This is a genomic window from Nocardioides sp. LS1, from assembly GCF_003865225.1.
Classification (GTDB): Bacteria; Actinomycetota; Actinomycetes; order Propionibacteriales; family Nocardioidaceae; genus Nocardioides; species Nocardioides ginsengisegetis.
This window is the reverse complement of record NZ_BIFF01000006.1, coordinates 227,074-283,680: the sequence shown is the minus strand read 5'-3', so window position 1 is coordinate 283,680 and position 56,607 is coordinate 227,074. Positions and strand designations below refer to the sequence as shown.

Here is a 56,607-nt window from a genome sequence, read left to right as displayed (position 1 = left end):
CCTTCGGCCCGCAGAAGAACATCCCCGAGGACCGGCTGCCCGTCGTCGACGGCTGGCTGGAGCAGCTCGCCGCCGCCGTCGATCGGCGTACCTCGCTCGAGAAGGGGGCGGGGGCCGCGGGCGGCCTCGGCTTCGCCCTGCTGGCGCTCGGTGCCACCCGCGAGCCCGGCATCGGGCTCGTGGCGGAGGCGGTCCGGCTCGCCGAGCGGGCCCGGCAGGCCGACCTGGTGGTCACCGGCGAGGGTGCCTTCGACTTCTCCAGCCGCAGCGGGAAGGTGCCCTACGGCGTGGCCGAGGTCGCGGCGCAGGCGCTCCGGCCGTGCGTGGCCGTCGCGGGCCAAGTGCTGGTCGGGTCCCGTGAGATGCGGGCGCTCGGCGTGGAGTCGGCGTACTCCCTGGTCGACCTGATGGGGGAGGAGCGCGCCTTCGCCGACCCGGCCGGCGCGCTGGCCGACGTCGCTGCCCGGGTCGCGCGGACCTGGTCACGGTGATGCGGTCGGGAGGCTGGGAATAACCGCGCATGTGCGACCATTGACCCAGTACCAGACCTCCACCGACCCACGGGAGCATGCACATGACCGAGCAGGTCGAGACCACCACTGAGCGCCGCACGGACCAGATCAACCTGAGCGACGTCGCGGCCGGCAAGGTGAAGAGCCTCCTCGAGCAGGAGGGCCGTGACGACCTCGCGCTGCGGATCTCCGTCCAGCCGGGTGGCTGCTCGGGCCTCCGCTACCAGCTCTTCTTCGACGAGCGCACCCTCGACGGTGACGTCGTCACCGACTTCGACGGCGTGTCCGTCGTCGTCGACCGGATGAGCGTCCCCTACCTCAACGGCGCGATGATCGACTTCGTCGACTCGATCGAGAAGCAGGGCTTCACGATCGACAACCCCAACGCGACGGGTTCCTGCGCCTGCGGCGACAGCTTCCACTGAGCTGAGACATGCGAAGAGCCCCCGGCCGATGGCCGGGGGCTCTTCGCATGTCTGGGGCAGGTCAGTCGAGGTGCAGGCTGAGCGCGTTGGCGATCCGCGCGGCGGCGTCGCTGATCTGGATGTCGCGCTTGGCGATCTCGCGCGGGTAGTCCTCGAAGTGGATCGAGGGGGCCGGCTCGATGGCGGCCTTCGCGGCCTTGCGGAACCGGGGGTTCTCACCGAGCGCTCGGCAGTCGGCGGACATCTCCTGCACGGTGCTCGCGTCGTCGTAGGGGAGGCGCGTCGTGGGCTTCGCTGCAGTCATGTCAGCGACGTTATTGGCTACCGATGGGTACACCTAGTCGTACCCGTCAGTAGGAATTCGTGCCGTCGACGAGGCGTCGGTAGGGTCGCAGCATGTCGCTGCTGATCGCCGGCTCCATCGCCACCGACCACCTCATGACCTTCGGGGGCAAGTTCGCCGACTCCCTGGTGGTGGAGCAGCTGGACAAGCTGTCGGTCTCCTTCCTCGTCGAGGACCTCGAGATCCGGCGCGGGGGTGTCGCCCCCAACATGTGCTTCGGCCTGGGCCGCCTCGGCCTGCGCCCGGTGCTCGTCGGCGCGGCCGGCGAGGACTTCGCCGACTACCGCTCCTGGCTGGAGCGCCACGGCGTCGACTGCGAGTCGGTGCACATCTCCGACACCAAGCACACGGCCCGCTTCGTGTGCACCAGCGACTCGACGATGGCCCAGTTCGCCTCGTTCTACCCCGGCGCGATGAGCGAGGCCCGGCTGATCGAGCTGGCCCCGATCGTGGCCCGCGTCGGCGCCCCCGAGTACGTCCTGATCGGCGCGGACGACCCCGACGGCATGCTGCGCCACACCGAGGAGTGCCGCCAGCGCGGCTACCCGTTCATCGCCGACCCGAGCCAGCAGCTGGCCTTCGGCGAGGGCGACCTGATCCGCAAGCTCATCGACGGCGCGACGATCCTGTTCTCCAACGAGTACGAGTCGCACATGATCGAGAAGAAGACCGGCTGGTCCGGCGAGGAGGTGCTGGCCCGCGTCGGCACCCAGGTCACCACCCTCGGCGCCGACGGCGTCAAGATCCTGCGCACCGGCGAGGACCCGATCGAGCTGCCCGCCGCCAAGAACGTCACCGCCCTCGAGCCGACCGGTGTCGGCGACGCCTTCCGGGCCGGCTTCCTCGGCGCGATGACGTGGGGCGTCGGGCTCGAGCGGTCCGCGCAGGTCGGCTGCGTGCTCGCGGCGTACGTCGTGGAGACGGTCGGCACGCAGGAGTACACCTTCACCGCCGAGCAGTTCCTCGGGCGGCTCGAGGAGTCCTACGGCCCCGAGGCGGCGGCCGACATCGCTCCCCACCTGGGGTGAGGGCTCAGCTGACCCGTCGCACGGTGTAGCGGGGGGCGCCGTCGGCGGCGGAGTCCTCGCCGACGTACTCCTGACCGCGCATGCGGCAGAACGCCGGGACGTCGACGCGGGCGGCCGGGTCGTGCGCGACCACGGCCACGGTGCCGCCGACCTCGACGTCGGCCAGGTGCCGGCCGAGCTCGATGATCGGCCGCGGGCAGAGCAGGTCGCGACAGTCCAGCTCGACGTCCGGCGTCACAGCCCGGCCTCCCGCCGGATGCCCGCGACCACGTCGGGCAGCACCGCGAGGAACCGCTCGATGTCGTCGGTGGTTGTCCCCCGCCCGACCGAGACGCGGACGTTGCCGTGGGTGAGCACGCCCATCGCGGCCAGCACGTGGCTGGGCTCCAGGGTCGAGGCGGTGCAGGCCGAGCCGCTCGCGACGGCGAAGCCGCGACGGTCCAGCTCGGTGACGAGCGCCTCGCCGTCGACGTAGAGGCACGAGAACGTTACGAGGTGGGGGAGCCGCCCGACCGGGTCGCCGACCACCTCGACGTCGGGGATGTCGGCGACGCCCGCACGGATCCGGTCGACGAGCGCCGACTGCCGGGCGTTGGCCGCCTCGCGCTCGGCCACGACGGCCCGCAGCGCGGCGGCCGCGGCCAGGGCGGCCGGGACGTTCTCGGGGCCCACGGTGCGCTCGTCGGGATCGCCCGGGAAGGGATTGGCCCAGCGGGCGCCCTTGCGCACGAGCAGCACCCCGAGGCCCGGCGGCCCGCCCCACTTGTGGGCGCTGCCGGCCGCTGCGGCCCAGCCGGCCGGGAGCGGGAGCCGACCCATCGAGGCGCCCGCGTCCACGAAGAGGGGAGTGGGGCCGATGGCGGCGGCGATCTCGGCGACCGGCTGGAGCGTGCCGACCTCGTGGTTGGCGCTCTGCAGGGCCGCCACGGCCACCCCCGGCGCCGTGGCCGCCGTGACGAAGGCCTCCGCGTCGACGCGCCCGAGGCGGTCGACCGGCACCGGGACGGCCTCCCGGTCGGGCCAGGAGGCGGCGTGCAGCACGGCGGAGTGCTCGACCGCGGAGTGCACGATGGTCGCGCCCGCCCGGGCGCGGCCGCGGGCCAGCCCGAGCAGCCCCCGGTGGACCGCCTCGGTGCCGGACCCGGTGAAGGACACCTCGTCGGGGCGAACGCCCAGGCACTCGGCCACGACCGCCCGCGCGTTGTCCAGCACCAGGCCGGCCGAGCGGGCGGGCCGGTGCAGGCGGCGGGGATCGGCGTACCCCTGCTCGAGGGCGGCCAGCAGGACCTCCCGCGCGGCGGGGTGCAGGGGCTCGGCGGAGGCGTGGTCGAGGTACGCCGGCGCGTCGGGCTGCCCGGACCCGGAGGCTTTGGTCACACGCCGAACGTACCGGGTGCCCCACCCGCCACCGGCGGCGGTGATTCCGATAGTCTGCCGCGTATCCGTGATCGTTGAGAGAGAGGCTCGTTCGTGGGTCTGCAACTCCCCAAGCGTGCGGCTGGGAACGCCCGTAAGGTCGCCCTGCCGCTGGCGCTGGGCTCCAGCCTGTTGTTGCTGAGCGGCTGCTCGTTCGGAACCGTCGATGAGTGGAAGCGCGTCGCGATGCCGGAGCCGGCGTCCACCCAGGGGGAGCACATCCTCGCCCTGTGGCAGGGCGCCTGGATCGCCGCGATGGTCACCGGCGTCATCGTCTGGGCGCTGATCTTCTATGCCGTGATCGCGTTCCGTCGCAAGAGCGACGACGAGGTGCCGGTGCAGACGCGCTACAACCTCCCGCTCGAGATCTTCTACACGATCGCCCCGATCATGATGGTGATCGTGTTCTTCGCCCACACGGTGAAGGTGCAGGACACCGTCCTGGACGACTCGATCGTCCCCGACAACACCATCGAGGTCGTCGGGCAGCAGTGGTCGTGGACCTTCAACTACGGCGTCGGCCAGCAGGACAACGCCGCCAACGACGACGCCACGGACGACAAGTTCCCCTACTCGTCGTACGTCTACACGGCGGGCACCGCGTCGCACATCCCGACCCTGGTGCTGCCGGTCAACGAGACCACGCGCTTCAACCTGCACTCGCCCGACGTGATCCACGACTTCGGCGTGCCCGGCTTCCTCATGAAGATGGACGTCGTGCCCGGTCGCGTGAACCACTACGCGATCACCCCGACCACGATCGGCACGTACGACGGCAAGTGCTACGAGCTCTGCGGCGTCTACCACTCGCGGATGCTCTTCCAGGTCAAGGTCGTCACCCGGGCCGAGTACGACCAGTACATCCAGGGCCTCGCCCAGGACCCCAACAGCAGCTCGGACACGCCGCTGCTCGGTGGTAGCGAGGCCTACACCCAGGCCGGGCTCGCGTCCGGCGACGAGTCCATCGGAGGCGCGGAGTGACCGCCACAGCTGCACACCCGACGACCGTCGCGGGTCGCAAGTCCCTCGGCCAGCAGGTCGTCCGGATCCTCACCACGACCGACCACAAGCTGATCGGCAAGCTCTACCTGGGCACGTCGTTCGCGTGGTTCCTGATCGGTGGCGTCATGGCGCTGCTGATCCGGTCCGAGCTCGCCTACCCCGGCATGCAGGTCGTCAACGACGAGCTCTACAACCAGCTCTTCACCATGCACGGCACGATCATGCTGCTGCTCTTCGCGACGCCGCTGTTCTTCGGCTTCGGCAACGTCGTGATGCCGCTCCAGATCGGCGCGCCCGACGTGGCGTTCCCGCGCCTGAACATGTTCAGCTACTGGCTGTTCCTCTTCGGCGGCATCATCGCCGGTTCGGGCTTCCTCACCCCGCAGGGTGCGGCCGACTTCGGCTGGTTCGCCTACACGCCGCTCTCCGACGCCGTCCGCTCGCCGGGCGTCGGCGGTGACCTGTGGATCATGGGCCTGTGGATGGCCGGTCTCGGCACCATCCTCGGTGCGGTGAACTTCATCACCACGATCATCTGCATGCGTGCGCCCGGCATGACCATGTTCCGGATGCCGATCTTCGTCTGGAACACCCTGGTCACCAGCCTTCTGGTGCTCATCGCGTTCCCCGTGCTCGCCGGCGCGCTGCTGTCCCTCGAGGCCGACCGGCAGCTCGGCGCCCACGTCTTCGACGCCGCCCACGGCGGCGCGATCCTGTGGCAGCACCTCTTCTGGTTCTTCGGCCACCCGGAGGTCTACATCATCGCGCTGCCGTTCTTCGGCATCGTGACCGAGATCCTCCCGGTCTTCAGCCGCAAGCCGATCTTCGGCTACGTCGGCCTGGTCGGCGCCACGCTCGGCATCGCGATCCTCTCGGTCGCCGTGTGGGCCCACCACATGTTCGTCACCGGCGCGGTCGACCTGCCGTTCTTCTCCGGCATGACGTTCCTGATCGCGGTGCCGACAGGAGTGAAGTTCTTCAACTGGATCGGCACCATGTGGGGCGGGTCCCTGTCCTTCGACACCCCGATGCTGTGGTCGGTCGGCTTCCTGACGACCTTCCTCTTCGGTGGCCTGACCGGCATCATCCTGGCCAGCCCGCCGCTGGACTTCCACGTGTCCGACTCCTACTTCGTGGTCGCGCACTTCCACTACGTCGTGTTCGGCACCGTCGTGTTCGCGATGTTCGCGGGCTTCTACTTCTGGTGGCCCAAGATGACCGGCCGGATGCTCGACGAGCGCCTCGGCAAGATTCACTTCTGGCTGCTGTTCGTCGGCTTCCACACCACGTTCCTCGTGCAGCACTGGCTGGGTGTCGAGGGCATGCCGCGTCGCTACGCCGACTACCTGCCCTCCGACGGGTTCACCACGCTCAACCAGGTCTCCACGGTCGGCGCGTTCCTGCTGGCCAGCTCGACCCTGCCGTTCCTCTACAACGTCTACATCTCGCGCCGGGCACCCCTGGTCGAGGTCGACGACCCGTGGGGCTGGGGCCGGTCGCTGGAGTGGGCCACGTCGTGCCCGCCGCCGCGGCACAACTTCCACACCATCCCGCGGATCCGCTCGGAGTCGCCGGCCTTCGACCTGCACCACCCCGAGGTCGCCGCGATCGAGCTCGACCAGAACGAAGCCGCGCGTGACGGCGACCTGGCCGACGCCCCCGACATGGAGGGCCGCGAGGAGCACCTGAAGGGCCGCCACGCCGATGAGACCCGCTCCGCGGGGGAGGAGAACGCCTGATGAAGTCCGAGGCCTGGATCTTCGGGATCTGCACGGTGTTCTTCGTGCTGGTCAGCCCCGCCTACTGGTTCATCACCGGTGACTGGACGGGCACGTCCGCTCTCACCATGACGACCCTGCTCTCGGGCATGGTCACGATGTACCTCGGCTTCCACGCCAACAAGATGGACCCCCGCCCGGAGGACCGGAAGGACGGCGAGATCGCCGACGGCGCCGGCGAGCTCGGGTTCTTCCCGCCGTACTCCTGGTGGCCCCTGTGGTGCGGCGCCACGCTCGGTGTCTGCGTCTTCGGCATCGCGGCCGGCGCTTGGTGGATGTTCATCATCGGCGGCGTCCTGGGCGCCCTGGCCCTGAGCGGCTGGATCTACGAGTACTACCGCGGAGAGCACGCCCACTGAGGCCCTGCACCGCACCTGAGGCCCCGCGTGACCGATCTGACGGTCGCGCGGGGTCTTCGGTTTGAGGGGGCGGCGGTTAGGGTGGAGACGGACCCACACACGCCTTGCCACGGGGAGCTTCCTGCATGACCGACCGTCACCGCATCGTCTCGGCGATGCCGCGGCTCCGCCGCGGCCTTGCAGGTGCAGCGACCTTCGCGCTGGCCGGCACGCTGCTGGCCGCCTGCAACTCCGACACCCCCGTCGTGGGATCGGAGCCCTCCACGGGTGAGTCCTCCTCCTCGGCGCCGGCCGTCGACCCGCTCCGCGTGCAGACCAGCGTGGCCCGCGGCGCCCGCAACGTCCCGGTCGACGAGACCCTCACGGTCAAGGCCACCGGCGGCGAGCTCCGCACCGTCACCGTGACCTCGCCGCTGGGCGAGGTGGCCGGTGCGCTCAAGGGCGGCACCTGGACCGCGACCGGCCGGCTCGAGCCCGGCACGGACTACACCATCACGTCCGTCTCCGACCGCAGCGACGGCCGCAAGGTCACCCGCACCTCGCGCTTCCACACCCAGGACCTGACGTTGGCCGAGCAGACGTTCGCCTCGGTCGCGCCGCTCCAGGACGAGACCGTCGGCGTCGGCATGCCCGTCATCGTCACCTTCGACGTCCCGGTCACCGACAAGGCCTCCATGGAGAAGCACATGTCGGTCACCGCCTCGCCGCGGCAGGCGGGCACCTGGCACTGGCTGAGCAGCACCGAGGCGCACTGGCGCCCGCGCCACTACTGGAAGGCTGGGTCCGACGTCAGCGTCGACCTCGACATCAACAGCATCCCCGCCGGCGCCGGTGTCTTCGGCCAGGAGGACCGCCACGTCGACTTCCACATCGGCGACGCCCACGTCTACAAGGTCAACGCTCAGACGGACCAGATGCAGGTCTTCTCCAACGGCCGGCTGCTCCGCACCCTGCCCATCACCACCGGCAAGCCCGGCTTCACGACCCGCTCAGGCACCAAGGTGATCATCGAGAAGTTCGCCAGCAAGCGAATGAACTCCGAGACCATCGGCATCGGCAAGAACAGCCCCGAGCACTACGACCTGGACAACGTCCAGTGGGCCATGCGCGTGACCTACTCCGGCGAGTTCATCCACGCCGCCCCGTGGTCGGTCGCCGACCAGGGCCACGCCAACGTCTCGCACGGCTGCACCGGTATGAGCACCGCCAACGCGGCCTGGCTCTACGCCATGTCCCGCCGCGGCGACGTCGTCGAGTACACCGGCACCGACCGCCAGATGACCCTCACCAACGGCTACGGCGACTGGAACGAGTCGTTCACCGACTACCGCGCCGGCTCCGCCCTCAGCTGACCGACCCGTCGCTTCTTGACGCAGGAGCTCGCCGACCCGTCGCCTGTTGACGTCGTACGGCGCCGACCCGTCGTCTGTTGACGCGTTTGTCCACAGGTCACCATCTCGCCGGTGTCGGACCGCGGGGGAGCGGGCAGTCAGGGAGGCATGAGACCTCCCGACAGACCTGCCCCCTTCCTCGGACCCGAGGCACCCGTCCCGGTCGACCGACCCTTCACCCGCCCCGAAGCCGTCGCCCTGGGCGTGTCCGACCGGCAGCTGCGGGCATGGTGCGAGTCCGGCGAGCTGGTGCACCCGATCCGGGGCGTCTATCACTCCGCCGGGCTCCCCGACGGCCTGGACCTACGGATCGCCTGCCTGTCACTCGTCGTGCCCGAGGACGCGGTCGTCACCGACCGCACCGCGGGATGGCTGCACGGAGCATCCATGGTGCTGGCGCCCAACGACCATCTGGTCGTCCCGCCCGTCAGCGTCTTCCGCCAGCCCGGCTACCGGCTTCGCAACGAGCTCGTCGCGAGCGGGGAACGCTCCTTCGCGCCGGGCGAGGTGATCGACCTCGGGCCGATCCGGGTGACGTCGCCATTGCGCACCGCGTGCGACCTGGGGCGGATGCTGAACAGGGACCAGGCCTACGCAGCCATGAACGCCGTCATGCGGGTCGGCAACTTCACGACCGGCGAGCTCGTGGCGCAGGGGACCCGCTTCAGGGGCTATCGGCGGGTCCGGCAGTTCTACGGGCTGGCGCCGTGGGTCGACGGTCGCTGCGCCTCGCCTCCGGAGTACATCCTCAGGTTGCGCTGGCTGGACTGCTCGAACCTGCCGGTGCCCGAGCCTCAGGTGCCGGTGGACGGGCCGGACGGGACCTACTACGTGGACCTGGGCGTAGAGGAGCTCCGCTACGGGGCGGAGTACTTCGGTGCCGAGTGGCACGGGCCCGACCGGGAGGAGCACGACAGCTCGCGTCTGGACTGGATCGTGGACCAGAGGGACTGGATCGTCGACGTCTTTCGGCTGCGGGACGTGTTCGGGCCGGTCAGGGACGTCGAGGCTCGTCTCCATGCGGGTGTTGCCGCCGCGCGGCGACGGACGGGCGCGAGGGCCTGGAGCGGGCAGGACAGGGACCGGCACTGACAACGAGCGACGGGTCGGCGTCGTACGGCGTCGACAAGCGACGGGTCGGCGAATCTACGCCGAGCCCGCAACGACGAAGCTCCCGCCCGGACACGTCCGGGCGGGAGCTTCGTGGTGTGCGGATCAGTGACCGCGGAGGTGCTCGTCCTCGACCAGGTGGTGGCCGTCGAACTGGTGACCGTCAGCCGAGCGACCGTCCATCGCCGCCTGCAGCTCGTGCTCGTGGTCGGCGTGGTGGTGCGCCTCCTCCAGCTCCTCGAGCGTCGGCTTCTGGACGTTGTCGGCGTAGTAGAGCGTCGCCAGGCGCGCACGCAGCTTCTGCGCGCGGGTGCCCGTGGCGGCCACGCCGTTGCTGTCGGTGTCCGGGACGATCTCCGGCATCGCGTCGCGCTCACGTGCGGTCAACGCGTAGGCACGCGACGGGGAGACCGGCAGGTGCTTCTCGCTGTACTCGCCCGTGGGGGAGCGCATGATGATGCCGGTCTCGTAGCCGTGCAGCAGCGTCTCGTTGTCGTGGCGCTGGAGCGAGATGCACCAGCGACGCGCGATGACGAACGCGATGGCGGGACCGATGAAGACCGCAGCACGCATGAAGTACGTGATCTGGTTGATGCTCGCGTGCAGCTTGATGGCGATGATGTCGTTGCCCCCCGCGGCCCACATCAGGCCGTAGAAGGTCATCAGCGAGACCATCACGGCGGTGCGGGTCGGGGCGTTGCGCGGACGCTGGAGCAGGTGGTGCTCCCGCTTGTCGCCGGTGATCCAGGACTCCACGAACGGAAGGAGCAGCAGGATCGTGAACATCAGGCCCGGGAGCACGATGATCGGCAGGAACACGTTGAACGGGAACGTGTGGCCCCAGAACGAGAACTCGATGCCGGGCATGATGCGCAGCGCGCCGTCGGGCCAACCCATGTACCAGTCGGGCTGCGAGCCCGCGGTCACCTTGGTCGGGTCGTAGGGGCCGAACTTCCACACCGGGTTGATCGACAGCAGGCCACCCATCAGGGCGGTGACGCCGAACACGATGAAGAAGAAGCCACCGGCCTTGGCGGCGTACACGGGGAGCATCGGGTAACCGACGACGTTCTCCTCGGTGCGTCCGGGACCAGGCCACTGCGTGTGCTTGTGGTAGACGAGCAGCAGCATGTGCGCCGCGATCAGCGCCAGCAGCAGGCCCGGGATGAGCAGCACGTGGATGGTGAACAGGCGCGGGATGATCGCGTCACCCGGGAACTCGCCACCGAAGAGGAAGAACGACATGTAGCTGCCCACGACGGGCATCGACTTCATGAAGCCGTCCGCTGCGCGGATGCCGGTGCCGGAGAGCAGGTCGTCGGGGAGCGAGTAGCCGGTGAAGCCCTCGAGCGTGCCGAGGAGCAGCAGCAGGCAGCCGATCACCCAGTTGAGCTCGCGCGGCTTGCGGTAGGCGCCGGTGAAGAACACCCGCAGGAGGTGGATCATCATCGAGGCGACGAACAGCATCGCTGCCCAGTGGTGCATCTGGCGCATCAGCAGGCCGCCACGCACGTCGAAGGACAGCTTGAGGCTGGAGGCGTAGGCCTCGGAGACCGTCACGCCGCGCAGCGGGTTGTAGGAGCCTTCGTACTGGACCTCGCCCATGCTGGGGGTGAACCACAGCGTGAGGAAGACGCCGGTCAGCAGGAGGACGACGAAGCTCCACAGCGCGATCTCGCCGAGCATGAAGGACCAGTGGTCCGGGAAGACCTTGCGGAGGTTCTTCTTCGCCAGGGAGCCAAGGCCCAGGCGCTCGTCGGCCCAGACGGCGGCGGCGCCGGCCTTGCTGGGCTTGCTCGCCGTGGCCGCCTTGGTGGCGTTGGTCGTGGCGACCTTGCTCATGTCAGTGCTCAATTGGAGTCACGCTCCCAGAAGCTCGGTCCGACGGGTTCGGTGAAGTCGCTCTGCGCGATGAGGTATCCCTCATCATCCACGGCGAGCGGCAGCTGCGGAAGCGCGTGACCGGCCGGCCCGAAGATGACCTTGCCCGAGTCGGTCAGGTCGAAGGTGGACTGGTGGCACGGGCACAGCAGGTGGTGCGTCGTGCGCTCGTTCAGCGAGATCGGGCAACCCACGTGGGTGCAGATCTTGGAGTAGCAGACGATGCCGTTGACCGACCAGTTCTCGCGGCCCTTGCCCGGGATGATGTCGTCGGGCTGCATGCGGTGCAGGATCACGGCCGCCTTGACCTTCTGGACCTGCAGGTCGACGCCCTCGATCTCGGGGTAGCCGTTCTCCTCGGTGGGGAACAGCGCCTCGGGCTCGGCGTTGACCAGGTCACCGATCTCCAGGTCGGCCACGTGGATCGGGGTGCCGACGACGTCGCGGACGACGCGCATGCCCTTGGCCCAGATCGTGTGCTGGAGCTTGTCGCCCGGGAGCGGGCCCAGGTCGCGCAGCATGACCACGGCCGGCAGGCCGAGGATGCCGACGGCACCGAGCAGGGTGTTGCGAATCAGGGGACGTCGGCCGATGCCGGACTCCTCGAGGCCCGCCTGGAGGGCGGCCACGGTCGCGGCGCGGTCGTCCTCGGAGGACGAGGCGGTGTGGCGGTACTCGGAGATCTCGTGGTCACCCATGAGCTTGCGGGCCCACTGGATGATGCCGATGCCGATGAGCAGCAGGGCACCGCCGAGCGTCGCGCCGAGGGTCACGTTGGAGGCACCCAGGCCGGCGAAGGAGTCGGCCGAGGCCGCGTCGCCACCCACCTTGAACGTGAAGTAGCAGACCAGGAACAGCACGGCGCAGAGCATCGAGAGCCCGAACAGGGCCGCGACCTGGCGCTCGGCACGCTTCTCGGCCTTCGGGTCGACATCGGTGGGACGCCACGTGTGGGCCGGGAGGCCCGGGTTGCCGATGGGCTCGTCCGCGAACGTCGCGGGGACCCGGTCGTCGTGGTCGTTGTGGGAGTCGCTCACGCTTCCACCTTCTCCTTGTTCGAGCGCGTGGTGTGGGCTGCGATCCAGACCGCGAAGCCGACGAGCGACCCCAGTCCGACCAGCCAGGCGAAGAGGCCCTCGCTGACGGGGCCCATGCCGCCGAGACCGAAGCCGCCGTAGCCGGGTGCCTCGTTCAGCGAGCCGAGGTAGGCGATCACGTCACGCTTCTCCTCCGGCGACAGGTTGCCGTTGGAGAAGGTGTCCATCGCCTGCGGGCCGGTCAGCATGGCCTCGTAGATGTACTTGGGCTCGACGCCGCGGATCTTCGGGGCGTAGCCGCCGCGCGGCATCGCGCCGCCGGCGCCCTCGAAGTTGTGGCACGCGGTGCAGTTGGTCAGGAAGATCTGGCCACCGCGGACGATCGCGGCCTCACGCTCGTCGGCGGAGAGGCCCTGAGTGCTGTAGTCCTGCTCGGTGGGGATCGACGGACCGGGGCCCAGCGAGGCGACGTACGCCGCGAGGGCGGCGACCTCGTCGTCGCTGTAGGCGACCTCCTTGCGGGGGGCCTGCGCACCGGGCTGGGCCATCGGCATGCGGCCGGTGCCGACCTGGAAGTCGACCGCGGCGGCACCGACACCGACCAGCGACGGGCCGATCTGGTTGCCGTCCTCGGTCAGGACACCCTCGCCGTTCTGGCCGTGGCAGAACGCACAGCCGACGAGGAAGAGCTGACGGCCCTTGGCGACCTCGTCCGCGCTCGTCTGCGCCTGCTGGGCGGAGGCGGGGGAGAAGGCGGCGTACAGGCTGCCGGTCAGGATGAGCCCGAACAGGAGCACCATCAGGCCGGCGAGCGGTCCGCGGCGGTGCCGGGAGATTCGACCTGCCCATCCGTTGGCAGAGCGGTTCAGGAGACGCACGTTGAGTCCTTGCTGAAGGGGATCCGGGGTGGACTACTTGACGAGGTAGATCGTGGCGAAGAGCCCGATCCACACGACGTCGACGAAGTGCCAGTAGTACGACACGACGATGGCGCTCACGGCCTGCTCGTGGGTGAACTTGCGGGCCAGGAACGTGCGCCCCAGGACGAGCAGGAACGCGATCAGACCGCCGGTCACGTGGATGCCGTGGAAGCCGGTGGTGAGGTAGAACATCGTGCCGTAGGCCGAGTCCTGGATGGTGGTGCCCTCCTTGACGAGCGAGGCGTACTCGGTGGCCTGGCCGCCGATGAACACCGCACCCATGAAGTAGGTCAGCACGAACCACTCGCGCAGGCCCCAGCCCTTGACCTGGAACAGCGAGCCCGAGCGCCCGACCTGGCCGCGCTCGGCGGCGAAGACGCCGAGCTGGCAGGTGAGCGAGGACAGCACCAGGATCGTGGTGTTGACCGAGGCGAACGGCACGTTCAGCTTCTCGGTGTTCTGCGCCCAGAGGTCGGGGCTGACCGCGCGGATCGTGAAGTACGACGCGAACAGGGCCGCGAAGAACATCAACTCGCTCGAGAGCCAGATGATCGTCCCCACGCTGACCATGCTCGGGCGGTCGTGGTGCCCGTGAAGCCGGGATGCCGGAATAGCTGCTGCTGTCGTCGCCACGGGCTCATTATGTCGTGACGCGTCGTGAGGGCCACCCCGACCCCCTCACTTGGCGCGTCATAAAGTTCACAGCGTGCTGGACCCCTCCTTCTCCCTCGCCCTGACGGCCTCCGAGAGCCTCCCGAGGTTCACGCTGGGGAGTGTCTTCACGGCGTGGTCGCTGGAGCCGCTGCCCCTCGTGATCACGGTCTGGGTGGCCGGGCTCTACCTCGTCGGGGTGGCCGCGATGCGACGCCGCGGGGACCACTGGCCGGTGGGCCGGACGCTGGCGTTCGTGGTCGCCGGGATGGGGTCGTTCTACGTCGCGACGTCGTCGGGGCTGGGCACCTACGACCTCACGCTGCTGAGCGTGCACATGGTCCAGCACATGGTGCTGTCGATGCTGGTGCCGCTCGCGCTGGCCCTGGGGGCGCCGATCACGCTCGCGCTGCGGACCCTCCCGCCGCGGCCGCGGCGCTGGCTGCTCGCGGTGCTCCACTCCCGGGTCGCGACGGTGCTGTCGTTCCCGCCGCTGACGCTGCTGCTCTACGTCGTCTCGCCGTGGGCGCTCTACTTCTCCGGCTGGTACGCCGCGTCCCTGCACTCGACGTTCGTGCACGAGATGATGCACGTGCACCTGGTGCTGGTGGGGACCCTGTTCTTCTGGCCGCTCATGGGGATCGACCCGCTGCCGGGTCGCGTGGGCTACCCCTTCCGGGTGCTGCTGACGGTCCTGACGCTGCCGTTCCACGCCTTCCTCGGCGTCGCGATCATGGGGCAGGAGAACCTGATCGGCGGCAGTTGGTACCCCGACCTCCACGACGGCCCGATGGGCGCCTGGTTGCCGGACCCGCACGCCGACCAGCACCTGGCCGGCGGGATCCTGTGGGGATCCGGCGACCTGATCGGGCTCGTCTTCTTCGGCGTGCTGTTCACCCAGTGGGTGCGGTCCTCGATGAAGGAGGCTGCCCGGGAGGACCGGCGTCTCGACCTGCTGGAGGCCCGCGCGGCGCGCGCGGCGGCCCAGTCGGCGACCCCGCCCGTGGACAGCGGTCTCGACGGGTAGCATCGCCGCCGTGACTGACTCTCCCGCGAAGCCGCTCCAGGTGCTGGTCTACAGCGACGACGTCAACACGCGCCAGCAGGTCATCCTGGCGCTGGGCCGTCGCCCGCACCCCGACCTGCCCGAGGTCGAGTACATCGAGGTCGCGACGGAGCCCGTCGTGCTCCAGAACATGGATGCCGGTCGCGTCGACCTCGCCATCCTCGACGGCGAGGCGGTCCCCGCCGGGGGCATGGGCATCGCCAAGCAGCTCAAGGACGAGATCTACAACTGCCCGCCGGTCGTCGTGCTGACCGGCCGGCCGCAGGACGCCTGGCTGGCGACCTGGTCGCGCGCGGAGGCCGCCGTACCCCACCCGCTGGACCCGATCCAGCTGGCGGAGACGGTCGTGGGCCTGCTGCGCTCGCGCGTCCCCGCCACCCGCTGATCGGCGCCGGTCCCGTGACCTTCACCTGGGCCGACGTCCTCACCGCGCTCGTCGCGCGCCAGGACCTGACGTCCGAGCAGACCACCTGGGCGATGAGCGAGATCCTCGCCGGCGGTGCCACGCCTGCACAGGTGTCCGGCTTCGCCGTCGCGCTGCGTGCGAAGGGCGAGACGCTCGACGAGGTCGTCGGGCTCGTCGATGCGATGTACGCCGAGGCGACGCCCTGCCACGTCCCGGGACGCCTCCTCGACATCGTCGGCACCGGCGGTGACCGGTCGATGTCGGTCAACATCTCGACCATGGCCGCCATCGTCGCCGCCGGCGCGGGCGCACGCGTCGTCAAGCACGGCAGCCGCTCCGCGTCGTCGACGTCGGGGTCCGCCGACGTCCTCGAGGCGCTGGGCCTGCGCCTCGACCTGCCCACGTCGCGGGTCCCCGAGATCGCCCTGGAGGCAGGGATCACGTTCTGCTTCGCCGCCGCGTTCCACCCGGCCATGCGGCACGCCGCCGCACCCCGCCGCGAGCTGGGCATCGCCACCACCTTCAACATCCTCGGGCCGCTGGCCAACCCGGCCCGGCCGCAGGCGCAGGCGGTTGGGTGCGCCGACGTCCGGATGGCCCCGGTCATGGCCGGCGTCTTCGCCCGTCGCGGTCAGTCCGCCTGGGTCGTGCACGGGGACGACGGCCTCGACGAGCTCACCACCACGACGACCTCCTCGGTCTGGATCGCCCGCGACGGCGAGGTGACCGCCACGACGATCGACCCCGCCGACCTGGGCATCGCGCGGGCCACCGCCGAGTCGCTGCGCGGCGGCGACACGGCGTACAACGCCGCCGTCGTACGCCGGGTGCTCGAGGGTGAGGCCGGCGCCCCGCGTGACGCGGTCCTTCTCAACGCCGGCGCCGCGCTGGCCGTGCACCAGGAGTCGCCGACCACCGTCCTCGACGACCTGGCCGCCGGCATCGAGCGGGCTCGTGAGTCGATCGACTCCGGTGCCGCGCTCGCCACGCTCGACCGCTGGATCGCCGCCTCAGCGGGCTGATGCGTCAGCCTCCGGACACGGAGACCTTCCGCCACGCGGTCTGGCCCAGGACGCCCCCGTTGGGGTCGTAGGCGACGACTCTCCACTGGTAGGTGCCCTTGGCCAGGGCGCCGGTCGGCGCGAATGCCCTTGCGACTGTGCCCATCTGGAGGGCCGTCGAGCCCGACGCCTGGTTCCGCACGACGAGGAGGTAGCGGGACGCCGACGTCACCGCTTGCCACGTGAAGAGGACGTCACGGGGCGCAACCTTCGCGCCGCTTGCAGGCGCGGTGAGGGCGACCGGGCGGGACTTCACGAAGAAGCGACCCGTGGTGGACCAGGCTCCGTCGTGGCCGCCGGAGTCGTGCCAGCGCACCCGCCAGCGGTAGGCCTTCGGCGAAGCCGGCAGGTAGCGAGACCAGACGTACGACGACAACGGGGTGTCGGCGTACAAGATGCGATTGCTCGGCGAGAACGTCGCGTCGTCGTTCTTGTACACCTCGATGCGGTAGCTCGCCGAGCCGCTCTTGGGCTTCCATGAGAACGGCGTGGTGCCGGGCGCGCTCGCACCGTCGATCGGATAGTTGAGCTGGACCTTGCCGGAGTCCTTGGTGATCTTGGCGATGTCGCTCCAGGCGAGGTGGTTGCCCTCGGCATCGATCGCCTGCACCCGCCACCACAGGTCGCCCTCGGGCAGAGTTCTGTCGAAGGGGGTGTACGTCGCCTGGTCCACCTCCTTGGCATCCACGAGGTTGGGGGAGTTGAACGTCGAGGAGTTGGCGATCTCGATCCGGTACTTCTGGGCGGTCTGAGGCGATGGGGCTGAGCCGCCGGAGTAGTACTTCGTCTGGTTGGTGTCGTAGTAGTCGTCCCACGAGAAGGCGATGTCGTCGGCGCAGGACGCCCCGTCGAGCGTGGTCGTGTCCGCACAGTGGTTGACGCTGTCCGCACCCGGTGACCTCAGCACCGGGCTGGGCGAGATCTTGCGGAACGCGTTCGTCGCTGCGGCGTGGGTCGAGACCGGATCGGGCGCACACCTGCTGGTGGTCTTGCACGGCCGGACGTACCAGTAGTAGGACTGCCCGGCCTGGTTGTCCGCCAGGGCTTCCTTGGCCATCCCGGACGCCGGCGTCCACCGCGAGTTCTTGGTCACGACGCCGTTGTAGATGATGTTGGTCAGCTCGCGGTCGTTGGCCACGTACACCATGTAGAGGCCGGCGCCGGGGACTGGCGACCAGTCGAGGACGGGAGTCGCCGGGACCCCAGTGCAGATGTCGGCCTCGCTCACCACGTCGGCGAGGGCATTCCGGCACGAGTTGCCGGAGTCGAGGGCTTCACCGTCGAGGGCGATCTGCTGCCCGGCGGTGACGTCGAGATCCGCGATGACGAAGTGCCCCACCGACCCGTAGCCGAGCGACGCGTTGGATGAGCTGAACGCCTGGACGCGCCAGTCGTAGGTCCCCGGGTTGAGGTAGCGGTCACCGGTGTCGGTGGCAGCCGGGTAGGGAAAGGAGGCCGCGTTGATGTGGCTGGCGTTGGTGGGATCCCAGAAACCGGAACCCCCGATGCCGATCTGGATCTTGTAGTACTTCGCGCCGGCCATGGGCTCCCACGTCAGGTCCGGGAAGCGCACGCTCGACTCACCGTCGGGAGACAGGAGAGGGGTCAGCGCACCCGCCCCTGACGTGGCGGGCGTGCCGGCCAGCGTGAACGTCCATCCCTGGTGCTTGGGGGACTTCGACCCACCATCGTCGACTGCTTGCACCGTCCAGCTGAACGGGCCCTTCGTCGGGTCCAGGCCGTTGGCGCCCTCCGGCGTCCAGCTCGTCGAGGCGGTGGTCGTGCTCGCCACGACGGCGTCGGCCTTGCTCCGGACCTCCACGTAGTACTGCTCGGCATCCGTTGCCGGCTCCCACCGGAGTGTTGGCACCGCGACCGCTGCCCCGTCCGCGGGTGAGAGCGCGCGTACCGCTGACGACTCGTAGACGAACCGGTGGATCTCGCTGAAGATCCCCTGGACGCCGGGAGACCGCGGAGAGTCGACGGGCTTGACCCGCCAGTAGGTCACCACGCCCTGGCCGGGCATGCAGTCACTCAAGGTGGGGGTGTACGTGGTGGTCGCTGTGAAGCAGGTGGCGAATGTTCTGGGAGAAAAGTTCGGGTCAGTGCCCACGTCGAGCTGGTAGCGCGTGGCGTGGATGACCGGCGTCCACTGGAAGTAGAAGTCGTCTCCCACGGGAGGCGACACGGCGTCTCCGGGGTAGACCAGTTGAGGCTGCTCGGGCCAGTCGCGCTGGAAGAGGAAGGGCGAGGCGGGCCACTCCATCTTGGTGCCGGCCGAGTCAATGGCGCGAACGCGCCAGAAGTACTGATCGTTGTCGTACGTGGTGGTCGGCGAGTAGCGAGTGCTCTTCACGACGCGGGTTTCGACCGGCTGCGTGAAGTCGCGGTCGAGGGCCACCTGGAGCTCATACTGCGCGGCACCCGGCACCGGAAGCCACTTCAGGGCCACGTCCTCCATGGTGCCGCCGTCGGTCATCGACGGATCCATCTGGACGTCTGCGAGCGGCATGATCTCGTAGGTCGATCCCTCGCTCCAGAGCGACACGAGTCCACCGCCCAGCTCGGCACGGACTCGCCACGACCAGACCTGGGCGGGTTGAGGCTGCGGGATCTGGAACGAAGGTCCGGCCGACATGTAGCTGGTCGTGTCGATCCAGTCCCCATCCGCGTCGACCTCGACGTCGTAGCCGGTGGCCCCGGCAACGGGCGTCCAGGCCAACAGCGCCGGCTGGGAGGGCTGGCTCAGCTTGCTCCCGTCGGCCGGCGACGTCGGGCGGGGGGCCGCGATGTCGTCCACCGAGAACGTGACCGAGTGCCAGCTGCCGTGCTTGCCTGCGGCTGAGAACGCCCGGACACGCCAGTGGAGAGTTCCGTCGGGCAAGTTGGTTGTCGGAACGAACCGGTGGTTGGTCGTCGAGACGGTCACCAGGTTCGAGTCGAACGTGGGTGAGTCATCGACCTGGATCTCGTAGCTGGACGCTCCCTTGACGGGCGCCCAGCTGAAGGTGGGGGTATGCGTGCTGCTGTGTCCCGTGGGTGACATCGAGCCAGCGGTGCCGACCGCCGACGCGCTGGCTTCGGGGAGCGCGCCAAGTCCGGTCAGCAACAAGCCGAGCGTCATGAACGGGGCGAGACGGTGCGTGAAGCGGCCGCGGACATGCATGGTGGTTCCTCCCGAGCAGCACGTGTTGCAGGAAGGTACCCATGTACCCGGCTGACGGCGGCCGGTCTTTCGGGAAAATGCCCGAAAGGACTAGTTCACGACTCCTGGGGCCGACGGGCCTGCGATCCAGCGGGCCGGGACGAGGCGCCTCCGGAGGTCAGCGTCAGAGGTCCAGGACGTAGGAATCCCCGTCGCGGCGGAAGCCGAGGCGGTCGTAGTACGCGCCAACCATGCGGGGCGATGTCACGACCTGTACGAACCCCAGGTCCTTGAGCACGCCGCTGCGGCGCCATACGAACTCGCCAGGGGAGAAGTCGCGGTAGCGGGGCGTCACGTAGTCGAGCTGCACCCGAGCCGCGCCACCGTCCTGCTCGAGCAGGACGACGCCAACCGTCTCGTCGCCCTTGAGGATGATGAAGGCATGGCCGTGCTCGTCAGTGGGGTCCCACACGAAGTCGGGCTGGAAGCGCAGGATGTCGGCGCCGTGTACGCGCAACACGTGGCGGAGGTACTCGTCGCGGACGCCGACCTCGATGACCTCGAAGACAGCGTCGTCGTGACGCTCGCCGAGCAGCTTGACGATGAAGTAGACGTTGATCGCGGCGAGGACAGCGTTCATGCCGACCATCGGCCACACGCCGATCGCAGCGTTGAACCCCAACAGGATCACGCACGCGACCAGGTTGAGGGTCCGGAAGCGAAGCACGCGGGCCTGGAGGAGCGAGAAGACCAGCAGTGCGCTGCCGCCCCAGCCGACGATGTCGAGCCAGTGGTTGTCGAGCCAGTTCACCGGGAGATGCTAGCGGTGGCGACCTGGTTTCCCTGCAACGTCGTGGTGTCCCGGAGCCTCAGTGACAGGCCGACGAGCACACCCCCCGCGATGGTCAGGAGACCGACAAGGAGGCTCGACGGCTGGACCCATTCGGAGGTGCCTGCCAAGGGGCTGCTGACACCCTCGGTCGCGAGTACATGCAACTGGCTCACGAGCTCACTGACGATCACGACCACCCCAACGCTGGCGGGAAGCCACCATCTCTGCTCGGCCGCACGGGCCGCACGGGCAGCACGCCCGTCGAGCGCGAATCCGCACACGATGATGACGCCCATGGAGAAGGGGTATCCGTAGCGGCCCTGCCAAGCGTTTCCGAGCTGCTGGTAGCTGCTGATCGTGATGGCCATCGGCACCACCAGAGCGAGAGCGATGGTGGCTGCCATCATCATCCGCTGGCCGCGCTTCGCAGTACGCAGACCCGCGGCGAAGAGGATCGACCAGGCCAAGAGGACGATCACGTAGACAGTGGGGGGAGCTGGTTGGTTCCTGAGCGGGAAGGCCGCCACGGACTGCAGGAACCACAGGACCATCTGCAGTGGAAGCCCAGGCAACGCGGATCCGGATACCGAACCAGAGCCGGTGGGCGCGTTGGTGCCCGCGCCGATGCTCCAGAGCACTCCAAAGACTGATGACAGGGCAACCAGAAGTGCGCCGATCCGGAGGTCGCGTCGATGGGCGAGCTCCCGGAGGTGGGCCCGAGGGGTTCCGAGCATCGCGATCGCGATGATGAGCACGAGCCACACCGGGCCGAGGGTCCTGAGGAATCCGAGGAGGACGCCGCCAACCGTTGCTCCGACGACGAAGGCGTGCGAGTCGAGCAGGTCGCGGCGGCTCCTCAAGCCGAGCAGCGCGACCCACGTCAGGGCGCCCGCCGCCATCTCGAGGCCGTTCGGAGCCGCCACCGCTGTGGAGTAGAGCATGACCGGTGACAGGGCGAGCACCAGACATGCAAGACCCCAGGAGCCCCTGCTGCTCCTTCGACGGAGGTGGATGGCGAGGCCAAGCACCAACGTGCACGCAACCGCACCTGTGATGCGCATGGCGTAGAGCGCTGTTCCTCCCGAGAAGGGTCGCGCGGCGGTGCCGATGACCGCGTAGAAGAGGGGGTTGTATCGGGCGGCCGAGCTGGTCACCTCGACCTGTCCGTTCCCCAGCTGAGCCATCGGCCCGCAGTTGCCGTCGGAGGTGTACCGCAAGGACTCGCACACCGGGCCCGCAGCGGCGACGATGTCGGCCGGGACGTGGACGACCTCGCCCCACTCGCCGCGCACCGCTCGGTGAGTGGTGCCGAAATCGCCTCGCGCCACGGCGGCGGCCTTGTAGGCGTGGTCGTGCTCGTCCGAGCCGCGGAACGGCGGCACGACGAGGATCCATGAGGCCTGGATGGCCACGAGCCCAGCGACCAGGCAGAGCACGGATGGACTGAGTCGTGCCCGCGCCAGTGAGATGAGGTGGGTCATGCGCGGAGCGGGCCGGTCAGGACGAACGCGACGTGGGTCGTCAACGTGTCAGTCATCGAGGCGATCTGTCGCATCGACCGGGGCCTCGACGCGATGCTGCAGGAGCGTGATGGCGCGGGTGAGGGTCGCGAGGCGTTCGTCCTGCCGACGCAGGCGCTGCTGCTGACCCAGTGCCGTGACCATGAACGCCACGACGAGGACGTAGAGCACCAGGTCCGTGCCTCGCCCGACGCCGACGAGCTGGGCCACCCAGGTCACCGCTTCCGGGAAGATGACCCCAACCACCCAGCTGGCGGCGAACACGATGCCGGAGAGCCGGGTCAGGGCCAGCTGTCCCGCCTGCCCCCGCCCGCGGAGCACCCACGCGGCGGCGGCGAGGACGCTGGCGATCAGGAGGATCTTGATGATCACGATGCGTCCAGCCGCGCAGCGAGGAGGTCGTAGACGATGTTGAAGGCGTTGGCGCTCGACTGTCCCTTGGCCCGGGAGTACGCCGAGTAGGTGATCGACATCGGGTGCTCGCACCAGCTGAGCTGCTGCTGTGCGACCAGACGCTCGAGCTCGCTGGCATGGGCCATTCCGCACTGACGCAGCGGGAGGCGGCCCAGTGCGCGGCGAGAGAGCACTCTCAGGCCGTTGTGGGTGTCGGTCAGGTCGAGCCCGGTCGTCCACCGGGTGTAGTGGAGCCCGAGCCGGAGGACCTGGCGCCGCGCCCATGACTGCCCCACGTCCACGCCTCGACGGCGAGATCCGAGGACCACGTCCACGCCCTCCTCGTGGGCCACGGCCAACATCGACAGCGCATCGGCGACGTCGTGCTGCCCGTCGGCATCGAACGTCACGACGTGAGTGGCGTCGGTGTGTCCGAGCACGAAGTCGAAGCCGGTGCGGAGGGCCGCGCCCTGGCCCAGGTTGAGCGGGTGGGCGAGCACAACAGCCCCGTACCGCCGCGCAACTTCAGCGGAGTCGTCGGTGCTGCCGTCGTCCACGCAGATGACGTGGGGAAAGTGCTGGCGCAGGTCGGCAACCACGGCGCCCACCACGGTCGCCTCGTTGTACATCGGCACCAGCACGGCGCAACGCCCGAGATCCACGTCGCCTCCCTCAGAGCCGGACCCAGACCGATGCTAGGGACCGGTGGGTGCGGGTGCGAGGCCCGGAACAGTGCTTTGACCGGACGGCCGGAGAAGTAGCCCGAAGTGACTAGCCGGAGACGTGTCGAACGGTCAGTCGAGCCCCAGCGAGAAGGCGGACTCGAGGTCGTGCTTGGAGTAGGCGCGGAACGCGATGTGGGTCTCCGTCGACGTCACACCCGGCACCTTGTTGAGGGTGTCGGCCACGACCGTTGCGACGTCCTCGTGGTTGCGGACCCGGACGAGCGCGATCAGGTCGATCTGGCCGGTCACGGAGTAGACCTCGCTGACGCCCTCGATGGCGGCGATCGCCTCGGCGACCTCCGGGATGCTGGCGACGTCGGCCTTGACGAAGACGATGGCGGTGATCATGGGGGTGAGGTTATCGGGCCGGCTGGTGCACCGGCGAAAGGTCGCGCCGGTCCTCGAAGGGCACCAGCGAGAGTCGTGACTGGTTGACCGCGTCGTGGAGCGCGAGATGCCGGGTCGCCCCCGCCACCGGGCAGGTCCACTCGCCGTCGACCTCCACGAGGCGGACGCCGGGGGACTCCAACCAGCGCAGCACCTTCTCGGTCTCCTCGGCGGTCGCGGCCGGCACCGGACCCGGCGCCCCGGTCACCGTCTCGGCCGAGGCGCGCAGCTCGACGACGTACTGGTGGGCGTCGGCGCCCGGTGGAATGATCCCGGCGGCGGCGAGACGGCCGTGGCGGATGACGTGCACGGCCCAACGACCGTCGTCCTCGCGCCGGGCGGCGACGACCTCCGGGCAACCGGTGAGCGCGGAGAGCCGCTGGGTGCGGGCCGCCGCGCGGATGAACGAGGCGAGCCGGTCACGATGGATGCCGGCCTCCTCGAAGCGCTCGTCGGCCGCGAGGGCGGCCATCCGGACGTTGATCGCCTCGACGACCTCGTCGGGCCGGCGCAGGAGGGTGTCGCGCAGCTGGCGGACCACCGCGGCGTAGGTCGTGGCGTCGACGCTGCCGTCGCACGGGGCGAGACAGCGCCCCATCTCGGCCAGCACGCACGCCGCCCGCGAGGGCTGGATCGCGAGCCGATCCGCGCACTGGCGGACCGGGAACGTCTCGTGCAGCGCCGCGAGGCACTTCTCGGCGGTCTTCTTCGAGGAGAACGGGCCGAGGTAGTCGGCCTCGTCGGCGAGGACCCGGCGCACCAGCGAGAGGCGCGGCCAGGGCTCGCGTGTCAGCTTGATGAAGTGGACCTTCTCGGGGAAGCGCGAACGCCGGTTGTAGCGCGGCTTGTGCTCGGCGATCAGCCGCAGCTCGCGCACCTCGGCCTCGAGGGCCGTGGCGCACTCGATGCCGGTCACGGTCGACGCCAGCCCCACCATCTCGCCCATCCGGGACCGGGTCTCCGAGGCGGTGAAGTAGGAGCGGACCCGGGTGCGCAGGTCGCGGGAGGTGCCGACGTAGAGCACGCGGGACCGGTCGTCGCGGAAGAGGTAGACGCCCGGCTTGTGCGGGAGCGTCTCGGCGAGGTGGCGCTTGCGCCGCTGGGCGGTGCTGACCCGCGCGGAGAACGTCTGCAGCTCCTCGATGGTGTGCACCCCGAGGCCGCCGAGGCGCTCCATCAGCCCGTGCAGCACGTCGACCGTGGCCCGGGCGTCCGACAGGGCGCGGTGGTTGGGCGTGGTGGTGGAGTTGAACACCTTGGCCAGCGAGGAGAGCTTGCAGTTGGGGGCGTCGTCCCGGGTGATCACGCGGCGGGCCAGCTTGGCCGTGTCGAGCACCTCGAAGGTCGGCCAGGCGCGGCCCTGCTGCTCGTTGAAGTGCTTGAGGAAGCCGACGTCGAACGGGGCGTTGTGGGCCACCAGCACCGTGCCGGCCGCGAACTCCAGGAAGGCCGGCAGGGCCGACTCGATCGGTGGCGCGTCGGACACCATCGAGTTGGTGATCCCGGTCAGGACCGCGATGAACGCGGGGATCTCGGAGCGGGGATTGACCAGGGTCTGGAACTCGCCGAGGACCTCGCCGCCCCGGACCTTGACGGCGCCGATCTCGGTGATCATCGACCCGCCCGCGGCGGAGCCACCCGTGGTCTCGAGGTCCACGACGCAGAACGTGATGTCGCGCAGCGGGCGCCCGAGCTCGTCGAAACTGCGTTGCGACTCCCACGTGGAAGGCGCACCCTGAACGCCGCTGCTCATGTCCTCGACGCTAGATGTGGGCGCCGACAATCCGCGCGCGGCGCGCGGAACTAGGCTGTGGGCACCCGTCCGAGCCCCGAGACCCGTCCGAAGGAGCCCCTCGTGAGCCCCGTGATCCCCGACGCGGGCCACCGCTGGCGTTGTGGTGGCTGCGGCAACCTGACGCGCTTCGACGTGACCCGGACGCGGCGTACGACGGAGTACTGGCACTTCGACCTCGGGGGTGACCACCGGATCGAGGACACCGACGTGCGCGACGAGACCGTCGAGTCCGTGACGTGCCGCTGGTGCGGACGCAGTGACGCGATCGAGACCGTCTCCCGCACCGACGCCGTGGTGGACGACCCGGCGGCGAGCTGACGGGCCGGCCGTGACCGAGCAGATCCAGCCGGCGCTGGGTGACCTCCCCGAGGGCGTGCGCACGCGCGTCGTCGGCCAGACGGCCGACGTGCTGCCCTCCGTCGTACGCCTCCCCGCCTCGCTGCGCCGCGTGGCGACGTTCGCTCCCGCACGCCGGGCGAAGCTGGGCGGCGGCGCCATCGCGGAGGCCCTCGAGGCGGACGACGACTTCCGCGAGCGCGTCGCGACGCAGCTGTCGGCCCGGATCGCCCCCGACCTGGACGTCCCGTCGGCCGAGACCGCGGCCTTCGCGTGGCTGGTCCGCCCCGACGGGTGGGAGCTCGTGGTCAAGCGCGCGGCGGCGCAGCTCGCGGATGCCGAGGTCGCCACCCGCGTCGACCAGGGTGAGCTCGACCGTCTGCGCGACCGGGCCGTCGAGGCGGAGCAGTCCGTGCGCGACCTGCGTCAGCGACACCGCGCGCAGGTCGAGGAGTACAAGTCGGAGAACGCCTCCCTGCGGCGCAAGCTGGGGGAGTCGCGCGTCACGGAGAAGGCCACGAAGGCCGAGCTCGACGCTGCGCTCAAGGACCTCGACGAGCTGCGGGCCGCCGCCGATGCGGCCACCTCCGCCCAGGAGAAGGAGGTACGCCGCCTCCGGGCCCAGGTCGCCCACCTCGAGGGCGAGGCGACCGCCGAGCGGCGTACGGCCCGGTCCGAGCGCGACGACGCGACGCTCCGTGCCCGGCTGCTCCTCGACACCGTCATCGACGCCGCGTCCGGCCTGCGCCGCGAGCTCGGCCTACCTGCCGTCTCCGGGGCGCCGGGTGATCGCGTCGAGTCGGAGGTCGAGAGCGCGACAGCGGCCCGCACCCCGAGCGGCACCCAGGCGCCCATGAGCGCCGCCGTGCTCGAGCAGCTGCTCGCGATGCCACGCGCTCGGCTGATCGTCGACGGCTACAACGTCAGCAAGTCCGCGTGGCCGAGCTCGTCGCTGGAGGCACAGCGGATCAGGCTCGTCAACGCGCTCGCACCTCTCGTCGCGCGCACCGGGGCCGAGACCACCGTCGTCTTCGACGCGGCCGCCTCGACGGCGCGACCGGTCGTCAACGTGCCCCGCGGCATCAAGGTCCTGTTCAGCCCCGAGGGCGTGATCGCCGACGACGTGATCCGCGACCTCGTCGAGGCCGAGCCGGCCGGCCGGGTGATCGTCGTGGCGTCCAGCGACGGTGAGGTCGCCTCGCACGCTCGCCGGGCGGGGGCACGGACGGTCGAGGCCCTGCGCCTCGCCGACCTGCTCGGTCGCTGAACCGGACCTGTTCCGGACGGCCACGCTCAGGCCACGCCTGCCTCACTGTCCGTTCACCCCTGCCCGCCACGCTGCCCGGGACCTGGTCAGTGAACGGAAGGGAGCACGTCGTGCTCTGGGTGGTCGTACCCGCGCTCAACGAGGCCGACAACCTGGCCGTGCTCGTCCCGAGGATCGTCGCCGAGCTCGCGACGTTCGACCCGAGCGGTCGCGTGCTCGTCGTCGACGACGGCTCCAGCGACGACACCGGCAAGGTGGTCGCCGAGCTGATGACCGAGCTCCCCGAGGTGTGCCTCGAGACGCTCCGGCACAACCTCGGCAAGGCCGCGGCCCTGCAGCGCGGCTTCCGACGCGCGCTGGACGGCGGGGCCGACGTGGTCGTGATGATGGATGCCGACGGCCAGGACGACCCGGCCGAGCTGGTCCGCCTCCTCGAGCGGATCGAGGACGGCGCCGACCTGGTGACGGGCGCGCGCCTGGACCGGCGCGACCGCTTCGTCAAGCGGCACACCTCGCGCGTCTACAACCGGGTGACCCGCCTGATGTCCGGGGCGCCCGGCCGCGACTTCAACTCCGGCTTCAAGGCCATGCGTGCCGCCGTGGCCGAGGACGTCTCGCCGATGCTGTACGGCGAGATGCACCGCTACCTCACCGTCATCGCCCACGGCATGGGCTACCAGGTCGCCGAGGTGCCGGTGCTCCACCACGAGCGCATGCACGGCACCAGCAAGTACGGCCTCGCCCGCTTCTGGCGCGGCTTCGCCGACCTCGTCACGGTGCGCTTCCTGCTCAGCTACGAGCACCGTCCCTCGCACCTGTTCGGCGCGGTGGGAGCGGCGAGCCTGGTGCTCGGGGTGTTCTCGTTGATGTACCTCACGGTCGTGAAGCTCGCCGGCCAGCCGATCGGTGACCGGCCGCTGCTCATCGCCGGCGTGCTGATGGTGATGGTCGGCCTCCAGCTCACGCTCTTCGGACTGCTCGCCGAGATGGTCGTCCATGCCCGCAACCGCGGGCTGGGCCAGCGCACGTGACCCCTCCGCGGCTCCCGCGGCCGCTCCTGGTCGTCGCCGGGCTGGCCGTGGTGGCCGGTCTCGCGATGGTCTTCGTCGGCGGTCTGCGGACCGGGGTCTCCTGGGACGAGACCTACCACGTGCTGCGGATGCGCAACTTCCTCGGCCCCGGCTGGTACCTCCTCGACGGCGACCTCCAGGGCGACCACCCCGGGCCGTGGGAGGACCAGGCGTACGTCTACGCCCCGGTCGCGATGATCCTGCTGCACGCGTGGACGCTCCTGTGGGGCGTCGACGGCAGCGGTCTCGTGTCGGGGTCCGCCGAGGCGTTCGCCCTGCGCCACGTCGGCGTCGGGCTCATCTCCGCCCTCGGGATCGCCGCGGCCGCCGCGCTCACCCGCCTGGTGCTCGGATCCTGGCGGTGGGGCCTCGTGGCCGCGGCGTTCCTGGTGGCGCTGCCGCTGTGGACCGGGCAGTCGATGTTCAACGTCAAGGACGTCCCGGTCGCCACCGGCTACACGCTGACGACGCTCGGGCTGGCGCTCGTGGTGGGATCGCGCACGCCCCGGCGCCTCGTGCTCGGCGGAGCCGTCACGCTCTCGGGCCTCGTCCTCGCCGTCGGCACGCGCCCGGGCATCTGGCCCGGCCTGGCGCTGGCGTTCGCGGGAGCCGGCGTGCTCGCCCTGGCGAGGTCGGGCCGGGTGCCCCGCCTCGGCGTCATCGTGGCGTCGGGGGTTGCGGGCTTCCTGGTGCTGCTCGCCGTCTACCCCGCCGCGTTCAGCACGCCGGTGACACTGCTGCTGGACTCGGCGCTGGAATCCTCGCGCTTCGGCGGCCACGTGGGCTTCTGGTGGTATGTCCCGCTGTGGCTCCTCGTCGAGGTCCCGTCCCTCCTGCTCGTGCTCGGCACGACCGGCGCCCTCGTCGCGGCCGTCAGGATCTTCCGCCAGCGCACGCAGATCACGACGGCGTACGCCGCCCTCGCGCTCGTCCTGCTCCAGGGCTTCGCGCTGCCGGTGCTGGCCTCGGTGCGTCAGTCCAACCTCTACAACGGACTGCGACAGTTGCTGTTCGCCGCGCCTCCGCTCGCCGTCTTGGCCGCGGTCGGCACGGCCGCCCTCATCGTCGCCGTTGCCGAGCGTGGCCGGGCGCTCCGGGTGGCGGCCGGGGGAGCCGTGGCCCTCGCGCTCGTCGCTCCGCTGGCGTCGCAGCTGGCGATGTTCCCCTACAACTACGCCACCACGACGGCGCTCGCCAACGTCGTCGCGGCCAACGTCTCCTCGATCCCCGAGATCCCGACCGACTACTGGCGCACCAGCGTCCGTGAGCTCGCGCCGACGATCCCGGCCGACGGCTGGGTCACGTGCTCGCCGCTGACCGACGACCAGGACCGCTACCTGCGCTTCAGCAACGACAGCCACGACGACTGCGCGACCGACCCGATCGGCCCCCTCGCGCCGTACGACGACCTCCGCAGCGGATCGTGGGACGGCGGGCCGACCCGCTTCCTGGCCGTCCAGACCGGGACGTCGACGATCGCCGACAACTGCACCGAGATCGCGCGGGTGACCCGCTGGCTGATCTGGCGCCCGGTGACCATGTCCTACGTCGCCACCTGCGACCTGACCCTCGAGCCCTACCCGGCCGCAGGGCTGTCCTTCGACGGCGCGGGCGAGGGGTCGTCGTACCTGCTGGGCGGCTGGAGCTACCGCCACGGCGAGCCCGGCATCGCCCTGGCCAAGGCATCGGCCTCCCTGGGCGTCCAGCTCCCGACCGACTGGCACGGGGACCTCACGCTGGACGCGCGGGTCCTCGACGGCGCCGGACTCCGGCTGACCGTGAACGGCGAGACGGTCGCGACGAGCCGGGACGGCGACCACCTCACCGCGACGGTGCCTGCCTCGACCGCGGCGGCCTACGGCGAGCGGCGGCTGGTCGTCGGGTTCGCCGACTCCGCGGGAGACCCGCGACTCCTCTCGCTCGTCCTGACTCCCCGCCCCACCGACGGAAGGGCCTCATGAAGCGCGCCTACGTCACGCTGGTCCGCGCCGCACGCTCCGTGCTCGGCGCCCTCGGCGTGCTGCACCTCCTCGACCGCCTCGCGCACCGCTCACGGACCGCGCTCTGGGTCCGGTCGTGGTTCTCCATCTACGACCTCGAGGACCTGTTGGCCTTCGACGTCCCGTGGTGGACGTTCCGCTCCGCCGACGAGGTCGAGGAGTTCCTGCGACGGACGCCGGGCGCCGCGGCGTTCGAGTGGGGCTCCGGCGCGTCCACGGCCTGGCTGGGGCGGCGGGCCGCCTCGGTGGTCAGCGTCGAGCACGACCTGGCCTGGGCCGACCGGATGGCCCCGGTGCTGCCCGACAACGCCCGGCTCGTCGCCGTCCCGCCGGGACCGGCCTGGCCCGGAGGCATCCCCTCCGGAAAGCCCGGCTTCTCCGACCTCGACTTCACCAACTACGTCGACGCGATCGACGAGGTGGCCGGTCCGCTGGACCTGATCGTCATCGACGGCCGGGCCCGGGAGGCGTGCCTGGACAAGGCCGTGGACCGGCTGGCACCCGGGGGCCTGATCGTGCTCGACAACGTCGACCGGGCTCGCTACCGCCACGCGGTGGCCGCCCAGGGGGACCGGATCGACGTGACCTGGACCCGTGGGCTCACCCCGTCGCTGCCCTACCCCACCCGGACGGCGCTGATCTCCCTGAGGACCGGATGAGCGACCGCCACCCCGCCCTGAAGCCCGCGATGAACCTCGCGCGGGTGCTGTTCCTCCTGCTCGTGGTGGCGTTCGCCTGGTGGGGGCTGCACGACCGCGGGGACGAGCTGCGGCACGGCCTGGCCCGTACGTCGCTCACGGGAGTGCTCGTCGCCGCGACGCTGGTGCTGGTGGGGCTCCTCGCCACCAGCGTCGCCTGGCTGCGGCTGCTGGCCGGCTTCGGGCACCGGCTCCCCGGCTGGGACGGCCGCGCGGTCTTCTTCGTGGGCCAGCTCGGCAAGTACATCCCCGGCTCGGTGTGGTCGGTGAGCGCGCACGCCGGCCTCGCCCGGAAGTACGGCGTACCCCTGCGCTGCAGCGTGGGCACCTCGATGACCTTCCTGGGCGTCAACCTCGCCACCGCTGGCCTGCTCGGCGGCTCCGTGACCCTCGCCGGCTCGTGGGCGCCGCACGTCCCGGACTGGCTGGTCGTGCTCGGGCTCGTGGCGTGCGTGGTGGCCATGGCGCCGGCGCTGGTCAACCGGCTCGGGTCGTTCGTCGCCGGGCCGGGGGAGTCCCTGCGGCTGTCGTGGGTCGACGTGGCGGTGCTCGTGGCGTTGATGGGCGTGACCTGGGGCTGCTACGCCGGCGCCATCGTGGCGCTCTCGCCCGACCCGGGCTGGCCGCTCCTCGGCGTGGCGGCCGGAGCCTTCGCCGTGGGTTACACCGTGGGAGTCGCGGTCGTGCTGGCGCCGGCCGGCGTCGGCGCCCGGGAGGTCACCATGGTGGCGCTGATGGCGCCCTCGATGGGCGTGGGCGCCGCCACGGCGGTCGCCCTGCTGACCCGGGCACTGCACACCGTGGCCGACCTCGTGTGGGCCCTCTCGGCGTGGCTCGTGGTGCGCGGGCGGGGGCCTGCCCAGCCCGTCGTCGACACGCCGACACGCCGCGAGCCGGCGTCCCTGTGAGAAATGTCGGTGGGCGCTGACAGCGTCACCGGCATGACGACGCGAATCGACTGCGACACCTGCGTGGTGCGTGGGCTTGCGTGCCACGACTGCGTGGTGACCGTGCTGCTCGGCCCACCCCCCGAGCTGACCTTCGACGACGACGAGCGGCGCGCCCTCGACGTCCTGGCCCAGGGTGGGCTCGTCCCACCACTCCGACTCGTGGAGCCTGTCACGGCCCGGGACGTGGAGTCCGCGTGACCCACGGGACGCGTGTGACGGATGTGACGAAGCTCCTGCAAAAAGTCAGGCGTGGCCCTCAACACGTTGGCAACATGGTGCCGAAAGTTTGGACCCGCGCCCGTCTCGCCACTAACCTCGGTGGCTCAGGTGTCCGTGGCAGTGGATCATTCGGGTCCGCGCGGGCACCGCGCTGAGTCCGGGACCATTCGGGTGGTCCTGGAGCCGGGGAACCACCACATCTGGGGTGAATCCCTCACAAGGCGGGGACACGCAGGTGTCGCCGAGGAGTGGGGGTAGGGCAAGTCGTGCCCGAATCCGTCAGCTCACCCGGTAGGCGTACGACAGCAAGGGAGACCTCCCGCTCGTGCACCACGGTCGGAAGCGACTCATCACTGCCATGTCCGGGATCGCGCTCGCCGCGACCGTCGGCGTCATCCCCTCCTCGCCCGCGCAGGCCGAGCCCAACATCGACGACGTCCAGGCGCGCGTCGACCACCTCTACCACGTGGCCGAGCAGGCGTCGGAGCGCTACAACAACGCCCGGATCCAGCTGCGTGACCTGAGCCGCGACCTCAAGGCCCTCAAGGCCGACCAGGACCGCCAGGACGCCAAGCTGTCGGTCGTGCAGGGGCAGGTCCAGGACTCCATCGTGCGCCAGTACGAGGGCGAGGGCCTCAACTCCGTCGGCCAGGTCGTCGTCTCCGACGACCCCAGCGCCTTCCTCTCCAAGCTCTCCACGATGTCGGCCTTCAACGACCTCCAGTCGAGCCTCTTCGAGGATTACTCGACCGAGGTCAAGGCGCTCGACATCCGCCGCGAGGCCTACGAGAAGCGCTCCGCCGAGATCGCGGCCACCAAGGAGAAGCTGGCCAAGGAGAAGGCCACGATCGAGGACAAGCTCAACGAGGCGAAGTCCCTGCTCGGCAAGCTCCAGGCCGAGCAGCGCCAGGCCCTGCTGTCCCGCGACACCTCGCGCCTCCCCAGCGTCTCCGCCTCCGGTGGTGCCGCGGCCGCGCTCAACTACGCGATGGCCCAGGTCGGCGACGCCTACGTCTACGGCGCCACGGGTCCCGACGCCTACGACTGCTCCGGCCTCACCATGATGGCGTGGGCGCAGGCCGGCGTCGCGCTGCCGCACTCCTCCAGCGCCCAGTACAGCTCCGGCCCGCACATCGCCGAGAGCGACCTGCAGCCGGGCGACCTGGTGTTCTACTACAGCCCGATCAGCCACGTGGGCATGTACATCGGCAACGGTCTCATCGTGAACGCGGAGAACCCCTCCGCCGGTGTCAAGGTGACCGGTCTGCACACCATGCCGTACGTCGGCGCGGTCCGCCCTGGCTGACCTTCCGACCTCGAAGGCCGGTCGCCCACATTGGTGGGTGGCCGGCCTTTCGCTGTCCCTGCTGGTGGTCGTCGGTCTCCTCGCCTGGCACGTCCTGGTCCCCTCGGAGTACGTCGCTCCCGCGCCGGACCGGGCCGCACACCGGGTCGACCCGGCGCTGGCGACCGAGGCGCTGCACCGCCTCGAGGCAGCGGTGATCAACGACGACCCGGCAGCAGCACGGGCGCTGGCGCCGGCCGGCGACGAGCACGCGGCCGACCTGCTCGCCGCCGTTGTGGACAACGCCCACGATCTCCGGGTCCGCGACTTCACGCTGCGCTACGTCGACGAGGAGGGCGCGCTTGCCGCCGACGGTGCCTGGCAGGCCGCCGTCGACACCACTTGGCAGCTCGCCGGCTTCGACGCCACCCAGGCCCGCGCGGAGGTGCTCTTCCACTTCGTCGACGAGGGCGACCGGATCGGCCTGGCCGCCATCGGCGGCGGCGGCCGGCAGAGCCCGTTGTGGCTCGCTGACCGCCTCGAGGTCCGTCGTACCGCCTCGACGCTGGTGGCCGTGGACGGCTCGGCCGCCGAGGCCGACGCCTATGCCAAGCGGGCCGTGGCCGCGGTCCCGGTGGTGCGCCGAGTGCTGCCCGGCTGGCACGCCCGCCTGGTCGTCGAGGTGCCCAGGTCCCTGGACGACCTGGCGCGGGTCCTCGCCGCCGAGCCCGGCCAGTACTCCAACATCGCCGCCGTCACGACCACCACCGACGGCTCACAGGCTCCGGACGCACCGGTGCACGTCTTCGTGAACCCCGACGTGTTCAACCGGCTCAAGCCGCAGGGAGCACAGGTCGTGATGAGCCACGAGGCGGTCCATGTCGCCACCGGAGCGGCGACGAGCGCGACGCCGCTGTGGCTGCTCGAGGGCTTCGCCGACTACGTCGCGCTCCGCGACGTACCGCTGCCGATCACCACCACCGCCTCCCAGATCATCAGGGAGGTCCGCAAGGACGGGCCGCCGGGCCACCTGCCGGGCCCCGCGGAGTTCGACACGACCGCCTCGCACCTCGGGGCGTCGTACGAGAGCGCCTGGCTGGCCTGCACGGTGCTGGCGGCCGACGGCGGAGAGCCCGCGTTGGTGCGGTTCTACCGCGAGGTGGACGGCGGGACACCGCTCGGCACGGCGCTGCGTCGCGAGTTCGGGCTGACCGAGCGCGAGCTGACAGACCAGTGGCGGGCCCGTTTGTCACACTTGGCGGCGTGACCCACCCCGCCCGCAGGACATCGCTGGCCGTGACGCTCGTCGGCGGGGTCGCCTTCGTCGCGCTCGCGGCGTGGCTGGTGCCCTGGCACGCCGTCCCCGGTGGCATGCCCGCCCCGGTGCCGGCGTCCACGGTGTTCACCCCGACGCAGATCGACCGTGCCGAGGACTTCTCGCGCTGGGCGCGCGTGTGGAGCTGGGGCTCCCTCGCGGTCTCGCTCGGTGTCGCGGCGTGGTTCGGCTTCACCCGGCGCGGCGCTGGCCTGGCGCGACGGATGCCCGGTCCCTGGTGGGTTCGCACCGTCCTGCTCGTGGCCGCGCTCGCCGTGATCGGACGGGTCGTCACCCTCCCGTTCGCGGTCGCGCTGCGGGTCCACGTCCGTGACTACGGCCTGTCCCACCAGTCATGGGCGGGCTTCGCCTACGACCTGGTCGTCGGCCAGCTCGTGCTGGTCGTGACCACCTCGCTCGGCCTGCTGCTGGTGATGGCCTGTGCCCGTCGCTGGCGTCGACGCTGGCCCGCCGTGGCGGGCGGGCTCCTGGCCGTCCTGGTGCTGGCCGGCTCCTACGTCTACCCGGTGCTGGTCGAGCCGCTGTTCAACCACTTCACGCCGCTGCCCGACGGGACGCTCCGGACCCAGATCCTGCGGCTGGCCGACGAGGAGCACGTGCATGTCGACGACGTGCTGGTCGCCGACGCCTCCCGGCGTACGACGACGCTCAACGCCTACGTGTCGGGTTTCGGGGACACCCGCCGGGTCGTCGTCTACGACAACCTGGTGAACGACCTGCCCGAGGACGAGGCCCTGTCCGTGGTGGCCCACGAGCTCGGCCACGCCCGCCACAACGATGTCCTGACCGGCTCGGCGCTCGGCGCCGCGGGTGCGGTCTTCGGGGTGGGCCTGCTCGGCCTGCTGGTGGGGACGCAGCGTGGTGGTCGCCGCGGGGGACTGGGTGACCCGGCGACTGTGCCGCTCGTGCTCGCGCTGGTCGCGTTCGGGACCCTGCTCGCGAGCCCAGTGGAGAACGGCATCAGCCGGCAGATCGAGACCCGGGCCGACGTCGCGGCTCTCGAGGCCACCCACGACCCCGACGCCTTCGTCGCGATGCAGGAGCAGCTGTCACTGCGGGCCCTGGCCGACCCCACGCCGCCGGCGTGGTCGCAGTTCTGGTTCGGCAGCCACCCGACGACGGTGCAGCGGATCGCGATCGCGGAGTCGTTCCGCACAGCCTCTCCCCACGCCGCCAGAAAATGAGAGCCGGCCGCGTGTCGAGGACACGCGGCCGGATCTGGTTTCAGTAGATCAGCAGGTCGAGGCCGAGCCAGCCGCCACACAGTTGTTGGTGTTGGTGAACACGTCCTTGATGGTGCCACCGAGGACGAACACGACGGCGACGATGAGGGCCGCGATGCCGGCGATGAGCAGGCCGTACTCGACGGCGGAGGCGCCGCGCTCGTCCATCTTGGCGAAGCGGGCGTTGAGCAGGATGCGGAGGTAGTCCACCATTTTGAGTCTCCCTTAGAGGTCCCAGGTCACGGCGAGACGGGGGGAGTCTCGCGCGCCCCTAGCCTCACTGATCGCGGGCTGTGGGTGACCGGGTGGACGTGTCGAGACCTGTAGTCACTTCGGACTACCCCGCCGCCGCGAACGACGCGGGCCGAGATCGTTCAGGGGTTGGTCTGGCGCACGCTGGAGAGCAGCCCGATCCGCATCGCGGTGACGAGCGCCTGGGCACGGTTGCTGGCGCCGAGCTTCTGGTAGATCCGGGCGATGTGCGACTTGGCCGTGGACTCGCTCATGAAGAGCTTCTCGCCGATGGCGGTGGCGCCGAGCCCGTCGGCGAGCAGCAGCAGCACCTCGTGCTCGCGCTCGGAGAGCTTCGTGGACCCCGCGGCCGTACGACGCATCATGGCGCCGACCAGGCCGGCGCAGACGAAGGACCGGGGGGAGACCGCCGAGTGGCGCGCGGCCTTGACGACCTCGCCGGACGGGGCGTCCTTGCCCACGAAGCCCGAGGCCCCGGCCTCCATGGCGGCGAAGATCTGCTCGTCACCCGAGTGCATGGTCAGCACCACCAGACCGGTCGTCTGGCTCTTGCGGCGGATCGCCCGGATGATGTCGAGGCCGGTGCCGTCCTGGAGCTGGAGGTCGGCCACCACGACGCTCGGCTCGAGCTCGTCGTACTTGGCCAGGGCCTCGGCGACGCTCCCGGCGACGCCGACCACGGTCATGTCGTCCTCGAGGTCGAAGACACCGGCCAGACCGTCGCGGATCAGCTGGTGGTCGTCGACGAGGAGCACGCTGGTCGGGTTGCTCATGCGCTCACTATCGCATCGTTGTCGCTGGCGACCGACGATGGATCGCCGCTCTGCTCAGGAATCCGCACCGTGACGGCCGCTCCGCCGGCCTCGCGGTCGGTGATCGTGAGGTGCGCGCCGATGAGCAGGGCCCGCTCGTGCATGATCTCGAGGCCGTGGGAGTCGCTGCGCGCCTGCTGGAGGCCCAGGCCGTCGTCGGTGACGGTGATCGTCGCTGCCGGAGCGTGCACCTGGCAGTGCACGTCGATCCGGGTCGCGTGCGCGTGCCGGACCGCGTTGGTCATGGCCTCCTGCGCGATGCGGAAGAGCTCGGCCTCGACCTCGGGCCGCAGGCGGGTGGTGCGCTCGTCGAGAGTGACGTGGATGGGCACGTGCGAGACCTCGGTGAGGTTGCGGGCGATGGCGCCGATGGCCGTGCCGAGGCTCTCGCTGGTGCCCACCGTCGTGCGGAGAGTGAGGACTGAGCGGCGCACCTCGGCGACGACGGCCGTGATCCGCTCGCGCAGGACCGCGATCCGGGCGGCCTGCTCGGGGGACGCGGCCCGAGCCGCGAGCGCGTCGACGAGGTAGCCCAGGGACGCGATGTCCTGCGCCACGCCGTCGTGCATCTCCCGCGCCAGGCGGCGGCGCTCCTCGGCCGTGGCCGCGTCGCGGAACGACGCGAAGAGCAGCGCCGTGTCGAGATGGACGGCACTCGCTGCCAGCTGCTCGCCGAGGGCCGCGATCTTCTGCTCGAGCGCGATCAGCCGCAGGTCGACGCGGTCGGACAGCACACCGGCGACGACGGCGATGGTGCCCGCCTCGCTGACAAGGGGGAACGCGAAGACCCGGCCGTCCACGAGGGGTCGGCTGAGGGCCCACGCCTCGACGGCGAGCTCGTCGGTGGCCGTCCCCCCGGCACCGCTCTCCGGGGCGGACTTGGTGATCAGCGGCGTGAGGGTGTCGCCTCGCGGGACGTACAGGACCGTGCTCTCAGCGGGGAGGTCGTCGCGCACTGCGCTGAGGATCACCCCGCCCAAGGCCACTGGCTCGAGCCCGGAGCTGAGGCCACCGGACAGATCGATGAGCTCGCGGATCAGCGCCTGGGCGTAATGGTAGGGCGCCAGTGGGTCGGTCTCCTGCTCCAGGGTCGCGTGCACGAACCCGGCGATGAGGCCCATCCCCAGACCGGTCATGCACCACGTGAACGCACCGAACGCCTGGTCGCCGGTGAGGGCGCCGAACGCCGCCACCGGGATGGCGACCACGGCCGCGAGCTCGGCCGAGAGGGCCAGGAGCATCCCGCGCCAACCCATCCGGAGCCCGGCGACGAACGGGGGGACGGAGAGCGCTCCGAGCACGGCGAGCGAGGTGTGGATCGAGAAGCCGCAGACGATGCCGACCGTGGCGGCCTCCAGCGTCGATGTCGTCGCGTCCGGCCAGCCCGAACGCGCCTGGATGAGCGTCCCTACCACCCAGGCGGCACCGACGGCGGCGAGCGCCACGAGCGCCGGCGAGTCGCGTGACCACAGGACCGGGGCGACGAGGGCAATGAGGACGAACCCGCGCGCCGCGGCGCTGAGACGGAGGAACTGGCGGTCGTGGGACGTCATTTCGCGAAGTTGTCCATGATGCTGATGACCGCCGGTCCCATGACCGCGATGAACAGGCAGGGCAGGATGCAGAAGATCAGGGGGACCGTCATTTTGACCGGTACTTGCTGGGCCTTCTCCTCGGCGCGCTGGCGGCGCTTGACCCGGATCTCCGAGGACTGGACGCGGAGCACCGAGCTGATCGGGATGCCGAAGGCGTCGGCCTGGACCATCGCGCTGACGAAGGTCCGGACGTCGACGACGCTGGACCGGTCGGCCATCGCGCGCAGGGCGGCGGAGCGGCCCTGGCCGATCTGCATCTCCCGCAGCACCCGGGCGAACTCGTCGGCGAGCGGGCCTTCGGTGTTCTTGGAGACCTGCTGGATCGCCGCGTCGAAGCCGAGACCCGACTCGACACTGATGGTCAGCAGGTCGATGGCGTCGGGCAGGTCGCGCTGCATGCGCAGCGCCCGGTCGTAGCCCTTCTGGTAGAGGTAGAGGTTGGGGGCGAAGAACCCGGCCACCAAGCCGCCCAGCACGACCACGATCCGCACCGGCAGACCGGCGCCGAGCATCAGGGAGAAGAGGAGCGCGACTACCAGTCCGGCGACGGCGCCGACCACCTTCCCGGACACCACACGGTCGACGGTCCACCCCGGTGGGTTTCCCGCACGCTCGAGCTTGGTGCGGATCCGCTCCGCGGAGTCGCCGCCGCTGAAGCGCTGGCCGACCTTGAGGGCCCGCTCCTGCAGCGGCTGCAGCACCCGCTCGCCGAACGGTTTGTCGAGGTCCTTGGTCAGCTCCTTGGGCGCGTTGGTCATCGCCTGGAGAACGGCCAGGGACCGGGTCACCCCGCCACCCGGCTCGCCGTCGCCGAGTGCGGCCGAGAGCAGCACGAGGGCGACGACGAAGAGGAGCACGCCCATCACGAAGAGCAGGACCACGTCACACCTCCACCTTCACGATGCGGCTCATCCAGAAGACGCCGAGACTGAGCAGCGTGCCCGCCCCGAGGAGCATCAGCCAGCCCAGCGGGGTGACGAACAGCGGATGGACGTAGTCGCCGTTGGCCACGACGAGGTAGAGGAGGAACGCCGGGGGCAGTCCTCCCAGCACCCAGGCCGACAGCTTGCCCTCGGCCGCGAGGGCCGCGACTTGCCGGCGCATGTACTCACGCTCGCGCATGGTGGCCGCCACGGTGTCGAGCAGCTCGGCGAGGTTGCCGCCGACCTGGCGCTGGATCTTGATCGCCATCACGACCCAGGCGAAGTCCTTGCTGTCGAAGCGCTCGGCAACGCCCTCGAGGGAGTCCTCGAGCGCGACGCCGAGCCTGGTCTCGACGAGGACCCGCTTGAACTCCGACGCGATCGGCTCGACCCCCTCCCGCACGATGGTGTCGACCGACTGGGCGAGCGAGAGGCCCGCGGACAGCGATCCGCTCATCAGCTGCAGGGTGTCGGGGAGCGAGGTGCTGAAGGCCTTGCGGCGGCGTCCGGCCTTCAGGCCGAGGAAGAGCCACGGCCCCATCGCTCCCAGGACCAGGAACAGGAGGCCGATCACGATGCTGCCGGTCCCGAGCAGCAGTCCGACGACGCCTGCCCCGGCGAAGATCCCGACGTGGAGGAGCAGCCACTCCGCGGACTTCAGCTGGCTGCCCGCGCCCTCGAGGCGGCGGGAGATCCGCTGCTCGAGGGACTTGTTGCGGGTCAGCACGCTGGTGGCGGCCTCGGTGGCCTGGGCCAGCGCCTGCTCGGTGTCGACGCGATGGCCCCCGGACGACGCGGCGGAGCTGCGCCGGCTGAGCCGGGCGGTGTAGGTCGACACCCGGTCCTCGGCCGTCATTGCGGTCTCGCGGCGGGGGACCAGGAGCACGAGCACGGCGACCAGCCCGGCGCCCATGGCCCCGACGCCGACGTACATCACGGAGTCGGGGACCGCCCAGCCCTGGTCGGAGGCGGCGGGTGCGGCTGCCGCGGGGGCGCCCTTCTCAGGCTTGGCGGCCGCGCGGACGGTCGTGAAGGCCTGGGCCGTGAGCGTCTCGACGTCGGTGGGGAGCGAGACCTCGACGGTGCCCTCGCTGTCGGTCACCGAGTCCGGCAGCTTCGCCGTCACGAGGACCTGGTGGGCGAGCACGTCGGCCTCGGCCGAGAAGGCGCCACGCAGCGCGCCCGAGCTGGCGTTGACGACCTGCCCGGAGCCGGCCTTCGCGATGGCCCGGAGCGGAGCGGGGGTGCCGCCCTGGTCGAGGGAGACGACGTCGGCCAGCACGTCGGCGTCGCCCACCGCGGCCGTCACGTCGGCGAGGTCCGTGTCGCTGGTGTCGGCGCCGTCGGAGAGCACGAGCAGCGTGCGCTGCCCCTCGCTGCCGGCCATCCGGACGGCGGCCAGGACGCCGTCGTAGAGCCGGGTCTGGCGGCTCAGCGTGAGCGCGTTGACCGTGGCCCGGGCTGCGTCACGGTCGCGGGTGGGGGGCAGCGACTCGACGACGTCGCCGGCGAAGGAGACGACCCCGACGTACACGTCGTCGGGCACGGAGTCGAGGAAGACCGAGGCGGCGGACTTGGCGGCCTCGAAGCGGAGGCCACGCATGGAGTTGCTGGTGTCGATCGCCAGCACGGCGGTACGGCGCACGGTGGTGCTCGTGGCGGCCAGGGAGGCCCGGGCCGGGACGGCCGTCCCCTCGATCGCCAGGCCCACGCCGCTCAGGTCGACGGTGGCGCTGGCGGGCACCGAGACCAGGATGCTGATCTTCTTGCCGGTCGTCTCGACGTGCGCGATGGACGCGGCATGGGTGTCGGCCGCGTGGGCGGGGCTGCCGAGGCCGGTGGCCGCGACGACCACGGCGACCAGCGCCGTCCCGAGAAGTCGGAGGAGCCGGTCCATGTCAGTGGGCGCCCGGCACGAACAGCAGGGGGTCCACGACCACGTTGGCGTAGGCCATCTTCTCGAGGAACTTCGGGCGCAGGCCGGTGGCCGCCAGGCGCCCCAGGGCCCGGCCTTCGCTGTCGAAGCCCAAGGAGTGGTCGTAGACGAAGATGTCCTGGAGGGTGATGACGTCGCCCTCCATCCGTTCGACCTCGGTGATGTGCGTGATCCGGCGGGTGCCGTCCTTGAAGCGGGTCTGGTGGACGATCAGGTCGACCGCCGAGGCCACCTGCTCGCGGATCGCGCGGATCGGCAGGTCCATGCCGGCCATCAGCACCATCGTCTCCATGCGGGAGAGCGTGTCGCGCGGCCCGTTGGAGTGCAGCGTGCAGATGGAGCCGTCGTGGCCGGTGTTCATGGCCTGGAGCATGTCGAGGGCGGAGGCGTCGCGGACCTCACCGACGATGATGCGGTCGGGACGCATGCGCAGACTGTTCTTGACGAGGTCGCGGATGCTGACCTCGCCCTTGCCCTCGATGTTGGAGGGCCGTGACTCGAGCCGGACGACGTGCTCCTGCTTGAGCTGGAGCTCGGCGGCGTCCTCGATGGTGACGATCCGCTCGTCGTCGGGGATGAAGGAGGACAGGACGTTGAGCGTGGTGGTCTTGCCGGCGCCGGTGCTCCCGGACACGATCACGTTGAGCCGGCCGCGCACGCAGGCGTCGAGGAAGTCCGCGGTCTGCGGGCTCAGCGAGCCGAAGCGGATCAGGTCGGCAACGGTGAGGGGATCGGTGGCGAACTTGCGGATCGTCAGTGCGGAGCCGTCGACTGCGAGGGGAGGGACGACCGCGTTGACGCGGCTCCCGTCGGGCAGACGGGCGTCGACCATCGGGCTCGACTCGTCGACGCGGCGGCCGATCCGGGACACGATCTTGTCGATCGTGCGCCGCAGGTGGGCCTCGTCGAGGAAGTGGGCGTCGGCATGGGTGAGCCGGCCGCTCTTCTCCAGCCAGATGCTGTCGTGGCCGTTGACCATGACCTCGGAGACGTCGGGGTCGCGCAGGAAGGGCTCGATCGGACCGTAGCCCAGGATGTCGTCGCTGATCTCCTGGGTGACGCGGGCGCGGTCGCTGGAGCTGAGCGGTCGGTCCTGGGAGGAGAGCACGTCGCCGAGCACCGCGCGGACGCGCTGGTCGAGCTCGTTCTGGTCCATGTCGGCGTCGTAGAGGTGCGGGCCGAGCTGCTTGAGCAGCTCGACGTGCACGTTGGCCTTGAGCTCCTCGATCCGGTCCTGCTGGGAGGCGGCGCTGCGGCGCTGCCCGAGGCTGGGCTGCTCCTTGGTCGCCACCTTCGGGCGGCTCGTGGCGGCCGCCGCAGCCGCAGCAGCCGCAGCAGCCTGGGCTGCCGCCGTCGCGCTGGCCTCCGGGCTCGCCTCGGGGCTGGACTGGGGACTGCGCTCGGGACCCGCCTCCAGGGCTGGTCCGGCGTGGCGGGGGGCCTCGGGCCTCGGGGCGTCGTCGGCGAACGGCTCGTCGGCCCCGACCTCCGCGGCAGCGGCCGCGAGGCGGGCTTCCTCGCTGGCCCGACGTGCGGCGGCCATCCGGTCGGCCAGGCTGCTCATGGCGTCACCTCCGGATCCGGAAGCGGCGGGCACCCCGGTCGGGCTCGCCGTCCGGGGACAGGGCGGATGGGAAGGTGCCGGGCGCGGCCGGCTCTCCGGCCAGCTCGGTGGCCAGCGCACGGATCGCGCCGCTCGAGGCGTGGTCGGGGTTGCCGGCCACGATCGGGGTGCCGGCGTTGGTGGCGGCCGCGATCTCCATCGAGGTGGCGACCTGCGTGGCGACCCGCATGCCGAGGATCGCCTCGACCTTGTCGGCCCCGATGCCCACCGCGTCGTCGGCCCGGTTGAGCAGGAGGTGGCGGTGGCCGCGGGCGATGTTGAGCATCTCCATCGTCTCGAGCGCGACCTTGACGTTCTTCAGCGTCGGCACGTCGAGCGTGGCGACGATGACGCACTCGTCGGTCTCGTCCAAGGCCGTGAGCGTCTGCTCGTCGAAGGCCGGGGCGGTGTCGACCACGACGTAGTCGAAGCTCTCCCTGAGCAGCTTCAGCACCCGCGCGATCAGGGCGGGGGAGACCCGGTCGCGCACGTCCGGGTGGCTCGGCGCGGCCAGCACCATCAACGAGCCCTGGTGACGGGTGAGCAGCCCCGCGAGCTGGTCCCCGTCGAGCGAGTCGTCCGACCCGATGGCGTGCTCGATGGAGTGCGTGGGGAACAGCTGCATGGTGATCGCGACGTCGCCGAACGCGAGGTCGAGGTCGACCAGGCACACCTTGCGCGCGCCCCGGTCGGACAGCGCGAGGGCCAGGTTGACCGCCATGGTGGTCTTGCCGACCCCGCCCTTGGGGGAGAAGACGGTGACGACCTTGCCGGTCTGGGCCGCGCCCGTCGGTCCGCGGAGGGCGACGTACAGCTGGTGGGCGCGGTTGACGGCGCCGGCGACGGCCTCGAGGTCCTCAGCGGGTACGACGTCCCGGGCGCCGGCCTTCATGGCGCGGGTCAGCATCTGGGTGTCCAGCGCCTCGCGGACCAGCACCACGCTGATCGTCGGGCGCGCGACCCGCAGCGACTCGCAGGCGACGAGGGCGTCGTCGAAATCGAGGTGCGGGCCGAGGACGACGACGTACTCGCCGGTGTGCTGCCCCAGCCAGGCCATCAGCCGGTCGGTCGAGTCGACCGCGTGGGAGCCGGTGGGCATGGCTCCCAGCAGCGACGTCAGGGTCGCGGGGTCGGCGTCTGCAACGACAGGCATCCCGGCCTACCTGAACAGGTTCAGCGCCGTGACGCCGGGACCCGGCTTCACGGTGCTGTCGGTCGTGAGCAGGGCGAAGGCCAGCTCGCCGTTGCCGGAGGCGAAGAGGACCTTCTGGGCGTCCTGCTGGTCGAGGGCGAGGGTGAGGAGCGTCCGGGGCAGCTGCTCGGTGGTCTGCGCGCCCGTCTGGTCGGTGGTGGTCGTCGACACCGGGGTGGTCGATCCGACGCCGAGCACGGTGACGCGGGGGAGGAGCATGCGGGTGAAGGCCTGGCCGCTGGTGGCGTCGGAGCCGTTGAGGAACACCGAGACCTGGGAGCCGGGGTTGACGAAGCCGGCCACGCGGGCCGGGTCGGTGAGGTTGACCGAGATCGCCATCTCGCCCTTGGGGATCTGCAGCGGTGAGGCCGCCTCGGCCTGCCCGCCGAACTTGCTGGCGATGATCTGCTCGCCGGGGTAGATCGCCGTGAGCGCCACGAGGCCGGTGAGGCTCTCGGTGCTGGTCTGGTAGCCGCTGAGGAGCTGGTCCTTGGGGACCGGCTGGAGTGCCAGCTTGCCGCCGGCCGAGGCCGCCTCGATGGTCTCGCCGGGGGAGATCACGGCGACGGCGCGGAGCACGTCGACGGTGTCGTACTGCTCGGCGGCGCGGGCGTCGGCTCCCCGGACGTAGAGGAAGACCAGGAGCGTGCCCAGTGTGGCCACGACCGCGGCGGCCACGAGGAGGATCCTGCGTCGGTCCATGGACGGCACCTTTCCGAAATGCCTAGGACCGCCAGGCACCCCATCTGCCGGTCCGGTCAGTCAATCCCTCCGGTGCCTCGCCCTCCCCGACGGTGCACCACGCGTCACTCTAGGAGACTTCCGCCGCTGGGAGGGAGGATTCCCGGCACTTTCGGTCGAGTGTCGTCCAGACCAAGATGGGGGAAATCCCCCCAACGGGCGAGATTGGCACCGATCACGACGGGTAGAGCGCTGCCACCTCGTCGCGGAACTCGCGCATCACCACGTTGCGCTTGAGCTTCAGGCTGGGGGTGAGCTGCCCGCCCTCCTCGGTCCAGCTGTCGGGGAGGATCGTGAACTTGCGGATCGCCTCGGCCTTCGACACGGCCTTGTTGGCCTCCTCGACCGCACCCTCGATCTCGCTGCGCAGGTCCGGGTCGTCGACCAGGTCGGCGATGCTGCCGCTCTTGCCGTGGGCCTCTGCCCACGCGGGGAACGACTCGGCGTCGATCGTCACCAGCGCAGCGATGAAGGGCTGTCCGTCACCGACGACCATGCACTGGTCGACCAGCGCGTGGGCGCGCAGCCGGTCCTCGAGCACCGCCGGAGCCACGTTCTTGCCGCCGGCGGTGACGATGATCTCCTTCTTGCGCCCGGTGATCCGGACGAAGCCCTCGTCGTCGACCTCGCCCACGTCGCCGGTGTGGAACCACCCGTCGCGTTCGAGCGCCTCGGCGGTGGCCTCCTCGTTCTCCCAGTAGCCGGCGAAGACCTGGCCGCCGCGGAACAGCAGCTCGCCGTCGTCGGCCACGCGTACGGCGGTGCCGGGGAGCGGCCGTCCGACGGTCCCGATCTTGGTGGCGTCGGGCAGGTTCACCGTCAGCGCCGCCGTGGTCTCGGTCAGGCCGTAGCCCTCGAGCACGGTCAGGCCGATGCCCCGGTAGAAGTGGCCGAGACGGTCGCCGAGCGGGGCGCCGCCGGACACGGCGTAGAGGCAGTTGCCGCCGAGCGCCTCGCGCAGCTTGCCGTAGACGAGCCGGGAGAACAGCGCGTGCTGGGCGCGGACGGCGATCGACGGCCGCCCCTTGTCCAGCCCCCGGCTGTAGGCGATGGCCGTCTCGGCGGCGCGGTCGAAGATCTTGCCCTTGCCGTCGGCGGTCGCCTTCTGGGAGGCGGTGTTGAACACCTTCTCGAAGACCCGCGGCACCGCGAGGACGAACGTCGGCTTGAACTCGCCGAGGTCGGCGACGAGGTTCTTGATGTCGGAGGAGTGACCCAGGCGGGTGCGCGACTTCACGCAACCGACCTGGATGATCCGCGCGAAGACGTGGGCCAGCGGCAGGAAGAGCAGCGTCGAGGCGCCCTCGGTCGCGAACAGCCGCTCGAGCTCGTCGACCGCGACGCCGAGCTCGAACATGAAGTTGCCGTGGGTGAGCATGCAGCCCTTGGGCCGACCGGTGGTGCCCGAGGTGTAGATCAGCGTGGCGAGGTCGAGGGGAGTGGTCGTCGTACGGCGCTTCTCCAGCTCCTCGTCGGCGACGTCGGCACCCAGCGAGACGAGCACCTCGACGGCGTTGTCGGTGATGGACCAGACGTGGATGAGCTGGTCGAGGTCGCCGCGCGCCTCGGTGACGCGGGCGGTGTGGTCGGGTCCCTCGGTCACGACGGCGCGGGCACCGGAGTCGCGCAGGATCCAGGCGATCTGCTCGGCCGAGGAGGTCTCGTAGACCGGCACGGTCACCGCCCCGGCGAACCAGATGGCGTAGTCGAGCAGCGTCCACTCGTAGCGTGTCTTGGAGATCAGCGCGACCCGGTCGCCCGCCTCGATGCCGGCGGCCATCAGCCCCTTGGCAACGGCACTCACCTCGGCGAGGAAGGTGGCCGCCGTGACGTCCTCCCAGGCGCCCGCGCGGTGACGGCTGAACACGACGGTGTCGGCAGCTTCCCGGGCGTTGGTCACCACGTCGTCGGTGAGGTTGCCGGTGGCCGGCACCTCGATCGTCAGGGGCGTGGAGAACTCACGCACGTTGCCTCCTGGGGGCGCGCCGGTGTGGGGATTCCGGGGCAGGTTACCGCTGCCAGCGAGACCCCGGTCATCCGGTACGCTCCCGGCCGGAGGCAACTCCTCCACCCCGTCTCCATCCCGTCCACTGCACCGAGGGGGCTCACATGGCCGAGCAGACGACGAGCTCGATCGTCATCGACGCCGCTCCGGACGCGATCATGGCCGTGATCGCCGACTTCGCCGCCTACCCGCAGTGGGCCAAGGGCGTCACGACCGCCGACGTGCGGTCCTCGGCCGCCGACGGCCGTGCCGAGCAGGTCTTCTTCGCCCTCGACGTGTCGCCGATCAAGGACGAGTACACCCTCGCCTACACCTGGGACGCCGACCGCCAGGTCACCTGGACCCTGGTCGAGGGCAAGATGCTGCGCGCCCTCGACGGTGCCTACGTCCTGCGTGACCTCGGCAACGGCTCGACCGAGGTCACCTACCGCCTCGCCCTCGACGTGTCGATCCCGCTGATCGGGATGCTCAAGCGCAAGGGCGAGAAGATCCTCATCGACACCGCGCTCAAGGGCCTGAAGAAGCGCGTCGAGTCGCTCGGCTGAGCGCCGACCGACCCCAGAAGACCGTGCGCATCCTCCTGTTCACCGGCAAGGGCGGGGTGGGCAAGTCCACCGTCGCGGCCGGTACGGCGGCGCTCGCCGCGGCGCGTGGGCACCGCACCCTGGTCCTCTCGACCGACGCCGCCCACTCCTTGGCCGACGCGTTCGGCCACGCCGTCGGCTCGGACCCGACCCCGGTGGCCGACAACCTCTTCGTCCAGCAGGTCGACGCCCAGCTGCGCTTCGAGCAGTCCTGGGCCGAGATCCAGCACTACCTCCTCAGCGTGCTCGACGTGGCCGGGGTCGACCCGGTGGCGGCCGAGGAGCTGACGGTCATCCCGGGCGCCGAGGAGGTGCTCGCGCTCCTCGAGCTGCGGCTGCACGCGCTCTCCGACGAGTGGGACGTGATCATCGTCGACTGCGCGCCGACGGCCGAGACCTTGAGGCTCCTCGCACTGCCCGAGGCGCTGGGCTGGTACATGCAGCGCGTGCTCCCCGTCGAGCGCCGCGTCGTCAAGGCGCTCAAGCCGGTGCTCCAGAAGGCTGCCGGCGTCCCGATGCCCGGGGACGGCGTCTTCGACGCGGTCGAGCGGCTGCACGCCGAGCTCGACGAGGTCCGCTCCCTGCTGTCCGGCCCGAACGCCAGCGTCCGGCTCGTGATGACGCCGGAGAACGTCGTGCTCGCCGAGGCCCGGCGCTCCTACACGACGCTGTCGCTCTACGGCTACCGCGTCGACGGCGTCGTGGCCAACCGCGTCTTCCCGGCCGACGGCGCCGACGACTGGCGCGCCGGCTGGGTGATGGCCCAGGACGACGTGCTCGCCCAGGTCGCGCAGTCCTTCGCCGGGCTGCCCGTCTGGCGCTCGGTCTACCGCCCCGGCGAACCGGTCGGGGTCGAGGCGCTGGCCGCGCTCGCGACCGACGTGTACGGCGAGGACGACCCGTTGGCACCGCCGCGGGGGGAGGGCCCCTTCCGGGTCACCCGGACGACGTCCGGCGCGGTGCTGCACCTCTCCCTTCCGTTCGTCTCGCGGGCCGAGGTCGATCTCGCGCGGAACGGCGACGAGCTCGTCGTGACCGTGGGGTCGTATCGTCGTCTCCTCACGCTGCCCGCCGGGCTGGCGCGGCACCGGGTCGCCGGCGCGCGCGTCGACGAGGGCGAGCTGCGCGTGAGGTTCCAGGAGCACGAGCGAGCCGAGGAGGCACTGACGTGACGCAACCGCCCGACGGTGACGACGCGGTCGGCAGCGTCTCCGACGAGGCCGCGAAGCTCTTCGGCGCCCTCTCCGACTGGGCACGCGACCAGGGCTCCGACCTCGGACACGGCCTCTCCGGCCTGGCCGACCACGCGGCCTCGGCGGCGCGTGAGGTCAACGAGCACCTCGCCACCGGCTCGGCCGAGTGCACCTACTGCCCGATCTGCCGCACCGTGCACGTCGTACGCCAGGCCAGCCCGGAGGTGCGCGCCCACCTGGCGACCGCCGCCTCCTCGCTGCTGCAGGCCGCGATCGGTGCGCTGGCGACGGCGGTGCCCGACGATGCCCGGACCCCCGGGCGCGGCACCGGGGTGGAACGGATCGATCTGGACGACGAGCCCGAAGGGGAAGACTCATGACGCTCGCCTGTGGCGTGGACGTCGGTGGCACGAAGATCGCCGGTGGTGTGGTCGACGAGGACGGCACCGTCCTGGAGGAGCTGCGCGTCGAGAGCCCGGCCACGGACTCCGAGGCGATCGAGGAGGCCATCGCCGGCCTGGTCGCCGAGCTGGGCTCCCGGCACGAGATCGCGACCGTCGGGGTGGGCGCGGCCGGCTACATCGACAAGGCCCGCGCGGTCGTGATGTTCGCCCCCAACATCGCCTGGCGCAACGTCGACCTCAAGTCCGAGCTCGAGGCGCGGGTCAAGCTGCCCGTCGTGGTCGAGAACGACGCCAACGCGGCCGCGTGGGGCGAGTTCACCTACGGCGCCGGGCACGACGTCGACGACCTCCTGCTCGTCACGGTCGGCACCGGGGTCGGCGGCGGCGTGGTGCTCGACGGCGCGCTCTACCGGGGCGCGTTCGGGGTCGGCGCCGAGATCGGTCACATGCGGGTCGTGCCCGACGGCATCCTCTGCGGCTGCGGCAACCACGGTTGCTTCGAGCAGTACGCCTCCGGTTCGGCACTGGTCCGCGAGGCCCGCTCGGCCGCGCGGGGCGGCTCGCTGCTCGCCCGCGGCCTGCTCGACCGCGCCGGCGGCGACGTCGACCAGATCAGCGGCCCGCTCATCACCGAGGCGGCCCGGGACGGCGACGCGTTCGCCGTCGAGCAGCTCGCCCACCTCGGCAAGTGGCTCGGCGAGGGCATCGCCTCCCTGACGGCGATCCTCGACCCGGCCGTGGTCGTCATCGGCGGTGGGGTGAGCGAGGCCGAGGACCTGCTGCTGGACCCGATCCGCGCGTCGTTCTCCGCCCAGCTGACCGGTCGCGGCCACCGCCCCGCCCTGGAGATCCGCAAGGCCCGCCTGGGCAACCGGGCCGGCATGATCGGCGCCGCCGACCTCTCGCGGCGCTGACGCGGCACGCATGGGTGTCTTCATCGGGGTCGACGTCGGCGGCACGAAGGTGCTCGCCGCCGTCGTGTCCGCCTCCGGCGAGGTCGTGCGCACCGCCCGCCGCTCCACGCCCGGTCGCCGGGTCGACGCGGCCCTGGTCGAGGACGCCCTGACCGCCGCCGTCGAGGACGTCGCGGCGGGGGAGACCGTCGAGGGCGTCGGGATCGCGGCGGCCGGCTTCGTCGACGCCGAGGGTGCCCGCGTCATGTTCGCCCCGCACCTGCCCTGGCGCGGTGAGCACGTGCGCGACCGGCTGGCCGAGCGTTGGGGGACCACCGTCGCGCTCGACAACGACGCCAACTGCGCCGCTCTGGCCGAGGTGACGTACGGCGCCGGGCGCGGCGCCAGCGACGTCGTCATGGTGACGCTCGGCACCGGCATCGGTGGCGCCCTCGTGCTGGGCGGCCGGGTGCACCGCGGCCGCAACGGCATGGCGGGGGAGTTCGGCCACATGCAGGTCGTGCCCGACGGCCAGCCCTGTGAGTGCGGCAACCGCGGCTGCTGGGAGCAGTACTCCAGCGGCAACGCCCTCGTCCGCTTCGCCCGGGCCCGGATCGGTCACGAGCCGACGGTGCTCGAGGAGCTCTGCCACGGCAACCCCGACCTGCTGATGGGCCCGATGGTGACCGACGCCGCCGAGGCCGGCGACCTGGTCGCGCGCCAGGCGTTCGGCTCCGTGGGCGAGTGGCTGGGTGTCGGGGTCGCCAACCTGGTCGCGGCGTTCGACCCCGACTGCGTCGTCGTGGGCGGCGGCGTGTCCGCGGCCGGCGACCGGTTGCTGGAGCCCGCCCGCAGCGCCCTGGTCCGCTCGCTGGTCGGCGGCGGCCAGCGCGTCGTACCCCCGCTGGTGCGGGCCGCACTGGGCCCGGAAGCGGGCGTGGTCGGCGCGGCCGACCTCGCCCGTGCGGCGGCTCGAGGCTAGGCCCGGCGGTAGTCCGGGACCAGCTCGATCGCGAGCTGCTCGAGGAACAGCCCCACGTCGGTGACGATGCCGCGTGCCTGGGAGGACCCGCGGTCGGCGAGCTTGGTCACCGTGGCGGGGTTGATGTCCACGCAGACCAGCGGGATCGAGGCGGGCAGGATGTTGCCGGTCGCGACCGAGTGGAGCATGGTCGCCACCATCAGGCAGAAGCCGACGTCGGGCAGTGCGGCGCGCATCGCGCGCTGGCCCTCGATGACGTCGGTGTAGACATCCGGGAGCGGGCCGTCGTCGCGGACCGAGCCGACCAGCACGAACTCCTTCCCGTGCTTGACGAGCGCATGCATGATGCCGCCGGTCAGCACGCCGTTGTCGACGGCGTTGCGGATCGAGCCCTGCTTGCGGATCGTGTTGAGCGCGCGGATGTGGTGCTCGTGGCCGTGCTCGACGCCACGACCCTGGGCGAGGTCGACGCCCAGCGACGTGCCGTAGAGCGACGACTCGATGTCGTGGGTGGCCAGCGCGTTGCCGGCGAAGAGGACGTCGACGAAGCCGGCGTCGACCATGGCGACCATCGCGGGCGCCGCGCCGGTGTGGACCACACCCGGGCCGCCGACCCACAGGACCTTCTTGCCGGCCGCCTTGGCCTCGAGCATGCCCTCGGCGACCTGGCGCACCAGCACCGCCTGCGGCTTCTCCGAGGAGACGTCGGACTCCATGAAGCCGAACGACTCGGAGCTCTTGTCGACGATCGGCACCTGGACCCGGATGCCGGAGGCGCCGGTCACCACCGACATCCCGACGCGTACGTCGCTCATCGGCAGCGTGATCACCCGCGTGATCTCGCCGGCCTCGTCGTGCTCGACGACGAGGCCGCAGTCCATCTCGGGGTTGGCCACGTCGACCCACCGGCCGCCGAGCCGGACCTTGGTCGCGAGGTTGGTGGTGGAGTAGAAGCCGTCGGGGAAGACGCCGTCGAGGTCGCACACGGCCACCTCGGCCTGGCCGGGGTCGACCTGGTTGACCCCGCGCGTCTGCAGGCGCATGAGCAGCCGCTGCAGCGACGGGTCGTCCTCGGCGGTCACGGTGATGGTGGCCTTCGACGTGTCGACGGCCTCGTGGCCGACCACGAACTTGTCGATGACGTAGTCGCCGCCGTACTCCCGGATGTCGTCCAGGATGCGGCTCAGGATGCCGCTGTCCATCAGGTGGCCGGTGACCTCGACGGTCTCGCTCTCACTCACGCCCCGCACCTTAGCCAGTCAGAGGCGCGAGCCGTCGTCCCAGGGGTCCCGTGGGCCACGCGGCATCTGGGCGACGAGGTAGAGGAAGCCGCCGACGAACGCGCCGACCAGCAGGAAGCTGATGAAGCCGGGCAGGTGCAGGCCGAAGACCATCGCGACCAGCAGCACGGCGGGCGACGCGAAGACCCCCAGCCAGGCGGCCACGCGGTCCGGTGTCGTGCGCGGCAACGGCGGCGGGGGAGGCGGCACGAAGCGGTCCTCGTCCTGGCGCGCGTCGGGCGCCGGCTCCTCGTCCTCGTCGTCGTACGACGACCACGCGGCGGCCGGTTCCTCGACGGGAGCGGTCTCGCGCTCGATCTCGGGACGGTCGCCGTAGTTCTCGACGATCGCGCGCCAGGCGTCGTCGTCGCTGTCGGGCTGCACCTGATGAGCGTAAGTGGTGGTGCCAACCCCCACCAATGCCGCCCGCTGGGCCTACGGGGCCGTGACCTTGGCGATGAACGCCGCGGACTCCTCGAAGATCTGCGGGGCGTCGTTGTCGATCGTGGCCACGTGGTAGCTCTCGCCCAGGCTGCGCTCGGTGATCTCGCGGGAGGACACCTTGCTGGTGATCAGCGGCTGCGAGAGGTCGTCGACGACGTGGTCGACCGTGGAGCGGAAGTAGAGGAGCGGAGCGGTGATCCTCGGCAGGTCCGGCACGAGCGCGGCGAAGCCCTGCATCATCGAGTGCGCCGCGCGCAGCGGGGTCTTGGCGTAGCCGTGCTCCTCGACGCCCGGCTTCTTGATGTCGTTGGCGATGCCCGGGAACGACGGCACGAGGTGCTTGAGGACGGGCAGCAGCTTGACGTCGAAGCGGCGGGTGCCGACGGCGGGGTTGACCACGACCACACCGGCGAGCCGGTCGGGGTGGTCGGCGGCGAGCCGCAGCACCAGGGCGCCGCCCATCGACAGGCCGCACGCGACGACGGCGTCGTTCTCGGCGACCAGCTTGTCGAAGGTGCGCGACACCTCGCCGTACCAGTCGGCCCAGGTCGTCTTGTTGGCGTCCTGCCAGCTCGTGCCGTGGCCGGGCAGCCGCGGCACCTCCACGGCGTACCCCTGCTCGGCGAGGTACTCGCCCCAGGGCTTCATCGACGCCGGCTGGCCCGTGAAGCCGTGGCTCAGCAGCACGCCGATGCGGCGTCCTCCGGTGAGCTCGGGACGAGCGGCGACCGAGAGCGGGTGGGCCAGGGGGTGCACGTCCGTCATGGCGCAGATTGTGCACGAGCGGAGCCCGTCTGTCCCGGGAGTCCGCGCTAGGCTTCGGCCGACAGGTCGGCGAGCGCGCTACAGGGGTCTTCAGAAGGGTCGTTCGGTGTTCTACTGGTTCCTGAAGTGGGTGGCACTCGGGCCCTTGCTGCGGGCGGTCTTCCGGCCTCGGGTGGAGGGTGCCCAGCACGTCCCCGCCGAGGGTCCGGCGATCCTGGCGAGCAACCACCTCTCGTACGCCGACTGGCTGTTCATGCCGCTCACGCTGCCGCGCCGCGTCACCTTCGTCGCGAAGGCGGAGTACTTCACCGGCACCGGCATCAAGGGCTGGCTGCAGAAGACGTTCTTCTCAGGCTCGGGCCAGGTGCCGATCGACCGGTCCGGCGCGGACGCCGCCGCCGGCGCGCTGCTGTCGGCCAAGCGGGTGCTGGGCGACGGAGGCCTGTTCGGGATCTACCCCGAGGGCACGCGCTCCCACGACGGCAAGCTCTACCGCGGCAAGACCGGCGTCGCGCGGCTCGCCCTGGAGACCAAGGTCCCCGTGATCCCGGTCGCCGTCGTCGGCACCGACGTCGTGGCGCCCCCCGGCAAGAAGTTCGGGTCGTTCACGCGTCCGGTCGTGCGCTTCGGCAAGCCCCTGGACTTCTCCCGCTACGAGGGCATGGAGAACGACCGCTACATCCTCCGCTCGATCACCGACGAGATCATGTACGAGATCATGCGGCTCTCGGGCCAGGAGTACGTCGACATGTACGCCACCCGCGCCAAGGAGGAGTCCAAGCGCGCGGAGAAGGAGCGCGTGGAGAAGGAGGCGGCCGCGGCCGCCGACGCGAAGAAGGCGTCCTGACCGGGGTCCCCTCCGCTGCCCCGTCGGCCGCCGTCGTCGAGGACCGGCTCTTCCGCGCCCTCGCGGTGCTCCGCGTCGTCGTCCTCCTCAACGCGGTCGCGCTCAACCTCTACCGCGCCGACAACTTCGACTATCCGGCTGCCGGTGTCGCGACCGTGGCGTTCATGGTCGCGTGGACGACCGCCGCCCTGTGGCTGTACGACGCCCACCGCCGCCGCACCGCGCCGTTGCTGGTCGCCGACCTGGCGGTCGCCGTCGTGCTCGTCCTGCTGTCGCCGGTGATCAAGGGGCCGGACATGCAGGCCACCGTCCCGGGCTTCTGGGTGATGGGGCCGCTCCTCGCCTGGGCGCTGCACTGGCGCTGGCGGGGCGGGCTCGTGGCCGCGGTGGTGCTCTCGGCCTGCGACCTCTCGGTCCGCTCGCACTTCACCCAGGGCACCTACGGCAACGTCTTCCTGCTGATGATCGGCGGGCCGATCGTCGGGTTCCTGAGCGCCTCGCTCGTGCAGATGGCCGAGGAGCGCGACACCGCCGAACGCGCCGCCGCGGCCGCCGCCGAGCGGGCCCGGCTGGCCCGGGCGGTCCACGACGGGGTGCTCCAGGTGCTCGCCCTCGTCCAGCGTCGAGGAGCCGAGCTGGGCGGCGAGGCCGCCGAGCTCGGTCGGCTGGCGGGGGAGCAGGAGTCGGCACTGCGCACACTTATCCGACGCCAGGACGCCGTCACCACGCCCACCCCTCCCGCCACCCTGGACCTGGCCGCCGAGCTCGCCCGGCTCGCCTCACCCCGCGTCAGCGTCGCCGGTCCGGGATCGCCGGTGCTGCTCCCGGCCGCCACCGTCGGCGAGCTGGTGGCCACGGCCCAGGCCTGCCTGGACAACGTCGCCGTCCACGTCGGCCCCGACGCGCCGGCCTGGGTGCTGCTCGAGGCCCTGCCCGGTCGGGTGGAGCTGTCCGTGCGCGACGAGGGCCCCGGCATCCCCGCCGGCCGTCTCGAGGCCGCCGAGCGCGAGGGCCGGCTCGGCGTGGTGGAGTCGATCCGCGGGCGGGTCGCCGACCTCGGCGGCACCGCCACCCTGAGCACCGGCTCGTTCGGCACCGAGTGGGAGCTCGCCGTCCCCGTGGAGGAGACCCCATGACGATCCACGCCGGCCACCCCTTCGCCGACCCCGACCCCGATCCCGTACGCCGCCTCCGCGGTCGGCTCGGCGGCGCCGTCACCCTCTGGACCGCCGGCGAGGGGTCCGGGCGCGCCGGCCTGACCGTGTCGTCGCTGATGGTGGCCGGGGGTGAGCCCGGCCGCGTGCTCGCCCTGCTCGACCCCGACTCCGACCTCGTCGACCGGCTGGGGGAGACCGGCCGGGGCGTCGTACAGCTGCTGGCGTGGGAGCACCGCGACCTCGCCGAGGCGTTCGCCGGCACCGCGCCCGCGCCGGGCGGCCCGTTCCGCACCGGCACGTTCGAGCAGACCGCGTGGGGTCCGCGGCTCACCGACGCGACCTCGTGGGCCGGGGTCGTCCTCGAGTCGGCGACCACCGTCGGCTGGTCCGCGCTGGTGACCTGCACGCTCGAGCACGTCGAGCTGGGCGACGAGGGCGTGCCGCTCGGCCACCGCCGCGGCCGCTACCTGCGGCTCGGTCCGGACCTCCTCTAGGGTCTGCGGGCATGGAGACGGGGATCCGGGTGATGGTGGTCGACGACCACCCGATGTGGCGGGACGCGGTCGAGCGCGACCTGCAGGCCGCTGGCTTCGACGTGGTCGCGGTCGCGGCCAACGGCAGTGAGGCCCTGGCCCGCTTCCCCGCGGCCCGGCCGCAGGTCGTGGTGCTGGACCTGCAGATCCCCGAGCCCAACGGCGTGGCGGTGACGGCCGAGGTGGTCCGCCAGGACCCGTCGGCCCGCGTGCTGATCCTGTCGGCGTCGGGCGAGCAGGCTGACGTGCTGGAGGCGGTCAAGGCGGGCGCGACCGGCTACCTCGTGAAGTCGGCCTCCCGCGAGGAGCTGATCGCCGCGGTGCTCCGGGTGGCCGAAGGTGACACGGTCTTCACGCCGGGCCTGGCCGGTCTGGTGCTGGGGGAGTTCCGCCGGCTCGTCGGCGGCGCCGAGCCCCGCGACCCGGGCGTCACGGCGGACCCGGCGAAGCCCGAGCTCACCGATCGCGAGACCGAGGTGCTCAAGATGGTCGCGAAGGGGATGTCCTCCCAGGCGATCGCCGACCGCCTCGTCATCTCGCACCGCACCGTCCAGAACCACGTCCAGAACACCCTCCGCAAGCTGCAGATGCACAACCGGGTCGAGCTCACCCGCTACGCGATCGAGCAGGGGCTCGACGACGACGAGGAGCCCGGCCGGTGACCGGCACCGCGGCGTACCTCCACCGGATCGGGGACCGGGCCCTGCCGCCGACGCTCGAGTCGCTGCGGCTGATCCACCGCCACCACCTGGGGCACGTGCCCTACGAGAACCTCGCGATCATGCTCGGCCAGCCGCCCTCGGTGGACCCGCAGGCATGCCTCGAGCGCGTGGTCGAGCACGGCCGCGCGGGCTACTGCTTCCACCAGAACGGTGCGCTCGAGGTGGTGCTGCGCGATC

Annotated in this window: 57 protein-coding genes and 1 riboswitch (2 of these 58 cut by a window edge); of the genes, 31 read left to right on the top strand and 26 right to left on the bottom strand. The window is 71.0% G+C overall.

Going from position 1 to position 56,607, the window contains the following annotated elements:
• Both EJF31_RS18880 and erpA read left to right on the top strand, forming a co-directional pair.
• Positions 1-491, top strand: the 3' portion of a protein-coding gene (locus EJF31_RS18880; protein ID WP_125038715.1) for a glycerate kinase. Its footprint begins 595 nt before the window's first position; only the last 491 of its 1,086 coding nucleotides appear in the window; its start codon lies beyond the left edge, outside the window; its stop codon occupies positions 489-491.
• Between the two features lie 83 nt (positions 492-574).
• Positions 575-937: an iron-sulfur cluster insertion protein ErpA gene (erpA, locus tag EJF31_RS18875; protein WP_125038714.1), complete on the top strand. Its 363-nt coding sequence runs from the start codon at positions 575-577 to the stop codon at positions 935-937.
• A 61-nt stretch (positions 938-998) separates the two neighbouring features.
• Here erpA and EJF31_RS18870 read toward each other — a convergent pair whose 3' ends face one another.
• Positions 999-1,241: a hypothetical protein gene (locus EJF31_RS18870; RefSeq protein WP_125038713.1), complete on the bottom strand. Its 243-nt coding sequence runs from the start codon at positions 1,239-1,241 to the stop codon at positions 999-1,001.
• A 92-nt stretch (positions 1,242-1,333) separates the two neighbouring features.
• On the opposite strand from EJF31_RS18870, the gene EJF31_RS18865 reads away from it, so the two are divergent.
• Positions 1,334-2,308 carry a carbohydrate kinase family protein gene (locus EJF31_RS18865; RefSeq protein ID WP_125038712.1) on the top strand — a complete coding sequence of 325 codons (975 nt, stop codon included), beginning with the start codon at positions 1,334-1,336 and terminating at the stop codon, positions 2,306-2,308.
• Positions 2,309-2,312: 4 nt separating this feature from the next.
• On the opposite strand, the gene EJF31_RS18860 is transcribed toward EJF31_RS18865, so the two are convergent.
• The gene (locus EJF31_RS18860) at positions 2,313-2,546 is read right to left on the bottom strand and encodes a sulfurtransferase TusA family protein (protein ID WP_125038711.1); all 234 of its coding nucleotides are present in this window, start codon (positions 2,544-2,546) and stop codon (positions 2,313-2,315) included.
• On the bottom strand, positions 2,543-3,685 hold the full coding sequence (locus EJF31_RS18855; protein ID WP_125038710.1) for a cysteine desulfurase family protein: 1,143 nt from the start codon (positions 3,683-3,685) through the stop codon (positions 2,543-2,545). Before EJF31_RS18855 ends, EJF31_RS18860 begins: the two co-directional genes overlap by 4 nt.
• Before the next feature lie 93 nt (positions 3,686-3,778).
• Here EJF31_RS18855 and coxB point away from each other — a divergent pair, with 93 nt between their 5' ends.
• From coxB to EJF31_RS18830, 5 genes are all read left to right on the top strand, one after another.
• On the top strand, positions 3,779-4,705 hold the full coding sequence (coxB, locus tag EJF31_RS18850) for a cytochrome c oxidase subunit II (protein WP_125038709.1): 927 nt from the start codon (positions 3,779-3,781) through the stop codon (positions 4,703-4,705).
• The gene (gene ctaD, locus EJF31_RS18845; protein WP_125038708.1) at positions 4,702-6,465 is read left to right on the top strand and encodes a cytochrome c oxidase subunit I; all 1,764 of its coding nucleotides are present in this window, start codon (positions 4,702-4,704) and stop codon (positions 6,463-6,465) included. Before coxB ends, ctaD begins: the two co-directional genes overlap by 4 nt.
• Positions 6,465-6,863: a cytochrome c oxidase subunit 4 gene (locus EJF31_RS18840; RefSeq protein WP_125038707.1), complete on the top strand. Its 399-nt coding sequence runs from the start codon at positions 6,465-6,467 to the stop codon at positions 6,861-6,863. The genes ctaD and EJF31_RS18840 overlap by 1 nt, the downstream gene beginning before the upstream one ends.
• Positions 6,864-6,988: 125 nt before the next feature.
• The gene (locus EJF31_RS18835; protein WP_260430962.1) at positions 6,989-8,215 is read left to right on the top strand and encodes an Ig-like domain-containing protein; all 1,227 of its coding nucleotides are present in this window, start codon (positions 6,989-6,991) and stop codon (positions 8,213-8,215) included.
• 147 nt (positions 8,216-8,362) lie between these two features.
• On the top strand, positions 8,363-9,346 hold the full coding sequence (locus EJF31_RS18830) for a type IV toxin-antitoxin system AbiEi family antitoxin domain-containing protein (RefSeq protein WP_125038706.1): 984 nt from the start codon (positions 8,363-8,365) through the stop codon (positions 9,344-9,346).
• A gap of 123 nt (positions 9,347-9,469) precedes the next feature.
• Here the strand turns inward: EJF31_RS18830 and EJF31_RS18825 are convergent, their stop codons facing one another.
• The 4 genes from EJF31_RS18825 to EJF31_RS18810 all read right to left on the bottom strand — a co-directional run bounded on the left by EJF31_RS18825 (position 9,470) and on the right by EJF31_RS18810 (position 13,814).
• Complete coding sequence (locus tag EJF31_RS18825) at positions 9,470-11,206, bottom strand: ubiquinol-cytochrome c reductase cytochrome b subunit (protein ID WP_125038705.1); 1,737 nt, start codon at positions 11,204-11,206, stop codon at positions 9,470-9,472.
• Between the two features lie 8 nt (positions 11,207-11,214).
• A complete protein-coding gene (locus EJF31_RS18820; protein WP_125038704.1) occupies positions 11,215-12,282 on the bottom strand; it encodes a ubiquinol-cytochrome c reductase iron-sulfur subunit in 1,068 nt (355 codons plus the stop codon).
• On the bottom strand, positions 12,279-13,082 hold the full coding sequence (locus tag EJF31_RS18815; RefSeq protein WP_185736359.1) for a c-type cytochrome: 804 nt from the start codon (positions 13,080-13,082) through the stop codon (positions 12,279-12,281). Before EJF31_RS18815 ends, EJF31_RS18820 begins: the two co-directional genes overlap by 4 nt.
• Positions 13,083-13,193: 111 nt before the next feature.
• Entirely contained in the window at positions 13,194-13,814 is a 621-nt protein-coding gene (locus EJF31_RS18810; protein WP_260430983.1) for a heme-copper oxidase subunit III, read from the bottom strand.
• Positions 13,815-13,908: 94 nt separating this feature from the next.
• Between EJF31_RS18810 and EJF31_RS18805 the strand changes: the two genes are divergently transcribed.
• From EJF31_RS18805 to trpD, 3 genes are read left to right on the top strand one after another with little or no spacing between them, the layout of a single operon-like run.
• Positions 13,909-14,880 carry a cytochrome c oxidase assembly protein gene (locus EJF31_RS18805; protein WP_185736349.1) on the top strand — a complete coding sequence of 324 codons (972 nt, stop codon included), beginning with the start codon at positions 13,909-13,911 and terminating at the stop codon, positions 14,878-14,880.
• Between the two features lie 10 nt (positions 14,881-14,890).
• Positions 14,891-15,304: a hypothetical protein gene (locus EJF31_RS18800; protein ID WP_221767661.1), complete on the top strand. Its 414-nt coding sequence runs from the start codon at positions 14,891-14,893 to the stop codon at positions 15,302-15,304.
• Between the two features lie 14 nt (positions 15,305-15,318).
• Positions 15,319-16,347 (top strand): anthranilate phosphoribosyltransferase, encoded by a 1,029-nt coding sequence (gene trpD, locus EJF31_RS18795; RefSeq protein WP_221767660.1) that lies wholly within the window; start codon positions 15,319-15,321, stop codon positions 16,345-16,347.
• Between the two features lie 4 nt (positions 16,348-16,351).
• Here trpD and EJF31_RS18790 read toward each other — a convergent pair whose 3' ends face one another.
• The 7 genes from EJF31_RS18790 to EJF31_RS18760 all read right to left on the bottom strand — a co-directional run bounded on the left by EJF31_RS18790 (position 16,352) and on the right by EJF31_RS18760 (position 25,141).
• A complete protein-coding gene (locus EJF31_RS18790) occupies positions 16,352-19,552 on the bottom strand; it encodes a hypothetical protein (RefSeq protein WP_125038698.1) in 3,201 nt (1,066 codons plus the stop codon).
• A gap of 163 nt (positions 19,553-19,715) precedes the next feature.
• Positions 19,716-20,342: a hypothetical protein gene (locus tag EJF31_RS18785; RefSeq protein WP_125038697.1), complete on the bottom strand. Its 627-nt coding sequence runs from the start codon at positions 20,340-20,342 to the stop codon at positions 19,716-19,718.
• Positions 20,339-21,844: a DUF2142 domain-containing protein gene (locus tag EJF31_RS18780; RefSeq protein WP_125038696.1), complete on the bottom strand. Its 1,506-nt coding sequence runs from the start codon at positions 21,842-21,844 to the stop codon at positions 20,339-20,341. Before EJF31_RS18780 ends, EJF31_RS18785 begins: the two co-directional genes overlap by 4 nt.
• Before the next feature lie 48 nt (positions 21,845-21,892).
• Positions 21,893-22,255: a DUF2304 domain-containing protein gene (locus EJF31_RS18775; protein ID WP_185736348.1), complete on the bottom strand. Its 363-nt coding sequence runs from the start codon at positions 22,253-22,255 to the stop codon at positions 21,893-21,895.
• Positions 22,252-22,938 (bottom strand): glycosyltransferase family 2 protein, encoded by a 687-nt coding sequence (locus EJF31_RS18770; RefSeq protein ID WP_221767659.1) that lies wholly within the window; start codon positions 22,936-22,938, stop codon positions 22,252-22,254. The genes EJF31_RS18775 and EJF31_RS18770 overlap by 4 nt, the downstream gene beginning before the upstream one ends.
• 132 nt (positions 22,939-23,070) lie before the next feature.
• Positions 23,071-23,349 carry an Lrp/AsnC family transcriptional regulator gene (locus EJF31_RS18765; protein ID WP_125038694.1) on the bottom strand — a complete coding sequence of 93 codons (279 nt, stop codon included), beginning with the start codon at positions 23,347-23,349 and terminating at the stop codon, positions 23,071-23,073.
• 10 nt (positions 23,350-23,359) lie between these two features.
• The gene (locus EJF31_RS18760) at positions 23,360-25,141 is read right to left on the bottom strand and encodes a DEDD exonuclease domain-containing protein (protein ID WP_125038693.1); all 1,782 of its coding nucleotides are present in this window, start codon (positions 25,139-25,141) and stop codon (positions 23,360-23,362) included.
• A gap of 102 nt (positions 25,142-25,243) precedes the next feature.
• On the opposite strand from EJF31_RS18760, the gene EJF31_RS18755 reads away from it, so the two are divergent.
• The 10 genes from EJF31_RS18755 to EJF31_RS18710 all read left to right on the top strand — a co-directional run bounded on the left by EJF31_RS18755 (position 25,244) and on the right by EJF31_RS18710 (position 35,528).
• The gene (locus EJF31_RS18755) at positions 25,244-25,501 is read left to right on the top strand and encodes a hypothetical protein (RefSeq protein WP_125038692.1); all 258 of its coding nucleotides are present in this window, start codon (positions 25,244-25,246) and stop codon (positions 25,499-25,501) included.
• Positions 25,502-25,511: 10 nt separating this feature from the next.
• Complete coding sequence (locus tag EJF31_RS18750; RefSeq protein ID WP_125038691.1) at positions 25,512-26,786, top strand: NYN domain-containing protein; 1,275 nt, start codon at positions 25,512-25,514, stop codon at positions 26,784-26,786.
• Positions 26,787-26,875: 89 nt separating this feature from the next.
• On the top strand, positions 26,876-27,817 hold the full coding sequence (locus tag EJF31_RS18745) for a glycosyltransferase family 2 protein (RefSeq protein WP_185736347.1): 942 nt from the start codon (positions 26,876-26,878) through the stop codon (positions 27,815-27,817).
• Entirely contained in the window at positions 27,814-29,817 is a 2,004-nt protein-coding gene (locus EJF31_RS18740; protein ID WP_125038689.1) for a glycosyltransferase family 39 protein, read from the top strand. Before EJF31_RS18745 ends, EJF31_RS18740 begins: the two co-directional genes overlap by 4 nt.
• On the top strand, positions 29,814-30,515 hold the full coding sequence (locus EJF31_RS18735) for a class I SAM-dependent methyltransferase (RefSeq protein WP_125038688.1): 702 nt from the start codon (positions 29,814-29,816) through the stop codon (positions 30,513-30,515). Before EJF31_RS18740 ends, EJF31_RS18735 begins: the two co-directional genes overlap by 4 nt.
• Positions 30,512-31,462 (top strand): lysylphosphatidylglycerol synthase domain-containing protein, encoded by a 951-nt coding sequence (locus EJF31_RS18730; RefSeq protein WP_125038687.1) that lies wholly within the window; start codon positions 30,512-30,514, stop codon positions 31,460-31,462. Before EJF31_RS18735 ends, EJF31_RS18730 begins: the two co-directional genes overlap by 4 nt.
• Positions 31,463-31,495: 33 nt before the next feature.
• Positions 31,496-31,702 carry a hypothetical protein gene (locus EJF31_RS18725; protein WP_125038686.1) on the top strand — a complete coding sequence of 69 codons (207 nt, stop codon included), beginning with the start codon at positions 31,496-31,498 and terminating at the stop codon, positions 31,700-31,702.
• Between the two features lie 160 nt (positions 31,703-31,862).
• Positions 31,863-32,036, top strand: a riboswitch (cyclic di-AMP (ydaO/yuaA leader).
• A 45-nt stretch (positions 32,037-32,081) separates the two neighbouring features.
• Entirely contained in the window at positions 32,082-33,029 is a 948-nt protein-coding gene (locus EJF31_RS18720) for an NlpC/P60 family protein (RefSeq protein WP_220481327.1), read from the top strand.
• A gap of 37 nt (positions 33,030-33,066) precedes the next feature.
• The gene (locus EJF31_RS18715; protein WP_125038684.1) at positions 33,067-34,275 is read left to right on the top strand and encodes a hypothetical protein; all 1,209 of its coding nucleotides are present in this window, start codon (positions 33,067-33,069) and stop codon (positions 34,273-34,275) included.
• Complete coding sequence (locus tag EJF31_RS18710) at positions 34,272-35,528, top strand: M48 family metallopeptidase (RefSeq protein ID WP_125038683.1); 1,257 nt, start codon at positions 34,272-34,274, stop codon at positions 35,526-35,528. Before EJF31_RS18715 ends, EJF31_RS18710 begins: the two co-directional genes overlap by 4 nt.
• Positions 35,529-35,576: 48 nt before the next feature.
• Here EJF31_RS18710 and EJF31_RS18705 read toward each other — a convergent pair whose 3' ends face one another.
• From EJF31_RS18705 to EJF31_RS18665, 9 genes are all read right to left on the bottom strand, one after another.
• On the bottom strand, positions 35,577-35,780 hold the full coding sequence (locus EJF31_RS18705) for a Flp family type IVb pilin (RefSeq protein WP_125038682.1): 204 nt from the start codon (positions 35,778-35,780) through the stop codon (positions 35,577-35,579).
• Between the two features lie 161 nt (positions 35,781-35,941).
• Positions 35,942-36,592, bottom strand: a complete 651-nt coding sequence (locus EJF31_RS18700) for a response regulator transcription factor (RefSeq protein WP_125038681.1) — start codon at positions 36,590-36,592, stop codon at positions 35,942-35,944.
• Positions 36,589-38,184: a sensor histidine kinase gene (locus EJF31_RS18695; RefSeq protein ID WP_125038680.1), complete on the bottom strand. Its 1,596-nt coding sequence runs from the start codon at positions 38,182-38,184 to the stop codon at positions 36,589-36,591. The genes EJF31_RS18700 and EJF31_RS18695 overlap by 4 nt, the downstream gene beginning before the upstream one ends.
• A complete protein-coding gene (locus EJF31_RS18690) occupies positions 38,181-39,107 on the bottom strand; it encodes a type II secretion system F family protein (RefSeq protein ID WP_125038679.1) in 927 nt (308 codons plus the stop codon). Before EJF31_RS18690 ends, EJF31_RS18695 begins: the two co-directional genes overlap by 4 nt.
• A gap of 1 nt (position 39,108) precedes the next feature.
• Positions 39,109-41,046, bottom strand: coding sequence for a type II secretion system F family protein (locus EJF31_RS18685; RefSeq protein ID WP_125038678.1), 1,938 nt, complete (start codon positions 41,044-41,046; stop codon positions 39,109-39,111).
• A 1-nt stretch (position 41,047) separates the two neighbouring features.
• Positions 41,048-42,649: a CpaF family protein gene (locus EJF31_RS18680; protein WP_260430961.1), complete on the bottom strand. Its 1,602-nt coding sequence runs from the start codon at positions 42,647-42,649 to the stop codon at positions 41,048-41,050.
• 4 nt (positions 42,650-42,653) lie between these two features.
• Entirely contained in the window at positions 42,654-43,841 is a 1,188-nt protein-coding gene (locus EJF31_RS18675) for an AAA family ATPase (RefSeq protein WP_125038677.1), read from the bottom strand.
• A 6-nt stretch (positions 43,842-43,847) separates the two neighbouring features.
• Complete coding sequence (cpaB, locus tag EJF31_RS18670) at positions 43,848-44,582, bottom strand: Flp pilus assembly protein CpaB (RefSeq protein ID WP_125038676.1); 735 nt, start codon at positions 44,580-44,582, stop codon at positions 43,848-43,850.
• Positions 44,583-44,796: 214 nt separating this feature from the next.
• Positions 44,797-46,587 carry a long-chain fatty acid--CoA ligase gene (locus EJF31_RS18665; RefSeq protein WP_125038675.1) on the bottom strand — a complete coding sequence of 597 codons (1,791 nt, stop codon included), beginning with the start codon at positions 46,585-46,587 and terminating at the stop codon, positions 44,797-44,799.
• A 143-nt stretch (positions 46,588-46,730) separates the two neighbouring features.
• Here EJF31_RS18665 and EJF31_RS18660 point away from each other — a divergent pair, with 143 nt between their 5' ends.
• From EJF31_RS18660 to EJF31_RS18640, 5 genes are read left to right on the top strand one after another with little or no spacing between them, the layout of a single operon-like run.
• Complete coding sequence (locus tag EJF31_RS18660) at positions 46,731-47,171, top strand: SRPBCC family protein (protein WP_125038674.1); 441 nt, start codon at positions 46,731-46,733, stop codon at positions 47,169-47,171.
• 23 nt (positions 47,172-47,194) lie between these two features.
• Complete coding sequence (locus tag EJF31_RS18655; protein WP_125038673.1) at positions 47,195-48,382, top strand: ArsA family ATPase; 1,188 nt, start codon at positions 47,195-47,197, stop codon at positions 48,380-48,382.
• Positions 48,379-48,783, top strand: a complete 405-nt coding sequence (locus EJF31_RS18650; RefSeq protein WP_125038672.1) for a hypothetical protein — start codon at positions 48,379-48,381, stop codon at positions 48,781-48,783. Before EJF31_RS18655 ends, EJF31_RS18650 begins: the two co-directional genes overlap by 4 nt.
• Positions 48,780-49,721 (top strand): ROK family glucokinase, encoded by a 942-nt coding sequence (locus EJF31_RS18645; protein WP_125038671.1) that lies wholly within the window; start codon positions 48,780-48,782, stop codon positions 49,719-49,721. The genes EJF31_RS18650 and EJF31_RS18645 overlap by 4 nt, the downstream gene beginning before the upstream one ends.
• A 10-nt stretch (positions 49,722-49,731) precedes the next feature.
• Complete coding sequence (locus EJF31_RS18640) at positions 49,732-50,682, top strand: ROK family protein (protein ID WP_125038670.1); 951 nt, start codon at positions 49,732-49,734, stop codon at positions 50,680-50,682.
• On the opposite strand, the gene EJF31_RS18635 is transcribed toward EJF31_RS18640, so the two are convergent.
• Genes EJF31_RS18635 through EJF31_RS18625 form a run of 3 tightly spaced genes read right to left on the bottom strand, consistent with a single transcriptional unit; the run spans position 50,679 to position 53,171 of the window.
• On the bottom strand, positions 50,679-51,923 hold the full coding sequence (locus tag EJF31_RS18635; protein ID WP_125038669.1) for a TIGR00300 family protein: 1,245 nt from the start codon (positions 51,921-51,923) through the stop codon (positions 50,679-50,681). The genes EJF31_RS18640 and EJF31_RS18635 overlap by 4 nt on opposite strands.
• 18 nt (positions 51,924-51,941) lie before the next feature.
• Entirely contained in the window at positions 51,942-52,346 is a 405-nt protein-coding gene (locus EJF31_RS18630; RefSeq protein ID WP_125038668.1) for a hypothetical protein, read from the bottom strand.
• A gap of 51 nt (positions 52,347-52,397) precedes the next feature.
• The gene (locus EJF31_RS18625) at positions 52,398-53,171 is read right to left on the bottom strand and encodes a carboxylesterase (RefSeq protein ID WP_125038667.1); all 774 of its coding nucleotides are present in this window, start codon (positions 53,169-53,171) and stop codon (positions 52,398-52,400) included.
• Positions 53,172-53,277: 106 nt separating this feature from the next.
• On the opposite strand from EJF31_RS18625, the gene EJF31_RS18620 reads away from it, so the two are divergent.
• The 5 genes in view from EJF31_RS18620 to EJF31_RS18600 are tightly spaced (at most 11 nt apart) and all read left to right on the top strand, a layout consistent with a single transcriptional unit that may run on beyond the window.
• Entirely contained in the window at positions 53,278-54,018 is a 741-nt protein-coding gene (locus tag EJF31_RS18620) for a 1-acyl-sn-glycerol-3-phosphate acyltransferase (RefSeq protein WP_125038666.1), read from the top strand.
• On the top strand, positions 54,015-55,154 hold the full coding sequence (macS, locus tag EJF31_RS18615) for a MacS family sensor histidine kinase (protein ID WP_125038911.1): 1,140 nt from the start codon (positions 54,015-54,017) through the stop codon (positions 55,152-55,154). The genes EJF31_RS18620 and macS overlap by 4 nt, the downstream gene beginning before the upstream one ends.
• Entirely contained in the window at positions 55,151-55,669 is a 519-nt protein-coding gene (locus EJF31_RS18610; RefSeq protein WP_125038665.1) for a flavin reductase family protein, read from the top strand. Before macS ends, EJF31_RS18610 begins: the two co-directional genes overlap by 4 nt.
• Before the next feature lie 11 nt (positions 55,670-55,680).
• Positions 55,681-56,370 carry a response regulator transcription factor gene (locus EJF31_RS18605; RefSeq protein WP_221767658.1) on the top strand — a complete coding sequence of 230 codons (690 nt, stop codon included), beginning with the start codon at positions 55,681-55,683 and terminating at the stop codon, positions 56,368-56,370.
• Positions 56,367-56,607: the 5' portion of an arylamine N-acetyltransferase gene (locus EJF31_RS18600; RefSeq protein WP_125038664.1), read on the top strand. It continues 611 nt past the right edge of the window; the window shows 241 of its 852 coding nt (coding positions 1-241); its start codon is at positions 56,367-56,369; its stop codon lies off the right edge, out of view. The genes EJF31_RS18605 and EJF31_RS18600 overlap by 4 nt, the downstream gene beginning before the upstream one ends.

Coding starts and splice junctions, on each gene's coding strand:
- erpA (WP_125038714.1), top strand. CDS start 575: ATGACCGAGCAGGTCGAGACCACCACTGAGCGCCGCACGGACCAGATC.
- EJF31_RS18870 (WP_125038713.1), bottom strand. CDS start 1,241: ATGACTGCAGCGAAGCCCACGACGCGCCTCCCCTACGACGACGCGAGC.
- EJF31_RS18865 (WP_125038712.1), top strand. CDS start 1,334: ATGTCGCTGCTGATCGCCGGCTCCATCGCCACCGACCACCTCATGACC.
- EJF31_RS18840 (WP_125038707.1), top strand. CDS start 6,465: ATGAAGTCCGAGGCCTGGATCTTCGGGATCTGCACGGTGTTCTTCGTG.
- EJF31_RS18835 (WP_260430962.1), top strand. CDS start 6,989: ATGACCGACCGTCACCGCATCGTCTCGGCGATGCCGCGGCTCCGCCGC.
- EJF31_RS18830 (WP_125038706.1), top strand. CDS start 8,363: ATGAGACCTCCCGACAGACCTGCCCCCTTCCTCGGACCCGAGGCACCC.
- EJF31_RS18825 (WP_125038705.1), bottom strand. CDS start 11,206: ATGAGCAAGGTCGCCACGACCAACGCCACCAAGGCGGCCACGGCGAGC.
- EJF31_RS18815 (WP_185736359.1), bottom strand. CDS start 13,082: ATGGTGCTCCTGTTCGGGCTCATCCTGACCGGCAGCCTGTACGCCGCC.
- EJF31_RS18790 (WP_125038698.1), bottom strand. CDS start 19,552: ATGCATGTCCGCGGCCGCTTCACGCACCGTCTCGCCCCGTTCATGACG.
- EJF31_RS18780 (WP_125038696.1), bottom strand. CDS start 21,844: ATGACCCACCTCATCTCACTGGCGCGGGCACGACTCAGTCCATCCGTG.
- EJF31_RS18765 (WP_125038694.1), bottom strand. CDS start 23,349: ATGATCACCGCCATCGTCTTCGTCAAGGCCGACGTCGCCAGCATCCCG.
- EJF31_RS18760 (WP_125038693.1), bottom strand. CDS start 25,141: ATGAGCAGCGGCGTTCAGGGTGCGCCTTCCACGTGGGAGTCGCAACGC.
- EJF31_RS18735 (WP_125038688.1), top strand. CDS start 29,814: ATGAAGCGCGCCTACGTCACGCTGGTCCGCGCCGCACGCTCCGTGCTC.
- EJF31_RS18730 (WP_125038687.1), top strand. CDS start 30,512: ATGAGCGACCGCCACCCCGCCCTGAAGCCCGCGATGAACCTCGCGCGG.
- EJF31_RS18725 (WP_125038686.1), top strand. CDS start 31,496: ATGACGACGCGAATCGACTGCGACACCTGCGTGGTGCGTGGGCTTGCG.
- EJF31_RS18720 (WP_220481327.1), top strand. CDS start 32,082: ATGTCCGGGATCGCGCTCGCCGCGACCGTCGGCGTCATCCCCTCCTCG.
- EJF31_RS18705 (WP_125038682.1), bottom strand. CDS start 35,780: ATGGTGGACTACCTCCGCATCCTGCTCAACGCCCGCTTCGCCAAGATG.
- EJF31_RS18700 (WP_125038681.1), bottom strand. CDS start 36,592: ATGAGCAACCCGACCAGCGTGCTCCTCGTCGACGACCACCAGCTGATC.
- EJF31_RS18695 (WP_125038680.1), bottom strand. CDS start 38,184: ATGACGTCCCACGACCGCCAGTTCCTCCGTCTCAGCGCCGCGGCGCGC.
- EJF31_RS18685 (WP_125038678.1), bottom strand. CDS start 41,046: ATGGACCGGCTCCTCCGACTTCTCGGGACGGCGCTGGTCGCCGTGGTC.
- EJF31_RS18680 (WP_260430961.1), bottom strand. CDS start 42,649: ATGAGCAGCCTGGCCGACCGGATGGCCGCCGCACGTCGGGCCAGCGAG.
- EJF31_RS18675 (WP_125038677.1), bottom strand. CDS start 43,841: ATGCCTGTCGTTGCAGACGCCGACCCCGCGACCCTGACGTCGCTGCTG.
- cpaB (WP_125038676.1), bottom strand. CDS start 44,582: ATGGACCGACGCAGGATCCTCCTCGTGGCCGCCGCGGTCGTGGCCACA.
- EJF31_RS18660 (WP_125038674.1), top strand. CDS start 46,731: ATGGCCGAGCAGACGACGAGCTCGATCGTCATCGACGCCGCTCCGGAC.
- EJF31_RS18645 (WP_125038671.1), top strand. CDS start 48,780: ATGACGCTCGCCTGTGGCGTGGACGTCGGTGGCACGAAGATCGCCGGT.
- EJF31_RS18640 (WP_125038670.1), top strand. CDS start 49,732: ATGGGTGTCTTCATCGGGGTCGACGTCGGCGGCACGAAGGTGCTCGCC.
- EJF31_RS18625 (WP_125038667.1), bottom strand. CDS start 53,171: ATGACGGACGTGCACCCCCTGGCCCACCCGCTCTCGGTCGCCGCTCGT.
- EJF31_RS18610 (WP_125038665.1), top strand. CDS start 55,151: ATGACGATCCACGCCGGCCACCCCTTCGCCGACCCCGACCCCGATCCC.
- EJF31_RS18605 (WP_221767658.1), top strand. CDS start 55,681: ATGGAGACGGGGATCCGGGTGATGGTGGTCGACGACCACCCGATGTGG.